Raw genomic sequence first — 51073 nt, 5'->3', positions numbered from 1 at the left:
CCGGCCGGCGCGCACCAGGCTGACCTCCGCCGTGGTGCCGCCGATGTCGAGGCCGATGGCATCCGCCGTCCCGGCCCAATGCGCCACCGCCCGCGCCCCGGCCGCCGGCCCGGACAGCGCCAGGCCCAGCGGCCGCGCCAGCGCCTCGGACAGCGGCGCCAGGCCGCCTTCGGCGCGCAGCATCCAGGGCTCCGGCGCCAGCCCCGCCAGCCGCGCCGCCAGCAGCGGCTTCAGCGCCGCATCGGCCAGCGTGGCCAGCGTCCGCTCGAACTCCCGCAGCGCCGGGTCAACCTGGTGCGAGAGCGACAGCGGCAGGTCCGGCCGCGCCGCGGCGATGGCGCGCGCCGCGGCCAGTTCATGCGCCGGGTTCAGCGGTGCGAACAGCAGGCAGATGGCCACCGGCGTGCCGGGCGGCAGGGCGAGCAGCCCGGCCGGCAGCGGCCCCACCGGCGCCACCGCCGCGCCCCGCGCATCGATCCGCCCGGCCAGGCCGAAGCGCCAGGCCGGCGGGGAAAGCCAGAGCGGCGTCGGTGGCGGCGGGTTCGCCTCGTCGGGGTCCGCCTTGGACTGGCGGCCGAGGTCGGGGATGTCGCAGAAGCCCTCCGTGGCCAGCAGTGCCACCGGGCTCGCCGTGCCGGCGAGCAGGGCGTTGGTCGCCAGGGTGGTGGCCAGGCGAAGCCGGGCAACGCGGTGCCGGGGCAGGCCGGCCGCCGCCAGCAGCGCCGCCACCGCCTGCGGCAGCGTCGCCCCCGGATCGGCCGGGCGCTTCAGCAGGATCGGCGCCTCGCCCGGCGCGAAGGCGGCGAGGTCGGAGAAATCGCCGCCGAGGTCGATCGCAACGTCGAAGCCCATCACGCCGCCCAGCGGGTCGGGGCGAAGGGGGCGAGCTCGATCTCCGGGTCGCGGCCGGCGACCAGATGCGCCACCTCCCGCCCGGTGCTGGCGGCGCCGCACATGCCGACATGGCCATGGCCGAAGGCGAACCAGGCATTGTCCACCCGCGGTGCGCGGCCGATGACCGGCAGGCTGTCCGGCAGGCAGGGGCGGTGGCCCATCCATTCGCTGGTGACGCTGGTATCGAGATGCGGGAACATCTCCTTCCCGCGCGCCAGCAGCACCGCTGCGCGGCGGAAATCCGGCGCGGCGCCGAGGCCCGCGAATTCGACGGAGCCTGCCAGGCGCAGGCCCATGCGCATCGGGTTCACCATCAGGTTGTGTTCCACCGCCATCACCGTGTGGCGCAGCGCCAGGTTGTTGCTGCCGACCGTCACATGGTAGCCGCGCTGCGTCTCCAGCGGGATGCGCGGGCCGAGCTGGCCTGCAAGTTTCGCCGACCAGGCGCCGCCGGCCAGCACCACGCCCTCCGTCTCCAGCGTCACGCCGCCATCCAGTTCCAGCGCATGGACGGATCCGCCCTTGATGCGGAAGCCGGTGACGCGGGCGCGGTGCACCTGCGCGCCATCGCGTTCGCATTGCTCGAACAATGCGCGCGTCATCGCCGCGGGGTCGAGCGTGCTGCCATTCTCCGGCGCCAGGATGCCGAAGCGGAAGCGGCCCTTCAGGTCTGGCTCCAGCGCGACGAGTTCATCTTCGGCCACGTCGCGCATCTCGACGCCGAGGGAGCGGCGGAGGTTCATGCCCCAGGCCCATTGCCGCGCGGCCTCCGGCCCCGAATAGACATAGAGACAGCCGGAGCGGCGCATCAGCCCGCTGGCATTGGCGCGCTGCAGCAGCGGCTCGTAGCAATCGAAGATCGGCGCCAGCAGACCGCGCAGCGCGGTGGCGATGCGCACCACCTCGTCGCGCGAGGAATGCTGCAGGAAGCGCGCCAGCCAGGGCGCGACGACCGGCGCATACCACCAGCGCACGGCCAGCGGGCCGAGCGGATCCAGCAGCCAGCCCGGCACCTTCTTCCACATGCCGGGCATGCCGACCGGCAGGCAGGCGGAAGGCGAGAGGGAGCCGGCATTGCCGAAGGAGGTCGCCTCCGCCGGGCCCAGCGGGTCGACGAAGGTCACCTGGTGGCCATCGCGCTGCAGCCAGGCGGCGGTGGCGGTGCCGACGATGCCGTTGCCGATCACCGCGATGCGCATGCTGGTTCCCTGGGCCGATGTTCGAAGACCGAACGAGTGTGCGAATGCTAACCCGCGCGGCGCGCGCGGCGCAACGACCCTACAGGAACTGGCAGGCGAGGTCCGCGGCCTGCGCCCGCAGTGTCGGCAGCACCGCCTCGCGCAGCGCCGCGGCCGTGCCGCGTTCACTGTGCATGCCGATGTTCAGCGCGGCGACGACGCGGCCATCGTGCCGGCGCAGCGGCACGGCGAGGGAACGGAAGCCCTGCTCGGCCTCCTGGTCCACCAGCGCGAAGCCCTCGCTGCGCGCCCTGGCGATGCGGCGGCGGATGCGCAGCGGGTCGAGCTCGGTCTGCGCGGTCACGGCGTGCGGCGGGTGGCGTTGCAGCAGCGCCTCCATCTCCGCCTCCGGCAGCCCGGCCAGCAGCACGCGGCCGAGCGCCGTGCAGAAGGCGGGCAGGCGCAGGCCGACCATCGTCGTCAGGTTCAGCAGCCGCGCCGGCTGGCCATAGGCGATGAAGACGATCTCCGGCCCGTCCAGCACGGCGGCGGAACAGGGCGCGCCGAACTGGGCGCTGAGCTGTTCGCAGCGCGGCTGCAGGATGCTGGACAGGCCATTGGCGCCGAGATACCCGGCGGCCAGGCGCAGCACGCGCGGCGTCAGCCGGAACAGCCGGCCGTCGCTCTCCAGGTGCCCCAGCGTGACCAGCGTGTGCAGCGCGCGGCGCACCGTCGCGCGGGGCAGGTCCACGGCGCGGGCGGCCTCCGCCAGGGTCATCTGCCGCCGCTCCGGCCCGAAGGCCTGCAGCACGGCGAGGCCGCGGGCCAGGGCTTCCAGGAAGTCCGGCCCATGGCCGGCGGCCTCTCGTCGCGTCGCGTCCCCGGCGTTCAGGCGCGGCATCTTTCTCATTCCCGCAATGGCGGCTTGTCGGCGCCGCGTGGCTTTGGCTAGTCTATCGCACAGATGTTCGGTCAGTGAACACTACTGCGAACAGTGCCGCCGGAGCCGCCGCCGCCATGATCTCCTGCCCGACAAGCGCCTGCCGATGATCCCCGCCGAGCAGAATGAACGCCTGACCCGGGTCGGCCCCGCGACGCCGGGCGGCCGCGTGCTGCGCCGCTACTGGCAGCCGATCGCCCTGGCGGATGAGCTGGAGGGTCCGCGCCCGGTGCGTGCCGTGCGCGCGCTGGGCCAGGATTTCGTGCTGTTCCGGGATGAGGCCGGGCGGCTCGGCCTGCTCGACCGCGACTGCCCGCACCGCAACGCCGACCTGGCCTTCGGGCGGCTGGAGGATGGCGGGCTGCGCTGCCCCTTCCATGGCTGGCTGTTCGACGTGCAGGGAAAATGCCTGGACACGCCGGCGGAGCCGGAGGGCAGCACGCTCTGCACCCGCATCCGCCAGCGATCCTACCCGGTGGTGCTGCGCAGCGGCGTGATCTTCGCCTTCCTGGGCGAGGGTGAGGCGCCGCCCTTTCCGGCGCTGGACTGCTTCACCGCGCCGGACAGCCACACCTTCGCCTTCAAGGGCCTGATCGCCTGCAACTGGCTGCAGGCGCTGGAGGTGGGCATCGACCCCGCCCATGCGAGCTTCCTGCACCGCTTCTTCGAGGATGGCGACGCGGCGGATGCCTATGGCAAGCAGTTCCGCGCCACCTCCGACGGCTCCGACCTGCCGATGACCTATGTGCTGCGCGAATATGCCCGGCCGCGGATCGAGGTGGAAACCACCGATTACGGCCTGCGCGTCACCGCGCTGCGCACCATCAACGAGGCGACGACTCATGTGCGCGTCACCAACCTGGTCTTCCCCCAGGCCTTCGTCATCCCGATGAGCGCGGAGATGACCATTACGCAGTGGCACCTGCCGGTGGACGACACGCGCACCTACTGGGTGGCGATCTTCACCAGCTTCGCCAAGCCCGTGGACCGCGCGCAGATGCGCGCGCAGCGGCTGGAATCCTACAGCCTGCCGGACTACCTGCCGAAGCTGGGCGCCCACAACGACTACGGCTTCGACCCCGAGGAACAGGCCAGCGCGACCTATACGGGCATGGGCGAGGACATCAACGTCCACGACCAGTGGGCCGTCGAATCGCAGGGTGCCATCCAGGACCGGACGCGGGAGAATCTGGCGAGCAGCGACAAGGCGATCGCCGCCAACCGCCGCCTGCTGATGCGCGCCATGGCGGCGATGGAGGAAGGCCGGCTGCCGGCGCTGATGCAGGATGCCGCCGCGACCGGCATCGTCGGCCCCGCCACCATCGACACCATGGCGCCGAGTGCCGAATGGCAGGCGCGCTGGCGCGAGGCCGTGGCCCGCCGCCGCGGCGCCGCCCCCTGGGCACCGCCGGCACTCGCCGCCGAATGAGTTTTGTTCAAAAGCACGGGCTGGAGCAGCCCGGGCTGCACGCGGAGGTGCTGCGGCAGATCGACGCGGCGGGCCTCGGCGTGCTGCGCCTGGCCTTCCCCGACCAGCACGGCATCCTGCGCGGCAAGACCATCATGGCCGGCGAGGCCGCCGGCGCGCTGGCCAATGGCGTGGCGATGACCACCACGCTGCTGCTGAAGGACACCTCCCACCGCACGGTCTTTCCGGTTTGGTCCGCCGGCGGGGCGATGGGCGAGAAGGCGATGGAGGGCGCGGCGGACGCGCTGCTGATCCCCGACCCCGCCACCTTCCGCATCCTGCCCTGGGCGCCGCATACCGGCTGGATCCTCTGCGACGCCTTCTTCCCGGATGGCCGACCGGTGCCGCTGGATACGCGCCACCTGCTGCGCCAGCAGGTTTCACGCGCCGCATCGCAGGGCTTCGACTACGTCACGGGGCTGGAGGTGGAGTTCCACCTGTTCCGCCTCACCGACCCGAAGCTGGCGCCGGAGGATGCCGGCCAGCCCGGCACGCCGCCGGATGTCGCGCTGCTGACGCTGGGCTACAACTACCTGACGGAGCTGCGCTACGACCAGCTCGACCCGGTGCTGGAAATCCTGCGCCGCGAGATCCAGGCGCTGGGCCTGCCGCTGCGCTCGATGGAGGTGGAGTACGGGCCGAGCCAGGTCGAATTCACCTTCGGCCCGCAGGCCGGGCTGGCCAGCGCCGATGCCATGGTGCTGTTCCGCAGCGCGGTGAAGCAGGTGGCACGGCGGCATGGCTACCACGCCACCTTCATGTGCCGCCCGCGCATCCCCAACGTGATGTCCTCCGGCTGGCACCTGCACCAGTCGCTGGTGAAGGATGGGCGCAACGCCTTCATCGGGGATGGCACGCTGCTGTCGCAGACGGCGCGGCATTTCCTCGGTGGGCTGCTGCACCATGCGCCCGCGGCGGCCGCCTTCTCCACGCCCACCATCAACGGCTATCGCCGCTACCGCAGCCATTCCCTGGCGCCGGACCGCGCCATCTGGGGCATCGACAATCGCGGCGTGATGGTGCGCGCGCTGGGGGCACCCGGCGATGCCGCGACGCGGCTGGAGAACCGGGTGGGGGAACCGGCGGCGAACCCGTATTTCTATCTCGCCTCGCAGCTCGCCTACGGGCTGGAGGGCTTGGCGGCGCAACGCGACCCCGGCCCGCCGGCCGACACGCCCTATGAGACGGCGGCGCCGCTGCTGCCGCGCAGCCTGGCGGAGGCCTTGGCGGCGCTGGAGGAAAGCGAGGCGGCACGCGCGGCCTTCGGCGACGTCTTCATCGATTATTTCGCGCGGCTGAAGCGCGCCGAGATCGCCCGCTTCGAGGCCGAGGTCTCGGCCTGGGAACACCGCGAGTATTTCGAACTGTTCTGACGGGGAAGGACGGGGCAACGACCCTGTCCGCGAAACGCCGCACGGCCAACGGAAAGGGAAGCGGATGCTTCTGGAGTTGGACGCGGTGAGCAAGGCGTTCCCGACCCGCGGCGGCCCGCCGGCGCGGGTGATGGAGCGCGTCTCGCTCGAGGTGCGGGCGGGCGAGTTCATGGCGGTGCTCGGCCCCTCCGGCTGCGGCAAATCCACGCTGCTGCAGATGGCGGCCGGGCTTCTGCCGCCGACGGAGGGCGTGGTCCGCGTGCTCGGCCGGCCGATCACGGCGCCGCCGCCGGAAGCGGTCTATGTGTTCCAGCAATACAGCCGCTCGCTGCTGCCCTGGCGCAGCGTGCGGGACAATGTGGCCTTCGCGCTGGAACACCGCATCGGCCGCCGGGCGGCGCGCGCGGCGGCGGAAGCGCCGCTGGCGCAGGTGGGCCTGGCCGGCTTCGGCGACCACTATCCCTGGCAGCTGTCGGGCGGCATGCAGCAGCGCGTGGCGATCGCCCGTGCCCTGGCGGCGGAGCCCGCCCTGCTGCTGATGGACGAGCCGTTCAGCGCGGTGGATGCGCTGACGCGGCTGGACCTGCACGCGCTGGTGCTGGAGATCTGCGCGCGGCGGAAGCTGACCGTGCTGCTGGTGACGCATGACGTGGAGGAGGCGATCACGCTGGCGGACCGCATCGCCGTGCTGACGCCGCGCCCGACCACGGTGGCGCAGGTGATCGAGGTCGGCATCGACCGCCCGCGCGACCCCGTGGCCACGCGCGAATTGCCGCGTTTCCTCGAACTGCGCCATGCGCTGCTGGAGCGGCTGATGACGCGCCATGTGGGGTGACCGGGTGCGCGCCGTCCTGCCGGGCGTGGCCGTGCTGGCGCTGTTGCTGGCGGGGCTGGAATGGGCGGTGCAGGCGGGGTTGATCCGTCGCGTGCTGCTGCCGCCGCCATCCGTCATCGGCGCCACGCTGTGGGATCTGCTGGCCAGCGGCGCCTTCGTGGACCCGCTGCTGGCGACGCTGCAGCTGGTGTTCGCCGGGTTTGCCATCGGGTCGCTGATCGGCGTGCTGCTCGGCACCGCCATGGGCTGGTGGCCCGCCGCCTTCCGGCTGTTCGAGCCGCTGGTGGAGCTGGTGCGGCCGGTGCCGAAATCGGCCCTGGTGCCACCGCTGATGCTGTTCCTCGGCATCGGCTTCACCATGAAGGTCACCTCCGTTGCGCTGGTGGTGATCTTTCCCGTGCTGCTGAACACGCTGCAGGGCGTGCGCGGGGTGGACCGGGTGATGCTGGATGCGGCGCGCACGCATGGCTGGGGCAGCGCGCACACGCTGCGCCACCTGGTGCTGCCCGCCGCACTGCCCTTCGTGCTGGCCGGCATGCGCATCAGCCTGGGCCTGGCCCTGGTGCTGGCGGTGCTGGCGGAGATGCTGGCCGGGGAGGGCGGGCTCGGCTTCCTGATCCTCGACATGCAGCGGAGTTTCCTGATCCGGCAGATGTACGCCTGGCTGGTGATCCTGGCTGTGCTGGGTCTGGTCCTGAACGGGATAGTCGCAGCCCTCGAACGCCGGGCGCTGCATTGGCAGAACCGCAACCCATAAGGAGGCTTTTCATGAACATCACCCGCCGTGCCACCCTGGCGCTTCCGGCAGCCCTGGCCGCCCCCGCGCTTCACGCGCAGGCGCCGACGAAAATGCGGGTCAGCGTGATCCCCGTGCTGGATGTGGCGCCACTGCATGCTGCCATCCGCGAAGGCTACTTCGCGGCGGAGGGGATCGAGATCGACACCTCCACCACCGCCGGCGGCGCCACCGGCCTGCCGGGCCTGGTGGCCGGGCAGTTCCGCGTGGTGTTCTCCAACGTCGTGTCCATCATGCTCGGCGTGCGCGAGGGCCTGCCCTTCCGCTTCGTCTCCGGCGCCAGCGTCGGCAAGGACAGCCCGCCGGACATCCTGGCGCTGCTGGTGCGCAAGGGCTCCGGCATCGCCACGGGCAAGGACCTTGAGGGCAAGCGCCTGGCGTCGAACACACGCAACAACATCGTCTGGCTGCGCGGCATGGCCTGGGTGGAAAAGACCGGCGGCGACTGGCGCCGCGTCAGCACCGTGGAGGTGCCCTTCCCGCAGATGGCCGATGCGCTGGCCGGCGGCCGCGTCGATGCCGCCATCTTCTCCGAGCCCTTCGTCGCCGCGGCGCTGGAGACGCATGGCGACAGGCTGGAGCGCATCGGCTGGCCGATCAGCGAGACGGCGCCGGGCGGCACCAACGCGCAATACGTGGCGATGGCCGAGGACCTGGCGGCGAATGCCGAGCTGTTCGACCGCTTCGCCCGCGCGCTGCACAAGGGTGTGGACTGGGTGAATGCACGGGCCGGCCAGCCGGCGCTGCTCGAACTCATCGCCGCCTTCTCCCGCGTTCCGCTGGCGCGCCTGCAGCGGACGGCGCTGCCGGCCTATCCGAAGGGCGTGACGCCGGCGGAGCTGGATACGCTGGTGGCGACGATGCAGCGCTACGGCCTGACCGGCAGCTACCCGGCCAGCGCCGGGCTGATCCACCGCACCGCGCGCGTCTGATGCGCGCGCCCACCTCCGGCACCTGGCTGGTGCTCGGCCTGCTCGCGCTCTGGGAAGCCTCCGCGCGCTTCGGCTGGGTGGACAGCCCGAACTGGCCGCCGGTGACGGAGGTGCTGCGGGCCCTGTGGCAGGACAGCGTGACGGGGGAGCTGCCGGCGCGCGTCGGCGGTTCCCTGTACCGCATGGCCGCGGGGCTGCTGGCTGGCGGCGCAGCGGGGGTGGCGGTGGGGCTGGCTTTCGCCCTGGTGCCGCTGACGGCGCGGCTGTTCGGGCTGGTGGTGGAGGCGGTGCGGCCCATCCCCATCCCCGCGGTGATCCCGCCGCTGGTGTTGTTCCTCGGCCTCGATGATCCGATGAAGATCACCGTGGTGGCGCTGACCGTGTTCTTCCCGGTGCTGACCAACACCATGCAGGGCGTGCGCGCTGTGGAGGCGGAGGCGCTGGCGATGGGCCGCACCTTCGGGATCGGCCCCTGGCGCCGCGCGGCCTGCATCGTGCTGCCGTCCTGCCTGCCCTACACCCTTGCCGGGCTGCGCGTGGCGCTGGGGCTCGCGCTGGTGGTGACGGTGGTGGCGGAGATGATCGCCGGCGAGCAGGGGGTGGGCAGCTACCTGGTGCTGATGCAGTTCGCCGGAAGGGCGCCGGAGATGTATGCGACGGTGCTGCTGCTGGCCGGCCTGGGCTATGCGCTGAATCGCGGCTTCGTGGCGCTGGAACACCGGGCCATCCACTGGTGGTTCGCGATGGGCCGCTGACCTGCTACCAACCCTGCTTCCTGCAGGAGATGCCCTGATGAAATTCGGCACCGCCGAGGCCGCCCCGGGCGAGCTGGCCACCGGCACCATCGCGCTGACCAGCGACCCGATCGGCCCGCTGCTCTCGCCCGTGATGCTGGCGCGCGGCGCGGTGCCGGGGCCGCGGCTGTACATCCAGTGCCTGATCCATGGCGGCGAGAATGTCGGGCCGATCGCCGCGGCGCGCTTCCTTCGCGCGCTGGACCTGAAGACCTTCAAGGGCAGCATCGCCGCGCTGATGGTGGCCAACCCGCTGGGCCAGCGGATGCACAGCCGGCTGATCCCGCAGGACGGCACCAACCTGAACCGCATCTTCCCTGGCAACCCCAGGGGCAGCGTCGGCGAGCAGTTGGCGGACCGGCTGCTGGCGCTGGCCGGCGAGCAGGGCGGCGACGCGGTGCTGGACCTGCACAGCGGCGGCGAACTCACCATCACCGCCTTCTACGTCATCCACGACGCCAAGGGGTCCTCCCCGGCGCAGCTCGCTTCCAAGGCGCTCTCGGCCCAGGTGGGCAGCCGCTACCAATGGGGCGCGACGGAGGATTGGATGGAGGGCACCTTCCTCACCAACGTCACCCGCCGGCACGACAAGGCGGCGCTGATCGTGGAATCGGGCGGCGGCGCCCGGGTGCGGGCTCTGGACCTGGACAATTTCAGGACCGCGCTGACCGGCACGGCGCAGGCGCTGGGGATGATCCCCGGCACGCCGCCGGTGGCCGAGGATATCCGCTACGGCGGCAACGCCGTGCATGTGAAGTGCAGCCAGGGCGGCTACTGGGACTGCCTGGTGGAACCCGGCCAGGACATGGTGGCCGGCGAGGTGATGGGCCGGATGATCGACATGACCGGCCAGGTGGTGGAGACCATCACCTGCCCGGCCGCCCAGGCCTGGGTCGGCTCCATCCGCCGCCCCTGGATGCCGCTCTATGCCGGCGACCAGGTGGTGGAGGTGGTGGAGCGGAAGTAGCCGCCGCTCAGCCCTCCCGCCGGATCTCCAGCATCTTCGCGCCGGTCAGCCGGATGCCGGCGCATTCCTTGGCAAAGGCGGGAAGGTCCTCGGGCAGCATGCGGCCGAACATGGTCACCGGCGTCCAGCCCAGCGGGCCGAAGACGCGGCCGCCATCGCCGTAGAACATGCCGATCTCCCAGAACTCGTCGGCCAGGCCCTTCATCATGTTCGGCGCCTGGTAGAACCACAGCACGTCGCCCGGCGTCGGGATCACGGTCTGGTTTTCCGACGGCAGGCTGCGCGGGTCGAAATTCTGGTTCTCCGGCGGCAGGCCGATCATGATCTCCGGCCCGGCGAACATGGCGTGGAAGGAAAGCTGGCGCACCGGCGTGGCGAGTGCGCCCCAGATGGCGTCCACCGTGCGGGCGGCCAGGGCTTCATGCAGTTCAACCCGGCCGGAGACCCCGGCATCGACGAAGGTGAATCGCAACATGCGGGACATCGGGCGTCTCCTGTGTTCAGCCGCGAAAGGATCATCCGGCCGCGGCGGCAGCGTCAACTGCGCGCCGGCGCGGAAAGCCGCTGGACCGCGGCCCGCGCGCGGGCAAGGATACGCGCGGACAAGCGATCTGGGGGCCTTTGCCATGGCTGCATTCACCCTTTCCCGCCGCGCCGCGCTTGCCGCGGGTGCGGGCCTGGCCGCCGGGCTGCGGCCCGGCCTGGCACCGGCGCAGGGCGCGCCGATCAAGGTGGGGGAGCTGAACTCCTACAGCCGCATGGCGGCCTTCTCCGTGCCTTACCGCAACGCCATCCAGCTGGCGGTGGACGGCATCAACCAGGCCGGCGGCGTGATGGGCGGGCGGCCGCTGGAATTCGTCTTCCGCGACGACGGCTCCACCCCCGGCGACGCCGTGCGGGTGGCGGAGGATCTGCTGACGCGCGAAGGTTGTGCCTTCCTGGCCGGCACCTTCCTGTCCAATGTCGGGCTGGCGGTGGCGGATTTCGCCAACCAGCGGAAGAAGCTGTTCCTGGCGACGGAGCCGCTGACCGATGCGCTGACCATGGGCCAGGGCAACCGCTACACCTTCCGCCTGCGGCCTTCCACCTACATGCAGACGCGCATGGTGGTGGAAGCGGCGCGCGGCAAGACGGCGAAGCGCTGGGCGATCGTCGCGCCGAACTACGAATACGGCCAGTCCGCCGCCGCCAACTTCAAGAAGCTGATCGGCGGCACCATCCCGGGGGCGGAGATCGTGGCGGAGCAGTATCCGGCGCTCGGCCGCGTCGATGCCGGGGCCACGGTGGGCGCGCTGGCGCAGGCGCGGCCGGACGGCATCTTCAACGTGCTGTTCGGCGCCGACCTGACCGCCTTCGTGCGCGAGGGCAACACCCGCGGCCTGTTCGAGCGCCGCACCGTGCTCTCCCTGCTGACCGGGGAGCCGGAATACATGATCCCGCTGGGCGATGAGTGCCCGGATGGCTGGATCGTCACCGGCTATCCGTGGGAGCAGGTGGAGGCGCCGGCGCACAAGGCCTTCGTCGCCGCCTACCGCGCCCGGTTCAACGACACGCCGCGCAAGGGCAGCGTGCTGGGCTATGTCACCGCGCAGGTGGTGGCCGCGCTGCTGAACAAGGCCGGCACGACGGAGACCGAGGCGCTGGTGGATGCCTTCCCGGGCCTGCGGACGGACACCATCGTCGGCTCCGTGCTGATGCGCGGCATCGACCAGCAGAGCACCATGGGCACCTGGGTGGGGGAGACCGTGCTGCGCGGCCGCACCGGCACCATGCGCAACGCCCGCTACGCCGATGGCGCCGACTTCCTGTTCCCCGAGGCCGAGGTGCGCGCCGCGCGCCCGGGGCGCTGACCGCGCCGCATGGATCTCGGGTTTCTGCTGGTCCAGTCCCTGTCGGGGCTGGCCAGCGCGTCGTCGCTGTTCGTCATCGCCTCCGGCCTGACACTGGTCTTCGGTGTCACCCGCATCGTCAACTTCGCGCATGGCAGCTTCTACATGCTGGGCGCCTATGTGGCGGTGACGCTGGTGCCCTGGCTGTTCGAGTTCGACCGCTCGCCGCTGCTGTTCTTCACCGGCGTCATCGCCTCCGCCCTTGTCGTCGGCGGGCTGGGCGTGCTGATGGAATTGCTGCTGCTGCGCCGGCTCTACAAGGTGCCGGAGTTGTTCCAGCTTCTGGCCACCTTCGGCGTGGTGCTGATGGTGCAGGACGCGGTGCTGTGGATCTGGGGGCCGGTGGAGATTTCCGGGCCGCGCGCGCCCGGCCTGCGGCATGGGGTGGAGATCCTCGGCCAGCGCTTCCCGGCCTATGAATTGCTGCTGATCGGCGTCGGGCCGGCGGTGCTCGGCCTGCTGTGGCTGCTGATGCACCGGACGCGCTTCGGCATCCTGATCCGCGCCGCGACGCGGGACCGGGAGATGGTGGGCGCGCTCGGCGTCAACCAGGCGCTGCTGTTCACCGGCACGCTGTTCCTCGGCGCCTTCCTGGCGGGGCTGGGCGGCGCGCTGCAGATTCCGCGCGTGGCCGTTTCCTCGCAGATGGACCTGTCGATCATCACGGAAGCCTTCGTCGTCACCGTCATCGGCGGCATGGGCTCGGTGCCCGGGGCCTTCCTGGCGGCGGTGCTGATCGGGCAGTTGAACGCCTTCGGCGTGCTGATCTTCCCGAAGATCACGCTGGTGCTGGTGTTCCTGCTGATGGCCGCGGTGCTGGTGGTGAAGCCCTGGGGGCTGCTCGGCCGGCCGGAGACCGCCGCCGGTCGCGCCGCGCTGCCGGAGGGCATTCTTGCCACGCCGCGCTTCGGGGCGTGGGAGAAGGCGATCGCCGGGCTTGCCATCGCCGCCATGCTGGCGGTGCCGGTGCTGGGCGACGGCTATGCGGTGAAGGTGGCGACGGAGATCCTGATCTTCGCGCTGGCGGCCTTTTCGCTGAATTTCCTCGTCGGCAATGGCGGCATCGTCTCCTTCGGCCATGCCGCCTATTTCGGGCTGGGGGCCTATGCGGCGGGGCTGCTGGTGACGAAGGCGGGCCTGCCGATGGAGCCGGCGCTGCTGGCCGCGCCGGTGGCGGGCGCCGCCTTCGCGGCGCTGTTCGGCTTCTTCGTGGTGCGGCTGACCGGCATCTACCTGGCGATGCTGACCCTCGCCTTCGCGCAGATCGCCTATGCGGTCTGCTTCCAATGGGTGGAGGTGACGGGCGGCGACAATGGCGTGGTCGGCGTCTGGCCCTCCGACTGGGCGCGCTCCCGCGCCGTGTTCCACTACCTGGTCGCGGCCTGCTGCATCCTGGGCATCTGGGCGCTGCGGCACGTGGTCTATGCGCCCTTCGGCGCCACGCTGCGGGCGGCACGGGATTCGGAGGCGCGGGCGAACGCCATCGGCATCGATGCGCGCACGCATCGCTGGCTGGCCTTCACGCTGGCCGGCGGCGCGGCAGGGCTGGCGGGCGGGCTCTATGCCTTCTCCAAGGGCTCCATCGACCCGACCCTGCTGGCGATTCCGCTTTCGGTCGATTTCCTGGCGATGATCCTGCTGGGCGGCATCCAGACGGTGATGGGCGCCGTGGCGGGGGCTGCGGCCTTCCATGCGATCAAGGACTTCTTCATGCCGCTGACCGACCATTGGCGGTTCTTCCTGGGCGCTTCCATCATCGCGCTGGTGCTGGTGTTTCCGCGCGGGCTCGGCGGCGCCTATGGCGCGCTCAGGGGGCGCGCATGACGCTGCTGGCGGCGGAGCGGCTGAACAAGGCCTTCGGTGGCGTGGTGGCGGCGAAGGATGTGTCCTTTGCCCTGGCGGAAGGCGAGATGCTGGCGATCATCGGCCCGAACGGCGCCGGCAAATCCACCACCTTCAACATGGTGGGCGGCCAGCTGGCACCGGATTCCGGGCGCGTGCTGCTGGCCGGGGCCGACATCACCGGCCAGCCGCCGCGCGCGGTCTGCCGGCTGGGCGTCGGCCGCACCTTCCAGGTGGCGCAGACCTTCCTGTCCATGACCGTGCTGGGCAATGTGCAGATGGCGCTGATCGCGCATCACGGCCGGACGCGGGAGGTGGTGGCGCGGGCGGAAGCGCTGTACCGCAACCAGGCGCTGGCGCTGCTGGACCGCGTCGGCATGGCGGCGGAGGCCGAGCGCCCGATCGGCGAGCTGGCCTATGGCGATGTGAAGCGCGTGGAGTTGGCCATCGCGCTCGCTGCCTCGCCGCGCCTGCTGCTGATGGACGAGCCCACAGCCGGCATGGCGCCGCGGGAACGCGCCGGGCTGATGCAACTGGTGGCGAACATCGCCCGCGGCCAGGGCATCGGCGTGCTGTTCACGGAACACGACATGGATGCCGTCTTCGCCCATGCCGACCGGATCCTGGTGCTGGTGCGGGGCGAGGTGATCGCGGAGGGCCCGCCCGAGCAGGTGCGCGCGAACGCCGAGGTGCAGCGCGTCTATCTCGGGCAGTCCGGCCACCGGGCGGCGCTGCGGGCGAGGCGCGCGGCGCATGGCTGACCCGGTGCTGGAGGTTTCAGGAATCACCGCGGGCTATGGCCCGGCGGAGGTACTGTTCGGCGTCGACCTCACGCTCGAACGCGGCGCGGTGGCGGCGCTGATGGGGCGCAACGGTGCCGGCAAATCCACCACGCTGAAGGCCATCATGGGGCTGCTGCCGGTGCGCGGCGGCCGCATCCGCTTCGCCGGCGCGGAGATCGCCAACTGGGCGCCCTACCGCATCGCCCGCGCGGGCCTGGGCTATGTGCCGGAGGACCGGCGCATCTTCACCGACCTGACGGTGGCGGAGAATCTGGAGGTCGGGCGACGCGCCGCGCGTGGCGGCCGGCCGCCCTGGACACCGGAACGCCTGTACGAAATTTTCCCCAACCTGGCGGAGATGCGCGGCCGCAGCGCCGCGGCAATGTCGGGCGGGGAACAGCAGATGCTGACCATCGCCCGCACGCTGATGGGCAACCCGGACGCGGTGCTGCTGGACGAGCCTTCGGAAGGCCTGGCGCCGGTGATCGTGGAACTGATGGCGGAAGCCGTGCTGCGCATGAAGGCAGAAGGCATCGCGGTGCTGCTGTCCGAACAGAGCCTGGACTTCGCCGCCGCCGTCGCCGACCGCGCCTATGTCATCGAGCGTGGCAGCATCCGCTTCGCCGGCAGCATGGAAGCGCTGGAAGCGGACGAGGCCATCCGCACCACCTATCTGACGGTGTAGCAGGCCATGGCGCGCGTCACGGCCGGCATCGATGTCGGCGGCACCTTCACCGACCTTCTGCTGCAGGACGCCTCGGGGCGCGTGCGCCTCGCGAAGGTGCCGACCACCACGGCGAACCAGGCGGATGGCGTGCTGGCGGCGATCGCCGCGGCGGGCAGCACGCCGGCGGCGCTCGACCTCATCATCCACGGCACCACCGCCACCACCAATGCGGTGCTGGAACGCAAGCTGGCGAAGGTGGGCCTCATCACCACCGCCGGCTTCCGCGATGTGCTGGAACTCGGCCGCCGCACCCGCCCGCACCCCTATGGGCTGAAGGGCGGGTTCGAGCCGCTGGTGCCGCGCGAATGGCGGCGCGAAGTGGCGGAACGCATGGATGCGCGCGGCGGCGTGGTGACGCCGCTGGACGAGGAAGCGGTGGCCCGCGCGGTGCGTGCGCTGCTGGCGGAGGGGGTGGAGGCGCTGGTGGTGCATTTCCTGCACGCCTACGCCAACCCCGCGCATGAACGCCGCGCCGGGGAGATCGCGCGCGCCCTCTGGCCCAACGCCTATGTCACGCTCGGCCATGAACTGCTCTCGGAATTCCGCGAATACGAGCGCGGCACCACGGCCGCGGTGAACGCCGCGGTGCAGCCGGTGCTGGACCGCTACATCACGCGCCTGCAGGACCAGCTGGCGGCGCAGGGGCACCGGCGCGACCTGCTGGTGATGAACGGCAATGGCGGCACCGTGGCGGCGCGGCTCGTCGCGAAGGATGCGGCGAAGACGGTGATGTCCGGCCCGGCTTCGGGCGTGATGGCCGCCGCCGCGACGCTCGCCCAAAGCGGGCTGGCGAATGCCATCACCTACGACATGGGCGGCACCTCCACCGATGTGGCGCTGATCGCGGGCGGGGTGCCGGAGGTCTCGGCGGAGCTGTCCATCGCCTATGGGCTGCCGATCCACCTGCCGATGGTGGATGTGCGCACGGTGGGCGCCGGCGGCGGCTCCATCGCCGGGCTGGATGCGGCGGGGATGATCCGGGTCGGGCCGGAAAGCGCGGGCAGCCTGCCGGGGCCGATCGGCTTCGGCCGCGGCGGCACGCGGCCGACCATCACGGATGCCAACCTGGTGCTCGGCCGGCTGGACCCGGCGCGGCTGCTGGCGGTGGCGGCGCCGGTGCCGCTGCAGCACCTGCGCGACGCCTTTGCCGAGAGCCTCGCCACGCCGCTGGGCATCACGGTGGAAGCGGCGGCGGAGGCGGTGCTGCGGCTGGCGAATGTGCACATGACGGGCGCGATCCGCATGGTCTCCCTCTCCCGCGGGCATGATCCGCGCGATTTCTGCCTGTTCGCCTTCGGCGGCGCCGGGCCGCTGCATGCGGTGGCGCTGGCGCGGGAGATCGGCATCCCGATGGTGCTTGTGCCAGCCCGGCCGGGCCTGACCAATGCGCTGGGCTGCCTGGTGGCGGATCTGCGCCAGGATGCGGTGAACACGCTGAACCGCGGGCTGGACGACATCGCCGCCGAGGAGATCACGGAGACGCTGACGGCGCAGCGCGACCGCGCCACGGCGCTGGTGCTGGCCGATGCGGCGGAGGTGGAGCGGGTGGAGGTGCAGCATGTCGCGGAGATGCAGTTCCGTGGCCAGACGCATCTGATCCGCGTGGCGCTGCCGCGCGCCGACATGGCGCGCGCCGAGATCCAGGCGGCCTTCGAGGCCGCCTATTTCGCCCGGTTCCAGGTGCATCTGCCGGAAATCCGCGCCGTGCTGGTGAATCTGGCGACCACCGTCATCGGCCGGCGCCGGCAGCTGGACCTGTCGGCGCTGCTGGATCCGGCGGCGCGCGACGGGCAGGCGCTGGTCGGTGAGCGCGACCTCTATGCCGAAGGCGCCTGGCATCGCGCCGCGGTGTGGCAGCGCGAGCGGCTGGTGGAAGGCGCGCGCATCGCCGGCCCTGCCATCATCCAGCAGGCGGATGCGACGACGGTGCTGGAGCCGCGCTCCGAGGCCGTGGTCGATGCCATCGGCAACCTCCGCATCACGGTGCAGCCATGATCGACGCGCTGACCCTGGCGGTGATCCAGGCCGGGTTGCAGCAGGTCTGCAACGAGATGGACATCACCTTCTCCCGCGCCGCCTTCTCCCCGGTGATCGCGGAAGCCGACGATCGCTCGGACGGGATCTATGCCGCGGAGGATGGCGCGCTGATCGCGCAGGGGGAGTTGGGCCTGCCCGTCTTCGTCGGCACCATGGCGCATTCCGCGGCGCATCTGGTGCGGCTGATCGGCGAGGGCGCAGTGGCGGCGCCGGAGCCGGGCGATATCTACATCGTCAACGACCCCTATCTGGGCGGCACGCATCTGATGGATGTGCGCTTCTGCCGGCCCTTCTTCGTGGACGGCACATTGTTCTGCTGGCTGCAGAACACCGGCCACTGGCCCGATATCGGCGGCATGGTGCCCGGCGGGTTTTCGGCCCATGCGACGGAGGTGGAGCAGGAAGGCCTGCGCCTGCCGCCCGTGAAGCTGTTCAAGCGCGGCGTGCTGGACCGCGAGATCCTGTCCATCATCCAGTCCAACATCCGGGTGGCGGACCAGCGCATCGGCGACATCAAGGCGCAGGCCGCGGCGCTGCTGGTGGGAGAACAGCGGCTGGGGGAGATGGTGGCCCGCCATGGCCTGGCGACGCTGCGCGACGCCATCGCCGGCATCCGCGACCGCGCGGCGGAGCGCATGCGCGCCGAGATCCGCCGCATCCCGGCGGGTGTCTACACGGCGGAGAGCTTCGTCGATTCGGATGGCGTGGTGGATGCGCCGCTGCGCATCGCGCTGACCGTCACGCGGCAGGGGGATGAGCTGGTCTTCGACCTTTCGGACAGTTCGCCGCCCTGCCAGGGGCCGATGAACTCCGTCTGGGCCACCACCTGTTCCGCCGTCTACCTGGCGATGAAGCACATCTTCCCGGAGGTGCCGATCAATGCCGGCACTTTTGCACCCCTGCGCGTGATCCGGCCGGAGGGCACTTTTCTCGATGCGCGCTACCCGCGCCCGGTCTCCGGCTGCGCGGCGGAAGTCTCGCAGCGGATTGCGGAGGCGGTGTTCCTCGCCATCGCGGAGGCGCTGCCGGCGGAGGTCTGGGCGGCACCCGCCGGCACCTCCGGCAATTTCGCGCTCGGTGGCTTCGACCCGGCGCGGGGCGCCGGCTACGTGATGTATCAGATCACCGGCGGCGGCTATGGCGGCACGGCGGAAGCCGATGGGCTGACCAATGGCTGCTCCACCATCGGCATCAGCAAGACCGCGCCCGTGGAGGTCATGGAGCAGTATTTCCCTGTCCTGTTCAGGCGTTTTGCCATCCATGAAGGCTCCGGCGGCGCCGGGGCGCAGCGCGGCGGCTTCGGCGTGCATTACGAGGTGGAACTGCTGCGCGGCGAGGCGAAGGCGAGCTTCGTGATGGACCATGGCCGCTTCGGCCCGCCCGGGGTGCTGGGCGGCGGCGAGGGCGCCAAGAATGTCGTGAAGCTGCACCGTGGCGGCACCACCACCATCCCGCTGCACCTGTCGAAGGACCAGGGGCTGCATCTGCGCGCCGGCGACCGGGTGGAGGTGATGACGCCGGGCGGCGGCGGCTATGGCGACCCGCGCGCGCGCGACCCAGCGCTGGTCGAACGCGACGTGCGGCGCGGCTACTATACCGCGGACCAGGCGAAGGCGCTGTGGGGATGAGCGCCTATCACCGCCCCGCCTCGCTGGACCAGGCGCTGGCCATCCGCGCGGGCGCGGATGTGGCGGTGCTGGCCGGCGGCACGGATATCATCCCCGCCCGCACCGCCCGCGCGGCCTGGGGCGACCCGCCGCGCCAGGACGTGCTGGATATCAGCGCCATCCCGGGCCTGAACCGGGTGGAGACGACGGAGACCGGATGGCGCATCGGCTGCCTGGTCACCTGGTCCGGCCTGCTGCGCGCCGGCCTGCCGCCGCTGTTCGACGGGCTGTGCCAGGCGGCGCGGGAAGTCGGCGGCGCACAGGTGCAGAATCGCGGCACGCTGGCCGGCAACCTGGTCACCGCCTCCCCCGCCGGGGACGGCATTCCGAACCTGCTGGCCCTGGCGGCGAAGGTGGAACTGGCCTCGGCCGAGGGGCGGCGCATCCTGCCCCTGGCACATTTCCTCACCGGCTATCGTGCCACGGCGCTGCGGCGGGACGAATTGCTGGTGGCGGTGCAGGTGCCGCGGCTGGATGGCGCCCAGGGCGGCTTCCGCAAGCTCGGCGCGCGGCGCTATTTGGTGATCTCCATCGCCATGGCCGCCGGCGTGGTGGCGCTGGACGGGCAGGGGCGCATCAGGACCGCGCGGCTGGCGCTGGGTGCCTGTTCCGCCGTGGCGCAGCGCCTGCCCGCGCTGGAAGCCGCACTGCGCGGCGTGACGCTGGCCGAAGCCGCGCAGGTGCCGCAGGCCGCGCATCTGGATGGCCTGGCGCCGATCGACGACATCCGCGCCAGCGCCGCCTATCGCCGCGATGCCGCGCTGGTGCTGCTGCGCGACCTGCTGGCCGGGATGCCCACGCCATGATGGAGATCGCCTGCATCCTGAACGGCGCGCCGCGCCGCTTCCGCGTGGACCCGATGGCGCCGCTGTCCGACACGCTGCGGGAAGGGCTGGGCCTGACCGGCACGAAGGAAGGCTGCAACGCCGGCGATTGCGGCGCCTGCACGGTGCTGATCGACGGCGCCCAGGCCTGCGCCTGCCTGGTGCCCAGCGCCCAGGCGGCGGGGGCGGAGATCGCGACGGTGGAGGCGCGGGATGGCGCGGTGGGCGCGCTGCTGGCGCGGCTGCGTGCCGCCTTCCTGGCGCATGGCGCGGCGCAATGCGGCATCTGTTCCCCCGGCATGCTGATGGCGGCGACCGACCTGCTGCTGCGCGACCCGGCGCCGGACCGTGCCGCGGTGCAGGATGCGCTGGGCGGCGTGCTGTGCCGCTGCACCGGCTATGTGAAGATCCTGGACGCGGTGCAGGCGGCCTCGCGCGGCCTGCTGCCGGCCGGCGAAATGCCGCCGGCCGGGGCCGCGGTGGGCGCGCCCATCGCCCGGCTGGATGGCGCGGCGAAGCTGGACGGGACGGAGCGCTTCGGCGCGGATGAAGCGCCGGAAGGCGCGCTGTGGCTGCGCATTATGCGCTCCCCGCACGCCCATGCGCGCTTCACGCTCGGCGACCTGGAGGCGGCGCGGCAGCGCCTGGGGCTCGCCGCGATCCTGTCCGCCGCCGATGTGCCGGGCAGCAACGCCTTCGGCATCATGCCCCATCTGAAGGACCAGCCGGTACTGGCGGAGGCGCATGTGCGCTTCCGGGGCGAGGCGGTGCTGGCCCTGGTCGGCAGCCGCGCAGCCCTGGCCGCGCTGCGCGATGCCGACCTGCCGGTGGCGTGGGAGCCCCTGCCGGCGCTGCAGGGCACGGCAGCCGCCCGCGCGCCGGATGCGCCGCAACTGCACCCGCACGCCCCGGGCAATCTGCTGATCGAGGGAAGGCTGAATCGCGGCACGGAAGCGCCGCCGGCGGCGGTCACCGCCGAGACCCATTTCCGCACCGGCTTCGTCGAGCACGCCTATATCGAGCCGGAAGCCGGCTACGCCGTGCCGGCGCCGGACGGGGCGGGCATGGAGGTCTTCGCCTGCACCCAGGCCCCCTACATGGACCGCGAGGAAACCGCACGGGTGCTTGGCGTGGCGGAGGAACTGGTGCGGATCCGCCCCAGCGCCTGTGGCGGCGGCTTCGGCGGCAAGCTGGATGCCTCCATCCAGCCGCTGCTGGCAGTGGCGGCGCGGCGCCTCGGCCGGCCGGTGCGCATCACCTATTCCCGCGCCGAGAGCATGGCCAGCACCACCAAGCGGCACCCGGCGGCGATCACCGCGCGGATGGCGGCGGATGCGGAAGGGCACTTCACCAGCTACGCCTTCGAGGCGGATTTCAACACCGGCGCCTATGCCAGCTGGGGCACCACGGTGGCCAACCGCGTGCCGGTCCACGCCGGCGGCCCCTACCGCATCCCGCATCTGCGCAACCGTGCGCGCGCCATCTACACCAACGACACCCCGGCCGGCGCCTTCCGTGGCTTCGGCGTGCCGCAGGCGGCCCTGGCCACCGAATCGCTGGTGGACGACCTGGCCGCGAAGCTGGGCCTGGATCGCTGGGAGATCCGCCGCCGCAACGCCATCGGCCGCGGCGACACCACCCATTCCGGCCAGGTGCTGCACGCCTCCGCCGGGCTGCCGGCATGCCTGGATGCGCTGAAGCCGGATTGGGAGGCGATGCTGGCGGAAGTTGCCGCGCATAACGCCGATGCGCCGCGCCTCAGGCTCGGCGCCGGCATTGCCTGCATGTGGTATGGCTGTGGCAATACCAGCATGTCCAACCCCTCCCGCATGAAGCTGGTGCTGGGGCGCGACGGCAGGCTGACGCTGTTCAACGGCGCCGTCGATATCGGCCAGGGCAGCACCACCGTGCTCGCGCAGATCTGCGCCGATGCGCTGGGCCTTCCGCTTGACCAGTTCCGCTTCGTGCTAGGCGACACGGCGCTGACCCATGATGCCGGCAAGACCAGCGCCTCCCGCCAGACCTTCGTGAGTGGCCGCGCGGCGATGGAGACGGGGCTGGCGCTGCGGCGGCGCATCCTGGCCCTGGCCAATGCCGGGGAGGATGCGGCGCTGGCGCTGGAGGGCACGCGGCTCAGCGTCGGCGCCGCGCGCGTCATCGACCTGGCGACGCTGGATGCGGACCTGGAAGCGGAAGGGCGCTACGACCCGCCGACCACGGCGCTCGACGAGAACGGCCAGGGCACGCCCTATGCCACCTACGGCTTTGCCGCGCAGATCGCGCTGGTGGCGGTGGATCGGGCGCTGGGCACGGTGAAGGTGCGGCGGATCGTGGCGGCGCAGGATGTCGGCCGTGCCGTGAACCCGACCCTGGTGCTCGGCCAGATCCATGGCGGCATCGCCCAGGGCCTCGGCCTGGCGCTGATGGAGGAATTCCTGCCCGGCCGCACCGAGAACCTGCACGACTACCTGATCCCCACCGCCGGCGACGTGCCGGAGATCGTGGTGAGGCTGGTGGAGGACCCGGAGCCGGAAGGCCCCTATGGTGCCAAGGGCGTGGGCGAGCCCGCCCTGGTGCCGACCGCGCCGGCGATCCTCTCCGCCATCCGCCACGCCACCGGGGTGACGCTGCACGAGGTGCCGGTGCTGCCGCATCGGCTGTGGGAGGCGCTGCGATGAGCGACCTGGCCGCACGGTCCCTGAAATTCGGCGCGGCGGAAGGCGATGCCGGCGTGCTGCGCTGCGACGCCTGCCCGGTGCTGTGCCGCATCCGCCCCGGCCGGGCCGGCGCCTGCGCCCGCTACGCCAATGAGGGCGGGCACCTGGTGCGCACGGACCCGGCCCTAACCCTGGCGCGCGCGGTGGAGACGGGCGGGCCGGTGGTGGCCTTCGCGGAAGGCGGCTGGGACGGGCAGATCCTCGATCCCGCGCGCGCCTTCGTCACCGGCATCGGCGCCGGCACCACCTATCCGGACTACAAGCCGGCGCCCTTCATCGTCGGCGCCGAGCATGCCGGGGTGGATACCGTCACCATCGTGACGGAGGGGATCTTCAGCTATTGCGGCGTGAAGGTGAAGATCGACACGGACCGCCACCTCGGCCCGGAAGCCGCGCCGGTGCGCCTGAAGGGCGAACAGGTGGGGCATGTGACCACCGCCGAATATGGCAGCCAGATGCTCTCCCTCGGCGGGGTCCGGCACCTCACCGGCGGCTCCAAGCGCGAGGGCACCACCACCTGCGAGGCGCTGCTGACGCTGTGCGAGGGCGAGGCGGTGGACCTCACCATCGATGGCGGCCATGCGGTGCGGGTGCAGGCCGGCCAGGCGCCGGTGGTGGATGGACGGCCGGAGGAGCGCATGCGCGTCGGCTGCGGCAGCGCCACCGTGGGCATCTTCGCGCAGCAATGGCTGGGCCATGCGGATGAGGTGATCGTGGTGGACGACCACATCACCGGCGTGCTGTCCGAACACCAGGCCGGCAAGGTGCTGGGCATGCGCCCCGCCGGCATCCGCGTGCGCGGCCGGCGCTCCACGCCCGGGCGGTATTTCCAGGTGGCCAATCCCGGGCTCGGCTGGGGCGGCACGGACATCACCGATCCGCTGGCCATTATCGAATCCATTGACCCGAAGACCGCCTGGCCCGGCCTGCGCCTGCTGCTGACCTCCACCACCGGGGAGGATGCGCTGTGGTGCGTGCTGGATGCGGCGCTGCGCCCGGTGCCGGCGGCGATGCCCGAAGCCGTCGCCCGCGTCGTGGCGCGGATCGGCGAGAATTGCGAGCCTTCGCTGTGCAGCGTGGTGTTCATGGCCGGCGCCGGCGGGTCGCTGCGCGCCGGGGTGACGGAAAACCCGGTGCTGCTGACGCGCAGCGTGGCGGCGGGGGAGACGCGGGTGACCATGGGCGGCGCGCCCGTGTATCTTTGGCCGGGCGGCGGCATCACCATCATGGCCGATGTGCTGCGGCTGCCGAAGCGCGCCTTCGGCTATGTGCCGACGCCGGCCCTGGTGGCGCCCATCGAGTTCACCCTGCCGCGCGCGCTGTATCAACGGCTCGGCGGACACATGGCGGAGATCGTGCCGGTGCAGGACCTGCTGCGCGGCCTGGGGCCTTCGCTGCGGGTGGAGGATTGGCGCCCGGCCAATCCCTGGCCCTTCCCGAACGGCTGACCGGTGTACGCGCCGCCGGTCGTGCAGCGGCTGGAAGGCGGGCGGCTGCACCTGCAGCAGGGACCGATCGACGTGGTGCTGCGCGCCTGGGGGCCGCCCGGCGCGGTGCGGGCGGCGGAGGAGGCGGCCATCGCGGCCTTCCCCGCCATCCTGCCCGGCCTCGCGGCCGAATTGCCGCTGCTGCGCCGGCCGGTCGGCGCCCTGCCGCTGGGCGCCGTCGCGCGGCGCATGCAGGCCGCCTGCCGGCCCTTCGGCGCGCTCGGGATCTTCGTCACGCCGATGGCAGCGGTGGCTGGCGCGGTGGCGGATGCGCTGCTGGCGGCGATGCGCGCCGCGGCACCGGGGCTCGACCGCGCCTTCGTCAATGATGGCGGCGACATCGCGATCCTGCCCGGGGAGGGCCTGCGCATCGGCCTGGCGCAGGGGCCGGCGGGCGGCTTCGATGGCGGGGTCCTGCTGCGCCAGGCGGACGGCGTGGGCGGCATCGCGACCTCCGGCCGGCATGGCCGGTCCTTCTCGCTCGGCATTGCGGACGCCGTGACCGTGCTGGCCGCCGATGCCGCGACGGCGGATGCGGCGGCGACGCTGGTCGCCAATGCCGTGGATGTGCCGAGCCCCGCCATTGCCCGCCGGCCGGCCGAGGCCCTGGACCCGGACAGCGACCTGGGCACCCGGCCGGTGACGGTTGCGGTCGGCCCCCTCTCGGCCGCCGAGATCGACGCGGCGCTGGCCGAAGGCGCCCTTCGTGCCGAGGATTTCCGCGCGCGGGGCCTGATCCGTGCCGCTGCCCTGCGGCTGGCCGGGCGCCACCGCCTCGTCGGCCACCCGCTTGCCCTGGAGACATCGCCGTGACCGATAGCCTCGACATCCGCAAGACCGTGCTCTGCGTGGAGGAGGTGCGCCATGATGGCGGCCCGAAGCTGGCCACGCCGGTGCTGAAGGGCTGGTGCGCCGTCATCCTCCGCAACCCCTTCGCCGGGCGCTACGAGCCCGACTTGATGTGGATGATGGAGGCGATGAAGCCCATCGGCCTGATGGTGGCGGAAAAGCTGCTGGCCGGGCTGGGCGGCGATCCGGCGCGGATCGAGGCCTATGGCAAGGGCGGCCTGGTGGGCGCGGCCGGGGAGTTGGAGCACGGCGCGCTGTGGCATGTGGCGGGCGGCTACGCGATGCGCGGGCTGCTGGGGCAGGCGCTGTCCATCGTGCCGTCGATGACCAAGGTGGGGCCCATGGGCGCGCTGCTGGACCTGCCCATCCACCACCGCAACGCCGCCTATGTGCGCAGCCATTTCGACGGCATCACCGCCGTGGTGCCGGATGCGCCGCGGCCGGAGGAGATCCTGTTCGCCCTGGCGATGACCACCGGTGGCCGCCCGCATGCCCGCGTCGGCGGCCTGGCGCAGGCGGAGATCAGCCGCTGGGACGGTCAGCGCTGAGCTTCCTGGGCACGCCCGCCCGGTCCTGGCGGGGGGAACGGCTGAAGCGCGCGGCATAGGCGCGGGAGAAATGCGCCGCGCTGACGAAGCCGCAGGCCATCGCCACCTCCAGCACCGAGAGCGGCGTCTGCTGCAGCAGGCGGCGCGCATGGTCCAGCCGCAGGCCCAGGTAGTGGGCGCCGATGGTGCGGCCCAGATGGCTGCGGAAGATGCGTTCCAGCTGCCGCACCGAAAGCCCGGCGAGGCGGGCCAGGGCCTCCCGCGGCAGCGGGTCCTCGATGGCCTGTTCCATCCGTTCCAGCACCGCCAGCAGGCTGGCATGGCCGGTGTCGTAGCGCTCGCGCAGGCCCATGCGCTGCGGTTCGTCGCCGGCGCGCTGCCTGGTGTGCAGGAACCAGTCGGCCACGGCGCGGGACAGCGGCCGGCCATGCTGCACCTCGATCAGCGCCAGCATCATGTCGAGCGCGGCGGTGCCGCCGGAGGCGGTGCAGCGGTCGCGGTCCACCTCGTACAGCGACCGCGTCAGCAGCAGGTTGGGGAAGCGCTCCGTCATTGCGGGAATGTATTCCCAATGCGCCGTGCAGCGGTGTCCCTCCAGCAGCCCGGCGCGCGCCAGGATATAGGGGCCGCCGGAGACGCCGCCGAGCCGGATGCCGCGCGCCGCCTGGGCGCGCAGCCAGGCGAGGGTCGCGGGGTCGTCGAAGGCGGCCGGGTTGCCGCCGGCGCAGACGAACAGCCAATCCACCTGGCCCGGCTGGTCGATGCCCTGGTCGGCGACGATGGACACGCCATTGGAAGCGCGCACCGGCAGCCCGTCCGGGGAGACATGCACCCAGTGGTACAACTCGGTCTCCGCCAGGTCGTTGGCGCCGCGCAGCGGTTCCATGGCACAGGCATAGGCCAGCATGGCGAAGCCGGGGATCAGCAGGAAGCCGATGCGCTGCGGGCGCTGCCCCGCTGCCTGCACCAGCCGCAAGGCGTCCCGTTGCACCGGGCCGCGCGGGTCGGGTGGGCCGGAAGCGGGGAAGCGGCGGCGCGTCGTGCTCGGCATGATGTCGCGCAATGGTGGCGCGTGGCCGGCGCTCTGTCTACCAAGGGTAGGCTGGTTGAGGGTCATGTCGGCGCTCGGTAGCAAGCCTTCATTGTCAACCTCTTGATCGGCGCACCGGGCCTGCCGACACCAGGCGCGCGCCGGGACGCCGGATGTGCAACCCTGGCCACATCATTCCGTTGACGGTGTTCCGTCCGCGACCATTGGAAAGGAGTCCAGCATGCGCATCCGCGCCGGCTGCCAGATCACCTACGACTGCCCCCAGCCGACCCCGATGCTGCTGATGATCTCCCCGCACCCCTCCCGCCTGCCGGATCTGCTGGGCCCGCACGCGCTGCGCTTCGACCCGCCGGTGCCGTCGCGGGATTATCTGGACGGCTTCGGCAATACCTGCACGCGCATCGTCGCCCCCGCCGGGCGGCTGGCGATCCACACCCGCTTCGAGGTGCAGGATTCCGGCGCCACGGACCCGGTGCACCGCGCGGCGCGGCAGCACCCGGTGGAGGCGCTGCCGGACGAGGCGCTGGTCTACCTGCTGGGCAGCCGCTACTGCGACACCGACAAGCTGGCCGATTTCGCCTGGGCCAGGTTCGGCCAGGGCCCCACCGGCTGGGACCGGGTGCAGGCGATCTGCGACTTCGCGCACAACCACATCACCTTCGACTACATGCAGGCCAGCGCCACCCGCAGCGCCGCCGACGCGCACCGGGAGAAGGTGGGCGTCTGCCGCGACTTCGCGCATCTGGCGGTGACCCTGTGCCGCTGCGTGAACATCCCGGCCCGCTACTGCACCGGCTACCTCGGCGATATCGGCATGCCGCCGCCCTATGGCCCGATGGATTTCGCCGCCTGGTTCGAGGTGTATCTGGACGGCGCCTGGCACACCTTCGATGCGCGCAACAACACCCCGCGCATCGGCCGCATCCTGATGGCGCGCGGGCGGGATGCGACGGACGTCGCCATCGCCACCACCTTCGGTCCCTGCACCCTGGCCGGCTTCGAGGTGGTGACGGATGAAATCACGGGCTGAACCGGATCCGCCGGCCGCCAGCCTGGTGAATCCTGGCGGCGCCGCGCCGCTGCTGCTGGTGTGCGAACACGCCAGCAACCACATCCCCGCCCGCTACCACGCGCTGGGGCTGCCACCGGCGGCATTGCAGCGCCACATCGCCTGGGACATCGGCGCCGCGGCGCTGGCCGGGCGGCTGGCGGCGCTGCTGGACGCGCCGCTGGTGCTGTCCGGCTATTCGCGCCTGCTGATCGACTGCAACCGCCCGCCGGGCGTGCCCAGCAGCATCCCCGCCCGCAGCGAGGCCACCGACATCCCGGGCAACCAGGCGTTGCCGGCGGCGGCGGCGGCGGAACGCGAGGCGCTTTTCTTCACCCCCTTCCAGCAGCAGGTGGCGGCGATGCTGCCGGGGCGGCGCTGGCTGCTGGGCGTGCACAGCTTCACCCCGGTGTTCCTGGGCGCGGCGCGGCCCTGGCAGGCCGGCGTGCTGTACGGCGCGGCGACGGATTTCGGCGCCGCGCTGATCGCCGGGCTGCGCGCCGACCCGGCGCTGACGGTGGGTGACAACGAGCCCTACCGCATCGAGCCCGAGATGGATTTCACCGTGCCCGTGCATGGCGATGCGCGCGGCATCCCCGCCGCGCTGATCGAGGTGCGGCAGGACCTGCTGGGCAGCCCGGCCGGCATCGAATCCTGGGCGCTGCGCCTGGCGGGGGTGATCCGGCCGCTGCTGCGGTGAATCGGCCTCAGCCGCGCACCAGCCGCCCCGGCCGTGCGCCGGTCTCCTGCCCCTTCTCCATGATCGGCTGGCCGGAGACGATGGTCATGTCGTAGCCATCGACGCGCTGCACCAGCCGGCGGCCGCCGGCGGGCAGGTCGTAGATCATCTCCGGGTGGTGCAGGCGCAGGGCGGCGAGGTCGATGACGTTCACATCGGCCTTCTTGCCCACCTGCAGCCGGCCGCGATCGGTCATGCCGAAGAAATCCGCCGTCTCGCTGGTCTGCCGCTGCACGGCGAATTCCAGCGGCACGCGGTCCCCGCGCGCGCGGTCGCGCACCCAATGGGTCAGCATGAAGGTCGGCATGGAGGCGTCGCAGATCACGCCGCAATGCGCGCCGCCATCGGACAGCCCGTTCACCGTGTGCGGATGGACCATCATCTCCCGCACCACGGACAGGTCGCCGCCGACGTAGTTGACCACGGGGAAATACAGCATCCGCCCGCCATCGCCGCCGGTCAGGTAGTCGTAGCAGAAGGCAACCGGATCCTGCCCGGCCTTCGCGGCCAGCGCGGCGATGGAGCGTTCCGGCGGCGGCTCGTAGTCCGGCGGGTCGCCGAGGGCGAACATGTTGTCCCAGCGCGTGGCGATCTGCCGCGACAGCGGCGGCACCACATGCAGCAGCCGCGCCGAGGCCTCCTCCGCCAGGATTTTTGCCCGAACCGCCGGCTCCCGAAGCTTCGTCAGTTGTTCCGCCGGCGGCAGGTTCGCCAGTTCATGGAAGCCCTCGCGCAGGGCAAAAGGGTTCAGCGAGGTGGTGAGGCCGAGGATCAGCCCGACGGGGCGGGAGGCCACCTGCGCGGACAGCGGCAGGCCTTCCGCCCGCGCCGCCACGACGCCCGCCATCAGCCGGCGCCAGCGCTTCGGGTCGTAGTTGCGGTCGGTCAGCAGGAACCACACCGGGCGGCCGGAGAGCGCGGCGAATTCCCGCATCCAGCGGAAATCGGCTGTCTCATCCTCGAAATCTGACAGCATGCCGAAGGTGCCGCGGCCGGCGCGGCCCATGGCGCGGCCGATGGCCAGCAATTCCTTCTCCTCCGCATAGCGGCCGGGCACCAGATCGCCGGTCGGCGTCTTGTGCTGGTCGGTGCGGGAGGTGGTGAAGCCGAAGGCGCCGGCGCGCAGCGCCTGCTCCGTCAGCGTCGCCATCGCCTCCATGTCCTCCGCCGTGGCGGCCTGGCGGTTCAGCCCGCGCTCGCCCATCACATAGACGCGCAGCGGGTGGTGGGCGATCTGGGCGCCGACATCGATGGTGCGCGGCATGGAGCCGAGCACGTCCAGGTATTCCGGGAAGCTTTCCCAGTTCCACTTCAGCCCCTCGGTCAGGGTGATGCCGGGGATGTCCTCCACCCCTTCCATCAGATCGATCAGCGCCTTGTGGTCGCGCTGGCGGACCGGCGCGAAGCCGACGCCGCAATTGCCGAACAGCACCGTGGTGGCGCCGTGCCAGACGGAGGGCGCCAGCACCGGGTCCCAGGTGGCCTGGCCATCGTAGTGGGTGTGGACGTCCACCCAGCCCGGCGTCACCAGCCTTCCCTCGGCCTGCACCTCCCGCCGCCCCGGCCCGGCCTTGCCGCCGACCTGGGCAATGCGGTCGCCATCGATCGCCAGGTCGCCGGTGAAGGCGGGCTGGCCGGTGCCGTCCACGATGGTGCCGCCGCGGATGACGAGGTCGTGCATGAAGGGGCCCCTCTGGCTGAGATGCGCCTGCCAGCGCAGTTGCATCCCAGACTTGAAATCTTCGGCGGGAGCGGTGTCAATGCGCCCGGGGCGAAGAAGGGACCACAATGTCATGACCATCGAACGGCGCGACCTCCTGCTCGGCACCGCGGCGCTCGCCGCCGGATCGTCCCTCGGCGCCCCCGCGGTGCTGGCCCAGCGTGGCGGCCGCACGCTGCTGCTGGCCGCCCCCGGCGCGCCGGAGGGCTTCGACGGTGACGCGCTGCGCCCCGGCACGCAGGAAGTGGTGGTGCAGGTCTATGAGGGGCTCACCCGCTACGGCCGCACCCTGCGCAACGGCCGCCCCTACCTGAACCCGGACGTGATCGAGGGCCATCTGGCGGAAAGCTGGACCAGCTCCGCCGATGGCAAGAGCTGGGTATTCAAGCTGCGCCAGGGCGTGAAGAGCCCCTATGGCAACGAGCTGACGGCCGCCGATGTGGAATGGAGCTGGGCCAAGTCCTTCGCCCAGCGCCGCACCGGCAATTTCATCGCCAATGTCGCCAACGTCACCGCCGTGAAGGCGCAATCGCGCTACGAGGTGGTGTTCACGCTCTCCGCCCCCAGCCTGATCCTGCTTTCCGCGCTGACGCTGTATGTGCCCGGCATCTACGACAGCACGGAGGTGAAGAAGCACGCCACCGCCGAGGACCCCTGGGGCCTGAAGTGGATGGAAAGCCACACCGCCGGCTTCGGCGCCTATCACCTGGAGACGCTGCGCGCCGGCGAGCAGGCGATCTTCGTGGCGAACCCGAACTACTTCCGGGAGGAACCGCATTTCAACCGCGTGATCTTCCGTGCCGTGCCCTCCGCCGCGTCCCGCATCACGCTGCTGCGCAGCGGCCAGGTTCAGTGGATCCACCGGCCGCTGCTGCAGCAGGTGGCGGAGCTGCGGTCCGACCGAAGGGTGAAGGCGCAGGACAGCTTCGGCCGTACCATCTCCTCCATCCGCATGAACCTGCGCTTCAAGCCCTTCGACAACAAGCTGGTGCGGCAGGCGCTGAACTACGCGGTGGACAAGCAGGCGCTGATCCAGGGCGTCTATTTCGGCCTGGCCGAGCAGGCGCGGTCCATCATCCCGCCCATCGTCGCCGGCTACGACCCCAGCGCCTTCAGCTACGACCACGACCCGGCGAAGGCCAAGGCGCTGCTGGCGCAGGCGAATTTCGACTTCAGCCAGGAGCTGGAGATCTTCTACAGCCAGATCTTCAACTGGGAGGAGGCGCTGTCCATCCAGGTGGCCTCGCAGCTGCAGGCCATCGGCGTGAAGGCGCGCGCGGTGCGCATCAGCGACAGCGACATGCGCGCGCGCGGCGCCCCGGCGCGGCAGGACATGCCGATGTTCGCCTTTGAGGACGGGCCCATCGTGCTGGACCCGGTCTACACCACCTACCTGCTGGCGCATTCGCGTGGCGTTTCCAACCGCGCCCGCTTCGCCGACCCGCGCATGGATGCGCTGATCGACGAGGCGCGGCAGAGCCTGGACGTGCCGCGGCGCAACGAGCTGATGCGCCAGGCGCAGGCGCTGTGGATGGAGGAGGCGCCCTGGATCGTCACCGTCTACCCCAGCGTGTGGGAGGCGATGGCGCCCAACATCTCCGGCTGGTGCCCGCATCCGGACGACCATGAGCGCTGGTACGACCTGAAGGTGGGCTGATGGCCGGGCTGCTCGGCCGGCGCCTGGCTCTGGTGGTGCCGCTGCTGGCGGTGATCCTGCTGTTCACCTTCCTGCTGGTGCGCATCAGCGGCAGCGACCCGGTGGGGCTGCTGGCCGGCCCCACCGCGACGACCGAGGAAATCGCCCTGGTCCGCGCCTCCCTGGCGCTGGACCAGCCGGTCTGGGTGCAGTTCGGCGTCTATTTCGGCCGCGTCCTGCAGGGCGATCTGGGCCAGAGCTGGCTCAGCAACCGGCCGGTGCTGGAGGAGATCCTGGACCGTGCGCCGGCGACGATCGAACTGCTGTTCTGGGGCGTGCTGATCGGCGCCGGCATCGGCATCCCTGCCGGGCTGCGCGCCGCCTTCCGCCCGGATGGCGGCTTCGACCAGGTCACCCGCTTCCTGTCGCTGCTCGGGTTTTCCGTGCCGACCTACTGGCTCGGCCTCATCATGCTCTTCGTCTTCTTCTACCTGCTGGGCTGGGCGCCGCCGGGCATGGGGCGGATCGACCTGTTCCTGACGCCGCCGGACCGCGTCACCGGCAGCTACCTGATCGACGGGCTGCTGGCGGCGGATTGGGAGGCGGCCGGGTCCGCCTTCGCCCAGCTGGTCCTGCCCGTGCTGTGCGTGGCCATCATCGCCGCCGCGCCGATCATCAAGCAGACGCGGGCGATCGCGCTGGAGGTGCTGGCCTCGGACTACATCCGCTACGCCCGCGCGCAGGGGCTGCCCGACCGGCAGATCCGCGCCATGGCCCTGCGCAACAGCATGACGCCGGTGGTGACCTTCATCGGCACGGAGATCACCGGGCTGGTCGGCACCACCTCGCTCATCGAATACGTCTTCGCCTGGGGCGGGCTCGGGCAATACGGGCTGTCGGCCATCATTGCCGGGGATTTCGCCGTGGTGCAGGGCTATGTGCTGGTGCTGGCGCTGTTCTCCGTGCTGGTGTTCCTGGTGGTGGACGTCTTCGTCCTGCTGACCGAGCCACGCGCCGGGGCGGCACCATGAGCGCCACCGTCGCCGCCCCGCCGCGCTGGGCGCTGCGCATCGCCGGCATCACCCGGCGCAGCCCGACGCTGGCGATCGGCGCGGCCATCCTGCTGGGCTTCGCGCTGATGGCGATCCTCGCCCCCTGGCTCACGCCCTACGACCCGGTGCTGGCGCAGCCGCGCAACGTGCTGGCGCCGCCGGGCGGGGCGCATCCCTTCGGCACCGATGGCAACGGCATGGATGTGCTGTCCCGCGTCATCGCCGGCGCCGGCTGGGCCTTCGGCATCGCCATCCCGGCGGTGCTGGTGGGGCTGCTGGCGGGCGTGCCGCTTGGCCTCTACACCGGCTATCGCGGCGGCTGGCCGGACGAGATCATGATGCGCGGCTTCGACGCGCTGCGCGTGTTTCCCTCCATCATCCTGGCACTCGCCGTGGTGGCCGCCGCCGGGCCTTCGCTGCTGAACGTGGTGCTGGTGATCGGCTTCCTGGACAGTCCGGTCTTCGCCCGCGTGGTGCGGGCGGAGGTGATCGCGCTGCGCGGCTCCACCTTCGTGGAATCCGCCGTCGCCGCCGGCAATCCCACCTGGCGCATCCTGTTCGTGCACATCCTGCCCAACGCCATCCAGGGCGCCATGGCGCAGACCGCGGTGCGCGCGGCCTGGGCCGTGCGGATTTCCGCGACGCTGGCCTTCCTCGGGGTCGGCATCCAGCCGCCGACGCCGGAATGGGGCGCCATGATCCGCCAGGGTGCGGAGTATCTCGTCACCGGCCAATGGTGGGTCGGCATCTTCCCGGGCCTGGCGCTGATCCTGATGGTGCTGGGGCTGAACATGCTGGGCGACGGGATGCAGGACATGCTCGACCCCCGCCGGAAGGCGGCGACGCGATGATCCGCAAGGCGGCCGCACGGTGACGCTTCTATCGGTCGAAGACCTGCACACCCACTTCATCTCGCGCGACCTGGACAACCAGATCCGCGTCGCGCGTGCGCTCAATGGCGTCTCCTTCACGCTGGAGGCCGGGCAGGTCCTCGGCCTGGTGGGGGAGACCGGCGCCGGCAAGTCGCTGACCGCCACCTCCATCATGGGCCTGCTGCGCCCGCCGGCCCGTGTCGTCGGCGGCCGCGCGCTGTTCCAGGGCCAGGATCTGCTGGCGATGCCCGAGGCGCAGGTGAACGCGCTGCGCGGCCGCGACATCGCGCTGGTGGTGCAGAGCCCGAAATCCTCGCTCGATCCGCTGACCCGCATCGGCAACCAGCTCATCCGCATCCATCGGGCGCATCGCCAGGTGAGCGAGCGCGCGGCGCGGGACCGCGCGGTGGAGATGCTGGCCTCGCTCGGCATTCCGGACCCGGCGCGGCGCATGGCCGCCTGGCCGCATGAGCTTTCGGGCGGCATGGCGCAGCGCGTGCTGATCGCGCTGGCGCTGATGAACGAACCGCGGCTGCTGATCGCGGACGAACCGACCACGGGGCTGGACGTGACGGTGCAGGCGCAGATCCTGGACCTGCTGCGCGACCTGGTGCGGCGCACCGGCATCGGCGCCATGGTCATCACCCACGACCTGGGCGTGGTGGCGCATTACTGCGACGCGATGGCGGTGATGTATGCCGGCGCCATCGTGGAAAGCGGGCCGGTGCGCCGCGTCTTCGCCAGCCCGTCGCACCCCTACACCGCCAACCTGATCGGCGCGACGCCGGAACGGCTGCAACTCGGCGCCGCGCGCACCGTGGGCGGCCCGCCGCCCAACCTGTTCCGCCTGCCGGAGGGCTGCGCCTATCGCGACCGCTGCCCGCGGGCCGGCGCGGATTGCGCGCAGCCGCCGCCGGACGTGGCGCTGGGGCAGGGGCATGTCGCGCGCTGCCACCGGGTGGCGGCATGACGCCCGTGCTGCAGGTGGAGGATCTGCGGAAGCACTTCCCGGCGCAGGGCGGCCGCATCGTGCATGCCGTCAACGGCGTGTCCTTCTCCATCAACCCGGGCGAGACGCTGGGCGTGGTGGGGGAAAGCGGGTCCGGCAAATCCACCATCGGGCGTGCCGTCATCCGCCTGCTGAAGCCCACCGCCGGCCGCGTCCGCTTCCAGGGCCAGGACATCACCCATCTGCCGGAATCCGCCTGCCGCAGGCTGCGCGCCGAGATGCAGATGGTGTTCCAGGACCCGTGGAGCGCGCTGAACCCGCGCATCCGCATCGGCGCGCTGATCGCCGAGCCGCTGCTGCTGCACACGAAGCTTTCCCGCGCCGAGCGGCGTGACGCGGCGGAGGACCTGGCGCAGCGCGTGCGGCTGACGCCGGAATTGCTGACGCGCTTCCCGGCGGAACTGTCCGGCGGCCAGCTTCAACGTGTGTGCATCGCCCGCGCCATCGCCACGCGGCCGAAGCTGATCGTGCTGGACGAGCCGACAAGCTCGCTCGACCTGTCGGTGCGCGCCGGCATCCTGGACCTGCTCGCGACGCTGAAGGCGGAAACCGGGGCGGCGATGATGTTCATCAGCCACGACCTCGGCACGGTGAAGCTGATCTCCGACCGCATCATGGTGCTGTATCTCGGCGGCGTGGTGGAATACGCGCCGGCGGCGCAGGTCTTCGCGCAGCCGGCGCACCCCTATTCGCAGGCGCTGATGTCCGCGCATTTGCCGGCGGACCCGGAGGCGGTGCTGCGCCGGCATGTGCTGGAAGGCGAGATTCCCTCGCCCATCGCCCTGCCGCCCGGCTGCCATTTCGCCAGCCGCTGCCCGGTGGCCGCACCGGCATGCAGCACCATGGCGCCGGAACTGCGCGCCGTGCGGGGGGAGGCGACGCACCAGGCCGCCTGCCTGCGCATCGCCGAGGGCGCGAACCTGATCCCGGAGGTGACGCATGGATGAGTTGAAGCGGGACGTGCTGGCCGCCTACCACATCCTCGACCTCCACGGCCAGAATGCCGGCATCGCCGGGCACCTGACCGCCCGCGCCCCCGGCGCCGACAATTTCTGGTGCCACGGCTACGGCCAGGGCTTCGAGGAGGTGCGCGCGGCGGATCTGCACAATGCCGACATGGCCCTGCGCGTCCTCGCCGGCCCCGGCCGGATCAACCCCTCCCTGGTCATCCACACCGGGCTGTACCGCGCGCGGCCCGATATCGGCTGCGTCATCCACACCCACAGCCCGGCCTCCGTGATGCTGGGCGCGACCGGCTGCGACCTGCTGCCGCTGTTCCAGTCCGCGCTGATGTTCCACGGCGACTGCGCGCTGCATGCGGCGTATGGCGGCATCGTCGACACGGAGGAGACCGGCGTGGAACTGGCCCGGGCGCTCGGTTCTCGCCGCGCGCTGCTGCTGGTGAACCACGGCACGCTGGTGGTCGGCCGCAGCGTGCGCGAGGCGGTGCATTGCGCCATCATGCTGGACGAGGCCTGCCGCATCCAGCTCGGGGCCATGGCGGCGGCCTGCGGCCGGCCGCTGCGCCAGGTGGATGACGCGACGGCGGCGGAGGCGAAGCGCTTCCTGCTGTCCGAGAAGGTGCTGGCGCTGCGCTGGGACCACTACCTGCGCCGCGCCCTCTCGGCCCGCCCCTGGCTGGCCGAGGAACTGGCGGCGCTGTAGCGGCCGGGCGCGGCGCCAAGGGGCCAGCGGGCAGCGCCATCAAAAGGTAACGTGACGGCCCATTCCGGCTGCGCCATCAACCGGCGAAGTCCCGCCAGGAGAAACGCCGCATGTTCCGTCGCACCCTTCCCGCCGCCGCCTTCGCGCTGAGCTGCGCCATCGCCGCCCCCGCGGCCGAGGCGCAGCAGCGCACCCGGCTGACGGTCTACACGGCGCTGGAGAATGAGCAGCTTGCCCCCTTCAAGCGCGCCGCCGAGGCCGCGGTGCCGTCGATCGAGATCGCCTGGGTGCGCGACTCCACCGGCATCATCACCGCCCGCCTGATCGCCGAGCGCCAGAACCCGCGCGCCGACATCGTGTGGGGCCTCTCGGTCTTCTCGCTGCTTCAGATGGAAGCGCAGGACATGCTGGAGCCCTACACGCCGCGGGGCGCCGAGGCGCTGCGCTCGAACTTCCGCTCCGACCGCAGCCCGATGACCTGGACGGGCATGGACGCCTTCGTCTCCGCCATCTGCTTCAACACGGTGGTGGCGCAGCAGCGTAACCTGCCGCGGCCGAGCACCTGGGCCGACCTGCTGAAGCCGGCCTATCGCGGCCAGATCGTGATGCCGAACCCGGCCTCCTCCGGCACCGGCTTCCTCACCGTCGCCGGCTGGCTCGGCGCGCAGGGCAATGACGCGGCCTGGACCTACATGACCCAGCTGCATGAGAACATGCAGGTCTACACCCACAGCGGCAGCGCCCCCTGCAACAACGCCGCCCGCGGCGAATACGGCATGGGCATCTCCTTCGACATGCGCGCGGTGACGCTCCGCAACCAGGGCGCGCCGATCGAGATCATCGTGCCGACCGACGGCGTCGGCTTCGACCTGGAAGCCACCGCCCTGATCCGGGGCGGCCGCAACGCCGAAGCCGCCAAGCGCCTGGCCGACTTCGCCGTCAGCCGCCAGGCGATGGAGCTCTATGGCCGCTACTACGCGCTGGTCGCCCTGCCGGGCGTGCAGCCGGCGGTGCAGAACTACCCGGCCGAGTTCGAGCAGCGCCTGGTCAGCCAGAACTTCCGCGACGTGGCGCTGCGCCGCGACGCCATCCTGCGCGAATGGTCCAGCCGCTTCGACGCCAAGTCGGCGCCGCGGAACTGAGATGAGCGCCGGGCTGGCCGAAGCGCCCGGCGCCGCCCTTGCGGCGGCGCCTGCGCCCTACCTGGTGGTGGACCAGGTCTCCAAGAGCTTTGGCACCTTCCGGGCGCTGGAGCGGGCCAGCCTGACGGTGGGCGCCGGGGAATTCGTTTCCTTCCTCGGCCCTTCCGGCTGCGGCAAGACCACGCTGCTGCGCGCCATCGCCGGGCTGGACCCGGCGACCAGCGGGCGCATCGTGCAGGATGGGCGGGACATCACCGGCCTGCCGCCCAGCGCGCGGGATTTCGGTATCGTCTTCCAATCCTATGCGCTGTTCCCGAACCTCAATGTCTCCGAGAACATCGCCTACGGCCTGCGCGGCAAGGCCTGGCCGCGCAGCCGCCGCCAGCAGCGCGTCGCGGAACTGCTGACCCTGGTGGGTCTGGCCGACCAGGCGACGAAGTACCCCGCGCAGCTTTCCGGCGGCCAGCAGCAGCGCGTGGCACTGGCCCGCGCCCTGGCCAACGAACCCGGCCTGCTGCTGCTGGACGAGCCGCTTTCGGCGCTGGACGCCATTGTCCGCCTGCATCTGCGCCAGGAAATCCGCGCCCTGCAGCGCCGGCTCGGCGTGACCACCGTGATGGTGACGCATGACCAGGAGGAGGCGATGGGCGTCTCCGACCGGGTCGTCGTCATGTCCCGCGGCAGGATCGAGCAGATCGGCACGCCGGAGGCGATCTACCGCCACCCGGCCACCGCCTTCGTCGCCGGCTTCGTCGGCCGCAGCAGCCATTTCGACGCGGTGGTGGACGCCACGCCGGGGATGCTGCGGGCGGAGGGCCTGGTGCTGCCCTGCCCGGCCACGCGCGGCCTGCTCTTCGGCACCCAGGTCAGCACCTATATCCGGCCGGAGGATGTGCGCCTGGGACCGCAGGCGCAGGCGCTGCCGGGGCATTTCGTGGCGCAGGTCACGCATGTCGAGTTCCTCGGCCCGATCTGCCGCGTCTCGCTGGAAGCCGGCCGGCTGCGGCTGGAGGCGGATGTGCATCCCTCCCTGGTGCCGGCCGTGGGCAGCGACGTGATGGCGGCGCTGCCCGAGGACCGCCTGCTGGTCTTCCCGCAGGATGTCTGACCTCGCTCTGCCCGTCCGGGTGCAGGTGCCGCTGGAACAGCGGTTGCTGCGGCTCGGCCTGCTGCTGGCGCTGGCGGTGCTGCTGCTGGGGCTGGTGCTGCCGCTCGGTACGCTGCTGCTGCGGGCCTTCGAGGATGCCGATGGCCATTTCGTCGGCCTCGCCAACTTCGTCGCCTATGTGGCGACGCCGAGCCTGCGCATCGCCGCCTGGAACAGCCTTTGGACCGCGGCGCTGACCACGATCATCGTCGTGCCGCTGGCCTTCGGCTTCGCCTACGCGCTGACGCGGTCCTGCATCCCCGGCAAGGGGATCTTCCGCGCGGTGATGCTGCTGCCGGTGCTGGCGCCTTCGCTGCTGCCGGCGCTGGCGCTGATCTACCTGTTCGGCAACCAGGGCATGCTGCGTGTGCTGCTGTTCGGTGAAAGCATCTACGGCCCGGCGGGCATCGTCGCCGCGCAGGTCTTCTACTGCTTTCCGCATGCCGCGCTGATCCTGGCCGTGGCGCTGTCCACCGCCGATGCGCGGCTGTACGAGGCGGCGGAGGTGCTGAAGGCCGGCCGCGCCCGCATCTTCGCCACCGTCACCCTGCCGGTGGCACGCTACGGGCTGGTCTCCGCCAGCGTCGTCGTCTTCACCCTGGTGGTGACGGATTTCGGCATCCCGAAGGTGATCGGCGGGCAGTTCCCGGTGCTGGCCACGGATGTCTACAAGCAGGTGGTCGGGCTGCAGAACTTCAACATGGGGGCCGTGGTCGGCCTGGTGCTGCTGCTGCCGGCGATCGGCGCCTTCCTGCTTGACCGCTGGGCCGATGGCCAGCGCGCCGGCACGCTTTCCGGCCGCGCCGTGCCCTATGTGCCGAAGCCGCGCCGCGCCCGCGACCTGCCGCTGCTGGCCCTCTGCCTGCTGGTTTCCACCGCGCTGGTCGGCATCGTCGGCGTGGCCATCTGGGGCTCACTGGTGACGTTCTGGCCCTACAACCTGACGCTGACGCTGAACAATTACGATTTCGACCGCTTCGACACCGCCGGCTGGTCGGCCCTGTGGACCTCCGTGCGCATCGCGCTGGCGGCGGCGGTCTGCGGCACGGCGCTGGTCTTCACCACCGCCTGGCTGCTGGAACGCGGGGCGCCGGGCGGCAAGCTGGGCCATGCGGTGCGCTTCATCGCCGGCCTGCCGCTGGCGGTGCCGGGGCTGGTGCTGGGGCTTGCCTTCATCCTGTTCTTCAACCACCCGGCCAACCCGTTCGGCTTCCTCTACGGCACGCTGGCCATCCTGGTGCTGAACGGGATGGTGCATTTCTACACGGTGATGCACTTGACCGCCGCCACCGCCATCCGCCAGCTGGACCCGGAGTTCGAGGCGGTGGGCGCCTCGCTGAAGGTGCCGGCGGTGGTGACCTTCGGCCGGGTGACCGTGCCGATCTGCCTGCCGGCGATCCTCGACATCGCCGTCTACGCCTTCGTCAATGTGATGACGACGGTCTCCGCCGTGATCTTCCTCTATGGCCCGGACACCAAGCCGGCCTCGGTCGCGGTGGTGCACATGGATGAGGCCGGGCAGGCCAGCGCTGCCGCCGCCATGGCGGTGACCATCCTGGCCGTCACCTGCTCGGTGAAGCTGCTGCAACTGGCCAGCGGCGGGCTGGTGGAAAGGCTGACGCAGCGCTGGCGCCGGCGCTAGAGCACTCTGCGTTCACTCGAACGTAGCTCGTGCTCTAGAAGCCATTGAATCTAGAGCAAAAAGTGCGTTCAGAGGATTTCATCTGAACGCATATCGCTCTAGGCGCTACCGCGGTACGCGGCCTTCCAGCGGATAGGCCGGGTCGTTGTAGCCGGGCGTGGAGGGATGCCCGGGCGCGACCAGCGCATCGACCAGCGCCTCGTCCTCACCCGAAAATGCGTAGTCCAGCGCGCCGACATAATCCGCCCAATGCGCCTCGGTCCGCGGGCCGACGATGGCGCCGGTGACGAGGCGGTTGTGCAGCACCCAGGCCAGCGCGAACTGCCCGGCGGAGATGCCACGCGTGGCGGCGTGGGCCGCCAGGCGTTCGGCGATGCGCAAGCTTTCCGGCCGCCACTCCGTCTCCATCATCCGCTTGTCCTGCCGCGCCGCGCGCGTGCCCTCGGGCGGGGCTGTGTCCGGCTTGTACTTGCCGGTCAGCACGCCGCGCGCCAGCGGCGAATAGGGAAACACGCCCAGGCCAAGCTCGGCGCAGGCCGGCAGGTGCTCCACCTCCACCATCCGGTTCAGCGCGTTGTAGAGCGGCTGGCTGACCACCGGCCGGTCGATGCCCGCCAGGTCGCACAGCCGGCAGATTTCCGCCACGCGCCAGGCGCGGTGGTTGGAGACGCCGAAATGGCGGATCTTCCCGGCGCGCACCAGGTCCGCTATCGCCTGCACGGATTCCGCCAGCGGCGTGCCGTGGTCTTCCTTGTGCCAATACAGGATATCGATGCAATCGACCGCCAGCCGCCTCAGGCTGGCCTCCACCGCCAGCATGATGTGCAGGCGCGACAGCCCGCCGCCGTTGGGCCCCGGCATCACCGGGTTGGCCAGCTTCGTCGCCAGCACCCACCAGGCGCGGTCGGCGGCGATGGCGCGGCCCACCACCTCCTCCGAGGCGCCATTGTTGTAGGCATCCGCCGTGTCGATGAAGTTGATGCCCTGGCCGCGCGCCGTGTCGATGATGCGGCGGCTGGTGGCCTCATCCGTCGCGCCGCCGAACATCATGGCGCCGAGGCACAGCGGCGAGACACGCAGGCCATGGCGGCCCATGTTGCGGTAGTGCATCGGTGTGTCCTCATCCCGGCTGGCGCAGATTCTCCCGCAGGGTAGCGCCGGCATAGGCGGTGCGGAACAGGCCGCGGCGCTGCAATTCCGGCACCAGCATCGTCGCCACCTCCTCGAAGCTGGTGGGGAAGGTGGTGGGCGGCAGGATGAAGCCGTCGCAGGCGCCGGAGCGGTACCAATCCTCCATGATGTCGGCGATCATCGCCGGCGTGCCGGCGGTCAGGTCGCGCGGGCGGCGCACCGCCTCGGCGAAGCTGATGCCCTTGGCCTTCGCCACCTGCATCATGCGGTCCCGATGCCCCTGGACACCCTGGTTGCCACCCTGGCCCTCGATCGCCTCCGGTGTCTCCAGCAGGCTGAGATCGGCGGCGACGGCCCAGGAACTGGCGGCCAGCACCAGCTCGGGATCGGCCAGCGATTCGTACAGCGCCGCCTTCTCCTGCGCGATCGCCGGCGTCTCCCCCAGCACCAGCTGCAGCGTCGGCAGCACGGCGCATTCATCCGGATCGCGCCCGATCGCGGCCATGCGGCCGCGGATATCCGACCGGTAGGCGATCGCATTGGCCTTGGTGGCGGGCGAGCAGAAGATCATCTCCGCCCAGCGCGCCGCGAAGCTGCGTCCGCGTTCGGAAGACCCCGCCTGCATGATGACCGGCCGCCCCTGCGGCGACCGCGGAATGGACAGCGGCCCGCGGGAGGAAACATGCTGCCCGACGTAATTCGCATAGCGGATCTTGGTGGCGTCGGCGAAGACGCCGCTGGCCTTGTCCAGCACCAGGGCATCCGCGTCCCAGCCATCCCACAGCGCGCAGCAGGCTTCCAGGATCTCGTCGGCGCGATCGTAGCGCGTGTCCTTCGGCGGCAGGGAGTCGGGGCCGCAATTCTGCGCCTCGAACTCCCGGGCCGTGGTCACCACGTTCCAGGCAACGCGCCCCTTGCTGAGCAGGTCGAGCGAGCCCAGCGCGCGGGCCAGGTTGTAGGGGTTGTGGAAGGTGGTGGAGAGCGTGGCGCCAAGGCCGAGGCGGGAGGTCACGCGCGCCATCAGCGGCAGCACCACCATCGGGTCCAGCATGCTGGTCTGCCCGCCCCGCCCCGCGTAATCGGCGAAGTGGTTGCGGTAATTGTCCGGCAGGCCGAGCCCATCGGCGAAGAAGCAGGCATCGAAGCAGGCGGATTCCAGCACGCGGGCGATGTGTTCGTAGCGGCTGGGTTCGAACAGATCGTGCAGCGTGGCCGTGGGGTGGCGCCAGCCGCCGGGGTAGCTCGCACTCGGCCCGGTCTTCATGTAGGCGACGAGGTGCATCTTCTTCATGGAAGCGGCCTCACGCATCCAGCCAGGTGAGCTTGCGCGGCGGCGGCAGGTCCGGGTTGTTGGCCAGCATCCGCGCCCAGACGGCCTTGGTCACCGCCTGCGCTTCCTCCAGCAGCGCCATCTCATCCGCCACCAGAAGCTTGCCGTCGCGCAGCACGAATTCGCCATCCACCATCACCGATTCCACCGTGCCGGGATGGCCGTAATGCACGATGTTGCCGATCAGGTTGGTGATTGGTCGCAGCGCCGGGGTGTTGAGGTTGAGCAGGGTGAGGTCGGCCTTCTTCCCCACCTCGAGGCTGCCGATGTCGTCCAGCCGGCCGATGCTGCGCGCGCCGTTGCGGTTGCAGCTGTCGAAGATGTCCTCCGGCTGCGGCTCCGTGCCCTGGCTGTTCTCCGCGCCGCGATGCACGATCAGGCCGATCTTCATGGCGTGGAACATGTCCTCCGTCATGTTGTCGGTGCCGAAGCAGATGTTGATGCCGGCGCGGCGGATGGATTTCGCCAGCACCGGATGCGGCCCGCGGCGGGACCCGTTGGCCGGGCAGTGCACCATCTGCATGCCGCGCTCGCCCAGCAGCGCGATGTCGCGCTCCGTCAGGTAGGTCCAGTGCGCGCCGACCACATCGGGCGCCGCCCAGCCATGCCGCGCCAGGTACTCCGCCGGCGTGCAGCCGTATTTCTCGCGGATCACCCGCACCTCCTCCACCGACTGCGCCAGGTGGATGGTGCGCGGCATGTTGTGCTGGCGCGCGAGGTCCGTGAGCTTCTCCAGGTAGTCCGGCGTGCAATTGTCCGTCGCATGGGCGGCGATCTGGATCTGCAGGCGGCCTTCATGCGTGTTGTGGAAGCGTGCGATGCCCGCGCGCGTGCGTTCGAGAAACCCCTCGCCGAAGGCAGGGTCCTGCGACCAGTCGCCATGGCGGATCTTCAGCGTGTTCACATCCGCGCAGTTCTCGCTCAGCACCAGGCGCACGCGCAGCGAGGCCATGGCGTCCGCATAATCCGGCACGTGCCGGAACGGATCCACGAAGGTGGTGGTGCCGGAGCGGATGCCCTCGACGATGCCGAGCATGCCCATCACCGCGCGCTCATGCGGCGTCATGGTATAGGAGACCGGGGACATGTAGCCGTAGACGGCGTTGCCGGACCAATCCTCCACCGTCGCCCGCAGCACCGTCAGGATCGTATGCGTATGGGCATTGACGAAGCCCGGGAGCACCGCCTTGCCCCGACCGGCCAGGCGGGGCAGGTCCGGATGCGCGGCTTCCAGCCGCCCGGTCGGCCCGATATCGGCAATGCGGTCGCCGCGGATGGCGATCGCGCCACGATCAAGAATCGTGCGCTCTGCATCCTGGGTGACGATGACTGCATCGGTGACGAGCAAATCCATCGGTGCGGCTTTCCCCGGTTGCATGACAAGGCGGTTGCGGCCGGATTGTGCGAACAATACGATGCGCCGCAGAAGCATGTCCGGGGAGAGACCCATGCGCAAGACCCTGCTGGCCGCCACCTGCCTGGCCTTCGTCGCGACGGCGGGCGCTTCCGCGCAGACGCTGAGCATCGGCGTCGGCGGGGCCTTCACCTCGATGGATCCGCACTACCATACCCTCACGCCCAACAACGCGCTGAACAAGCACATCTTCGACCGGCTGGTGGGCACGGATGAGGATTTCCGGCTGCGCCCGGGCCTGGCCGAAAGCTGGACCTCCGTCAGCCCCACCGTGTGGGAGTTCAAGCTGCGGCAGGGCGTCACCTGGCATGACGGCACGCCCTTCACGGCGGAGGATGTCGTCTCCACCTTCGCGCGCGTGCCGAATGTGCGGAACAGCCCCGGCAGCTTCACCATCTACACCCGCCAGGTGCAGCGGCTGGAGGTGGTGGATTCGCATACGATCCGCATGCACACCGCCGCGCCGAACCCGCTGGTGCCCAACTGGATGAGCGGCATCTCCATCATCAGCCGGCAGTTCGGCACGGATATCGACACGGCGGATTTCAACAATGGCCGCGCCGCCATCGGCACCGGCCCCTATCGCCTGGTCTCCTACACCCCGGGCACGGAAGCGGTGATGCAGCGCAACCCCGCCTGGTGGGGGCCGGCGCAGCCCTGGGCGCGGGTGAACTACCGCGTCATCGCCAATGATGCCTCCCGCATCGCCGCCTTGCGCGCCGGCGACGTGCAGGCGATCGACGCGGTCTCGACGCGCGACGTGGACACGCTGAAGAACGACCCGAACATCCGCATCGCCAGCCGCGCCGCGCTGCGCAACATCTACCTCTATCTCAACCACGCGCATGACGAGCCGCCCGGCGTCACCGGCCCGAACGGGGAGAAGCTGGCCCGCAGCCCGCTGCGCGACAACCGGGTGCGGGAAGCGCTCTCCATCGCCATCAACCGAGATGCCATTGTCAGCCGGGTGATGGGCGGCCACGCCTCGCCCTCCGGCCAGTTCCTGGCCGAAGGCGTGATGGGCCACGACCCGACGCTGAAGCCCGCGCCCTTCAACCCCGCCCGCGCCCAGCAATTGCTGCGGGACGCCGGCTTCCCCAACGGCTTCCGCGTGCTGCTGGCCGGCCCCAACAACCGCTACGTGAATGACGAGCAGATCATCCAGGCGGTGGCGCAGATGTGGGCGCGCATCGGCGTCCGTGCCGATGTGCAGGCGATGCCCTCCAACGTCTATTTCAGCCGCTCCGCCCGCAACGAATTCCCCATCGGCCTGTCGGGCTGGGGCACCGGCACCGGCGAGCCGGACAGCCCCATGGTCGGGCTGATCGCGACGCCGAACCGCGAACGCGGCCGCGGCACCTCCAACCGCTCCCTCTACGCGAACCCGGCCTTCGACGCGCTGCTGGAACGCGCCCTGACCACCATCGACGTTCCGGCGCGGGAGGAGCTGTACCGCCAGGCGACGCGCGTCGCCATGGCCGACCACGCCATCATCCCGCTGCACCACCAGGTGAACATCTGGGCGTCGCGCCGCAATGTGGAGGTCATCGCGCGGAACGACGAGGAAACCTACGCCATGTCGATGAAGCCCGCCGGCAATTGATGCCACGCCGCGCCAGCGTCTTTCTGGTTCCCACCCGCCATCCCGGCGATGCCGCCGCGGTGGCCGCGCTGATCGATGCCGGGGTGGTGCGGGCGTCGGACATCGTCGCCATCCTCGGCAAGACTGAGGGCAATGGCTGCGTCAACGACTTCACCCGCGCCTATGCGGTGGAGGCATTGTGCCACATGCTGGCGCCGCGCCTCGGCCTGACGGCGGAGGCGGTGGCCGCGCGCATCGCCATGGTGATGTCCGGCGGCACCGAAGGCGGTCTCTCGCCGCATCTGCTGGTGTTCGCGGTGGAGGAGGCGGAGGCGGCGACGCCGGGCGGCGCGCTGGCGCTGGGCACCGCCTTCACCGCGGATTTCGTGCCGGAGGCGCTGGGCCGCATGGCGCAGATCCACGCCACCGCCGTGGCGGTGCGTGCCGCCATGGCGCAGGCCGGAATCGAGAACGCCGCGGACGTGCACTATGTGCAGGTGAAATGCCCGCTGCTGACCAGCGCGCGCATCGCCGCCGCGCGCGCCCGCGGCGCCACGGTGGCGACGGAGGACACCTACCACTCCATGGCCCTGTCACGCGGCGCCTCGGCCCTCGGCGTGGCGCTGGCGCTGGGGGAGGTGCCGGAGGCGGCGCTGTCGGACGCCGTGGTCGGCGCCGACTGGTCGCTGTTCTCCGCCCGCGCCAGTTGTTCCGCCGGCGTGGAGCTGCTGCGCAACGAGGTGGTGGTGATGGGCCAGGCGCCCGGCTGGGGCGGTGACCTGCGCATCGCCCACGCGGTGATGCCGGACGCTATCGCGCTGCCCGCCGTGCAGCAGGCGCTGCGCGGCGCCGGGCTGGATCCCGGCGGCGGCCAGCTGGCGGAGACGGCGCGGCTGGTCGCGGTGCTGGCCAAGGCGGAGCCTTCCCCCACCGGGCTGATCCGCGGCCGGCGGCACATCATGGCGGATGACAGCGACATCAACGCCACGCGCCACGCCCGCGCGCTGGTCGGCGGCGTGATCGCGGCGGCGGTCGGCCGCACCGACCTGTTCGTCTCCGGCGGCGCGGAGCATCAGGGGCCGGAAGGCGGCGGGCCCATTGCGGTGATCGCGCGGGGCTAACCTGCCTCGGTCATGGCGATGTCGGTGCGGGGTTGGTGCCTGACGCCGGCCCGCGGCCTGGGGATGCGGGCAGGCGGCCCCGGCGAGGGTTCGCGCAGGAGGGCGCCACCATGGCGCATTCATGGCCAGCCGTATGCGCCGATCGGGCAGGTTCTCGCGCGGCCAGCCTTCGCCGCGGCGGGGAAGCGCCAAGCGCGGCGGGCACGGCCGCAGCACGCGGCTGCTTCCGGCGCCGCAGGCTAAATCCGCGGCCGAACAGCCGCAAGCGCGAGACCTCCGGTCCAGGATTTGATCGTTGTCTTGGCCGGCCGCGGTTCATGGACCCGCGCCGGCTTGCGTCCACTTCACACAATGCGCTTCACTCAATCGCGGCGCAGATGACACGCTTCCGGTTGCTGGCGCGCGAGAGGCGGCTGAAAGGCGCTGATTGACGGCCGGATTTCGCGACCCAGGCGTGCGACGTCGCGCGAGGTGCGCTGCAATCGTCGGACCGTGTTGGCGTGATCTCCGCGTTGCCGCGCCATCGCCAGCCGCCATCCATCCACCTCTGCGCCTTTTCGGTTAACCAGTCATCTTGAAATTCGACCAATGGTGCCATTTTAACAATCCCGGGCTGAGCGTCGCACAGGATGATCGCAATGATCGATCGGCACAGTCTCTCCGAGCGCGACGCGAAACAGCAGCTGGTGCGCGCGCAACAGGTCGGGAAGCTCGGCAGCTGGGAAGTGGATCTCGTCCAGAACCTGCTCACCTGGAGCGAGATGGTCTTCTCCATATTCGAGATCGGCCGTGAGGATTTTCAAGGAACGGAGGAAGCGTTCTTCAACCTGATCCATCCGGATGATCGGCGGGATTTCCTGAAGGCGCGTGAAGACTGGCTCGCACGCGGCGGCCCTTTCCTCTTCGAGCACCGGATTGTCACGCCGGCAGGAAAGGTCAAGTGGGTGGTGGAACGCGCCGAAATCCTGACGAATGAGGGGGGCGAGCCCCTGTTCACGACCGGTACGGTGCAGGACATTACGGATCTCCGGCAGGCCGAACTGGCACGGAATGAGGCCGAGCAGGAGCTGTTGCGCCAGGCGAGGCTCGTGAAACTGGTCGGCAAGATCGGGAAGATCGGCGGCTGGCGCTACGATATCGCCACGAGCCGCCTCGAATGGTCGGGTGAGACGGCGCGAATCCATGACGAGCCCGAAGGAACCCAACCTACGCTGGACCAGGCGATCACCTATTTCATCCCGGAGCACCGCGAAGGTCTTCGCGCGCAATTCAGGGCCTGCGCAACGGAAGGGTGCCCTTTTGATGAGACCCTTCAGATCGAAACCGCGAAGGGGCGCCTGTTATGGGTGCATGTGCTCGGCGAACCGATGCGCAACGAGGCTGGGGAGATCGTCGCCGCTGAAGGCGCTTTTCAGGATGTCACCGATCTGATGGCGGTGAGGGACGAGGCGGCGGCATTGTCGGTCCGGCTGCACCGGACATTGGAAGGCATGACCGATGCCTTCTATCTGCTGGATGACAAATGGCGATTCACCTTCGTCAACAGCAAGGCCGAGCTGCTTCTGCAGAAAGGGCGGGGCGATCTGCTTGGACGCGTCGCCTGGGAGGCGTTTCCTGATGCCGCGAAGAACATGAAGCGGCAGTTTGAACTGGCGCTGTGCGAGAACCGGTTGGTTCGCTTTGAGGAATATAACCCGCGGCTGGAAGCCTGGTTCGAGATCAGTGTCGATCCCACCCCGGCGGGTTTGGCGGTGTATTTTCATGATGTGACGAAACAGCGCGCCCGAGACTCGCAACTCCGGCTTCTCGAGGCGGCCGTCGCGCGGCTGAACGATATCCTGCTGATCACCGAGGCCGAGCCGATCGACGCGCCGGATTCTCCGAAAATCGTTTATGTCAACGATGCCTTCGAACGGCGGACCGGGTTTTCACGCGAGGAGGTCATTGGTCAGACCCCGCGAATCCTGCAGGGGCCGAAAACAGAGCGAAGCGAACTGGACCGGATCCGAAAAGCCCTGGAGGAATGGCAACCGGTTCGCGCCGAGCTCATCAATTACACCAGGTCGGGCGAGGAATTCTGGCTGGAACTGGATATCGTGCCGCTGGCGGACGATTCCGGCTGGTTCACCCATTGGATCGCTGTCGAGCGGGATATCACCGCCCGGAAGCAGACGGAACGGCTGCTACGGGCGAATGAGGAGCGCTTCCGTCTGGTAACCAAGGCGGCAGGCAGTGCCATATGGGATTTGGACGTGGCAAGCGGCCGGCTGTGGTGGAGCGAGGGGTTAAGCGAGATTTTCGGTCATGCGACGGACCCCTCCGGATCAGTGCCGACGGTTTGGCGCAAGCACATCCACCCCGGCGACGCGGCGCGCGTCGATGCAGCGCTCGAGCGCCTGATGGCGGGCAGGGACAAGGTCCTGCGTGAGCAGTATCGCTTTCGACGTGCCGATGGCAGCTGGGCGACGGTCTCGGATCATGCCTTCGCCCTGCACGACAACCAGGGAAAGGTGCGTCGTGTCCTCGGAGCGATGACCGATATTACGGAACAGAAATTGCTCGAGGACAGGTTTCGCCAATCGCAGAAAATGGAGACGGTTGGTCAACTCACAGGCGGTGTTGCGCACGACTTCAACAACCTGCTCACCATCATTCTTGGCAACATGGAGGCACTTGAAGAGGATCTGGGCGGGTTGCCCCATTTGCAGAAACTGGCCAGGATGTCTCTTGATGCAGCCGAACGGGCAGCTGAATTGACCAATCGCCTGCTCGCCTTTTCTCGAAGACAGACACTCGAACCCAGGGTCCTTGATGTTGCGATGCTGATCCAGGGCATGGCGGACATGTTGCGGCGGACCCTGCCCGAAAGCATCGATATCAAGATCGCCGGCAGCGGCGGCTTGTGGAATATCGAGGCGGATGCGGTGCAACTTGAGTCGGCCATCCTCAACCTTGCCGTGAATGCCCGAGACGCCATGCCCGAAGGCGGTAATCTGACCATCGAGATGGCGAATGCCCTGCTTGACGAGGACTATGTTTCCCTGGAGCCGGATGTCAAGCCTGGACAATATGTGGTGATTGTCGTCACCGATACCGGCCACGGAATCCCGCCGGAAATTGTGGGCCGTGTCTTCGAGCCTTTTTTCACCACAAAGGAGGCGGGCAAGGGTTCAGGCCTCGGGCTGAGCATGGTCTTCGGCTTCGTCAAGCAGTCCGGCGGCCATATCCGGATCTACTCCGAATTGGGGGAAGGAACCGCCATCAAGATCTATTTCCCGCGCTCCCTTGCGCAGCAAGAGAGAATCGTGACACGCCGTGCCGGGCCTCGGGTGACGGGTGGTACTGAGACCATTCTGGTCGTCGAGGATGATGCCGCGGTTCGTGCGCATGTCATCGCGCAGCTTCAGTTGCTGGGATACAGGGTCATGCAGGCATCGACCGGCGCCGCGGCCCTTGAGATCCTGCGCCAGACCCACGAAATCGATCTGCTTTTCACCGATGTCGTGATGCCCGGGGGCATGGGGGGACGAGACCTTGCGGAAGCGGCGCGACGGGGCAGGCCAAACCTGAAAGTCCTGTTCACGTCCGGCTATACGGAGAATTCCATTGTCCATAACGGACGATTGGACAAGGGCGTCAAGTTGCTTAGCAAGCCCTACAGGCGGGAACAGTTGGCGGCGAAGATCCGCGAGGCTCTTGCTGTCAAGGACGAAGGAAATGAGCCTTGATTCATCTGAACGCATAGTGCTCCAGCACGGCATGGGCCAGTGCGCGTGAACAACCCGGGCTAAAGTCGTTTCACCGCAAGCAAAAACGGTGAAACGGCTCCGGCTTATTGTCTTGACGCATTTTCCGTGTCGCCTTGCGAAGCGGCAAGGCTTGAAAATGCACTAGTGGAGTGATTCCAGCAGACGTTTCCCGCGCTGGTGCTTGCTGATGATGGTGTCGGCAGGTGCGGTCCAGCGGAAGGGCTTCGGGTCGGCGTTGTGGGCGTCGAGATAGGCGCGGATGGCCTGGTTCAGTTCGATGACGGAGCGGAAGACGCCGCGCTTCAGCCGCCGCTTGGTCAGCGTGGCGAATAGGCCCTCGACGGCGTTGATCCAGGACGCGCTGGTGGGCGTGAAATGGACATGGAAGCGAGGATGGCGGGCGAGCCATCGCTTCACGGCCTCGGTCTTGTGGGCGGCGTAGTTGTCGAGGATCAGGTGCAGGTCGAGTTCTGGCGG

The 51073-nt window shown here is 70.5% G+C and carries 42 protein-coding genes; 32 read left to right on the top strand and 10 right to left on the bottom strand.

The genetic code is table 11. The annotated features are described in order from the left end of the window. The 3 genes from HEQ75_RS20205 to HEQ75_RS20195 all read right to left on the bottom strand — a co-directional run. Positions 1-852, bottom strand: an 852-nt coding sequence (locus tag HEQ75_RS20205; protein WP_328734501.1) for a hydantoinase/oxoprolinase N-terminal domain-containing protein, incomplete at its 3' end; no start/stop codon positions are given. Beyond that, on the bottom strand, positions 852-2093 hold the full coding sequence (locus HEQ75_RS20200; RefSeq protein WP_168033928.1) for an NAD(P)/FAD-dependent oxidoreductase: 1242 nt from the start codon (positions 2091-2093) through the stop codon (positions 852-854). The genes HEQ75_RS20200 and HEQ75_RS20205, both read right to left, overlap by 1 nt. 79 nt (positions 2094-2172) lie before the next feature. Then, a complete protein-coding gene (locus HEQ75_RS20195; protein ID WP_168033927.1) occupies positions 2173-2973 on the bottom strand; it encodes an IclR family transcriptional regulator domain-containing protein in 801 nt (266 codons plus the stop codon). A gap of 145 nt (positions 2974-3118) precedes the next feature. On the opposite strand from HEQ75_RS20195, the gene HEQ75_RS20190 reads away from it, so the two are divergent. The 7 genes from HEQ75_RS20190 to HEQ75_RS20160 all read left to right on the top strand — a co-directional run bounded on the left by HEQ75_RS20190 (position 3119) and on the right by HEQ75_RS20160 (position 10177). After that, positions 3119-4441, top strand: coding sequence for an aromatic ring-hydroxylating dioxygenase subunit alpha (locus tag HEQ75_RS20190; RefSeq protein WP_168033926.1), 1323 nt, complete (start codon positions 3119-3121; stop codon positions 4439-4441). Further along, the gene (locus HEQ75_RS20185; protein WP_168033925.1) at positions 4438-5853 is read left to right on the top strand and encodes a glutamine synthetase family protein; all 1416 of its coding nucleotides are present in this window, start codon (positions 4438-4440) and stop codon (positions 5851-5853) included. The genes HEQ75_RS20190 and HEQ75_RS20185 overlap by 4 nt, the downstream gene beginning before the upstream one ends. A gap of 85 nt (positions 5854-5938) precedes the next feature. Beyond that, a complete protein-coding gene (locus tag HEQ75_RS20180; RefSeq protein ID WP_168033924.1) occupies positions 5939-6688 on the top strand; it encodes an ABC transporter ATP-binding protein in 750 nt (249 codons plus the stop codon). Continuing rightward, complete coding sequence (locus tag HEQ75_RS20175) at positions 6678-7445, top strand: ABC transporter permease (RefSeq protein ID WP_168033923.1); 768 nt, start codon at positions 6678-6680, stop codon at positions 7443-7445. The genes HEQ75_RS20180 and HEQ75_RS20175 overlap by 11 nt, the downstream gene beginning before the upstream one ends. An 11-nt stretch (positions 7446-7456) precedes the next feature. Beyond that, the gene (locus HEQ75_RS20170) at positions 7457-8416 is read left to right on the top strand and encodes an ABC transporter substrate-binding protein (RefSeq protein ID WP_168033922.1); all 960 of its coding nucleotides are present in this window, start codon (positions 7457-7459) and stop codon (positions 8414-8416) included. Continuing rightward, the gene (locus HEQ75_RS20165; RefSeq protein WP_168033921.1) at positions 8416-9171 is read left to right on the top strand and encodes an ABC transporter permease; all 756 of its coding nucleotides are present in this window, start codon (positions 8416-8418) and stop codon (positions 9169-9171) included. The genes HEQ75_RS20170 and HEQ75_RS20165 overlap by 1 nt, the downstream gene beginning before the upstream one ends. Positions 9172-9208: 37 nt before the next feature. Beyond that, positions 9209-10177: a succinylglutamate desuccinylase/aspartoacylase family protein gene (locus HEQ75_RS20160; protein WP_168033920.1), complete on the top strand. Its 969-nt coding sequence runs from the start codon at positions 9209-9211 to the stop codon at positions 10175-10177. A 7-nt stretch (positions 10178-10184) separates the two neighbouring features. On the opposite strand, the gene HEQ75_RS20155 is transcribed toward HEQ75_RS20160, so the two are convergent. Further along, a complete protein-coding gene (locus HEQ75_RS20155; RefSeq protein WP_168033919.1) occupies positions 10185-10661 on the bottom strand; it encodes a DUF3830 family protein in 477 nt (158 codons plus the stop codon). Positions 10662-10803: 142 nt separating this feature from the next. Between HEQ75_RS20155 and HEQ75_RS20150 the strand changes: the two genes are divergently transcribed. Genes HEQ75_RS20150 through HEQ75_RS20100 form a run of 11 tightly spaced genes read left to right on the top strand, consistent with a single transcriptional unit; the run spans position 10804 to position 25546 of the window. Continuing rightward, positions 10804-12027: an ABC transporter substrate-binding protein gene (locus HEQ75_RS20150; protein WP_168033918.1), complete on the top strand. Its 1224-nt coding sequence runs from the start codon at positions 10804-10806 to the stop codon at positions 12025-12027. A 9-nt stretch (positions 12028-12036) separates the two neighbouring features. Beyond that, positions 12037-13890, top strand: a complete 1854-nt coding sequence (locus HEQ75_RS20145) for an ABC transporter permease (RefSeq protein ID WP_168033917.1) — start codon at positions 12037-12039, stop codon at positions 13888-13890. After that, a complete protein-coding gene (locus tag HEQ75_RS20140; protein ID WP_168033916.1) occupies positions 13887-14669 on the top strand; it encodes an ABC transporter ATP-binding protein in 783 nt (260 codons plus the stop codon). Before HEQ75_RS20145 ends, HEQ75_RS20140 begins: the two co-directional genes overlap by 4 nt. Then, positions 14662-15375, top strand: coding sequence for an ABC transporter ATP-binding protein (locus HEQ75_RS20135; RefSeq protein ID WP_168033915.1), 714 nt, complete (start codon positions 14662-14664; stop codon positions 15373-15375). The genes HEQ75_RS20140 and HEQ75_RS20135 overlap by 8 nt, the downstream gene beginning before the upstream one ends. Before the next feature lie 6 nt (positions 15376-15381). Continuing rightward, on the top strand, positions 15382-17412 hold the full coding sequence (locus tag HEQ75_RS20130) for a hydantoinase/oxoprolinase family protein (RefSeq protein WP_168033914.1): 2031 nt from the start codon (positions 15382-15384) through the stop codon (positions 17410-17412). Further along, positions 17409-19082: a hydantoinase B/oxoprolinase family protein gene (locus HEQ75_RS20125; RefSeq protein ID WP_168033913.1), complete on the top strand. Its 1674-nt coding sequence runs from the start codon at positions 17409-17411 to the stop codon at positions 19080-19082. The genes HEQ75_RS20130 and HEQ75_RS20125 overlap by 4 nt, the downstream gene beginning before the upstream one ends. Then, the gene (locus HEQ75_RS20120) at positions 19079-19927 is read left to right on the top strand and encodes an FAD binding domain-containing protein (protein WP_168033912.1); all 849 of its coding nucleotides are present in this window, start codon (positions 19079-19081) and stop codon (positions 19925-19927) included. Before HEQ75_RS20125 ends, HEQ75_RS20120 begins: the two co-directional genes overlap by 4 nt. Then, positions 19924-22623, top strand: coding sequence for a molybdopterin-dependent oxidoreductase (locus HEQ75_RS20115; protein ID WP_209318671.1), 2700 nt, complete (start codon positions 19924-19926; stop codon positions 22621-22623). The genes HEQ75_RS20120 and HEQ75_RS20115 overlap by 4 nt, the downstream gene beginning before the upstream one ends. After that, positions 22620-24110: a 6-hydroxynicotinate reductase gene (locus HEQ75_RS20110; protein ID WP_168033911.1), complete on the top strand. Its 1491-nt coding sequence runs from the start codon at positions 22620-22622 to the stop codon at positions 24108-24110. The genes HEQ75_RS20115 and HEQ75_RS20110 overlap by 4 nt, the downstream gene beginning before the upstream one ends. 3 nt (positions 24111-24113) lie before the next feature. Then, positions 24114-24962: a UPF0280 family protein gene (locus HEQ75_RS20105; RefSeq protein ID WP_168033910.1), complete on the top strand. Its 849-nt coding sequence runs from the start codon at positions 24114-24116 to the stop codon at positions 24960-24962. Further along, entirely contained in the window at positions 24959-25546 is a 588-nt protein-coding gene (locus HEQ75_RS20100; RefSeq protein ID WP_168033909.1) for an amino acid synthesis family protein, read from the top strand. Before HEQ75_RS20105 ends, HEQ75_RS20100 begins: the two co-directional genes overlap by 4 nt. On the opposite strand, the gene HEQ75_RS20095 is transcribed toward HEQ75_RS20100, so the two are convergent. After that, positions 25521-26597: a GlxA family transcriptional regulator gene (locus HEQ75_RS20095; protein ID WP_168033908.1), complete on the bottom strand. Its 1077-nt coding sequence runs from the start codon at positions 26595-26597 to the stop codon at positions 25521-25523. The genes HEQ75_RS20100 and HEQ75_RS20095 overlap by 26 nt on opposite strands. Before the next feature lie 220 nt (positions 26598-26817). Here HEQ75_RS20095 and HEQ75_RS20090 point away from each other — a divergent pair, with 220 nt between their 5' ends. Together HEQ75_RS20090 and HEQ75_RS20085 are read left to right on the top strand one after the other, a co-directional pair. Next, positions 26818-27627, top strand: coding sequence for a transglutaminase-like domain-containing protein (locus HEQ75_RS20090; RefSeq protein ID WP_168033907.1), 810 nt, complete (start codon positions 26818-26820; stop codon positions 27625-27627). Continuing rightward, positions 27611-28345, top strand: coding sequence for an N-formylglutamate amidohydrolase (locus tag HEQ75_RS20085; protein ID WP_168033906.1), 735 nt, complete (start codon positions 27611-27613; stop codon positions 28343-28345). Before HEQ75_RS20090 ends, HEQ75_RS20085 begins: the two co-directional genes overlap by 17 nt. 7 nt (positions 28346-28352) lie before the next feature. Here HEQ75_RS20085 and HEQ75_RS20080 read toward each other — a convergent pair whose 3' ends face one another. Further along, on the bottom strand, positions 28353-30110 hold the full coding sequence (locus tag HEQ75_RS20080) for an N-acyl-D-amino-acid deacylase family protein (protein WP_209318670.1): 1758 nt from the start codon (positions 30108-30110) through the stop codon (positions 28353-28355). A gap of 67 nt (positions 30111-30177) precedes the next feature. On the opposite strand from HEQ75_RS20080, the gene HEQ75_RS20075 reads away from it, so the two are divergent. The 9 genes from HEQ75_RS20075 to HEQ75_RS20035 all read left to right on the top strand — a co-directional run bounded on the left by HEQ75_RS20075 (position 30178) and on the right by HEQ75_RS20035 (position 40269). Next, positions 30178-31761, top strand: a complete 1584-nt coding sequence (locus tag HEQ75_RS20075) for an ABC transporter substrate-binding protein (protein WP_168033905.1) — start codon at positions 30178-30180, stop codon at positions 31759-31761. Next, positions 31761-32771 carry an ABC transporter permease gene (locus HEQ75_RS20070; protein ID WP_168033904.1) on the top strand — a complete coding sequence of 337 codons (1011 nt, stop codon included), beginning with the start codon at positions 31761-31763 and terminating at the stop codon, positions 32769-32771. The genes HEQ75_RS20075 and HEQ75_RS20070 overlap by 1 nt, the downstream gene beginning before the upstream one ends. Continuing rightward, on the top strand, positions 32768-33643 hold the full coding sequence (locus HEQ75_RS20065) for an ABC transporter permease (protein ID WP_168033903.1): 876 nt from the start codon (positions 32768-32770) through the stop codon (positions 33641-33643). Before HEQ75_RS20070 ends, HEQ75_RS20065 begins: the two co-directional genes overlap by 4 nt. Positions 33644-33662: 19 nt before the next feature. Continuing rightward, the gene (locus HEQ75_RS20060; RefSeq protein ID WP_168033902.1) at positions 33663-34634 is read left to right on the top strand and encodes an ABC transporter ATP-binding protein; all 972 of its coding nucleotides are present in this window, start codon (positions 33663-33665) and stop codon (positions 34632-34634) included. Continuing rightward, on the top strand, positions 34631-35620 hold the full coding sequence (locus tag HEQ75_RS20055; RefSeq protein ID WP_168033901.1) for an ABC transporter ATP-binding protein: 990 nt from the start codon (positions 34631-34633) through the stop codon (positions 35618-35620). Before HEQ75_RS20060 ends, HEQ75_RS20055 begins: the two co-directional genes overlap by 4 nt. After that, positions 35613-36338: a class II aldolase/adducin family protein gene (locus HEQ75_RS20050; RefSeq protein ID WP_168033900.1), complete on the top strand. Its 726-nt coding sequence runs from the start codon at positions 35613-35615 to the stop codon at positions 36336-36338. Before HEQ75_RS20055 ends, HEQ75_RS20050 begins: the two co-directional genes overlap by 8 nt. A gap of 110 nt (positions 36339-36448) precedes the next feature. Then, the gene (locus tag HEQ75_RS20045; protein ID WP_168033899.1) at positions 36449-37480 is read left to right on the top strand and encodes a putative 2-aminoethylphosphonate ABC transporter substrate-binding protein; all 1032 of its coding nucleotides are present in this window, start codon (positions 36449-36451) and stop codon (positions 37478-37480) included. Between the two features lies 1 nt (position 37481). Continuing rightward, positions 37482-38588 carry an ABC transporter ATP-binding protein gene (locus HEQ75_RS20040; RefSeq protein ID WP_168033898.1) on the top strand — a complete coding sequence of 369 codons (1107 nt, stop codon included), beginning with the start codon at positions 37482-37484 and terminating at the stop codon, positions 38586-38588. Continuing rightward, positions 38581-40269, top strand: coding sequence for a putative 2-aminoethylphosphonate ABC transporter permease subunit (locus HEQ75_RS20035; protein ID WP_168033897.1), 1689 nt, complete (start codon positions 38581-38583; stop codon positions 40267-40269). The genes HEQ75_RS20040 and HEQ75_RS20035 overlap by 8 nt, the downstream gene beginning before the upstream one ends. Positions 40270-40374: 105 nt before the next feature. Here the strand turns inward: HEQ75_RS20035 and HEQ75_RS20030 are convergent, their stop codons facing one another. From HEQ75_RS20030 to HEQ75_RS20020, 3 genes are read right to left on the bottom strand one after another with little or no spacing between them, the layout of a single operon-like run. Next, a complete protein-coding gene (locus HEQ75_RS20030; RefSeq protein ID WP_168033896.1) occupies positions 40375-41379 on the bottom strand; it encodes an aldo/keto reductase in 1005 nt (334 codons plus the stop codon). Between the two features lie 10 nt (positions 41380-41389). Then, the gene (locus HEQ75_RS20025; protein WP_209318669.1) at positions 41390-42691 is read right to left on the bottom strand and encodes an NtaA/DmoA family FMN-dependent monooxygenase; all 1302 of its coding nucleotides are present in this window, start codon (positions 42689-42691) and stop codon (positions 41390-41392) included. Between the two features lie 10 nt (positions 42692-42701). Then, positions 42702-44084 carry an amidohydrolase family protein gene (locus HEQ75_RS20020; protein WP_168033894.1) on the bottom strand — a complete coding sequence of 461 codons (1383 nt, stop codon included), beginning with the start codon at positions 44082-44084 and terminating at the stop codon, positions 42702-42704. A 94-nt stretch (positions 44085-44178) separates the two neighbouring features. Here HEQ75_RS20020 and HEQ75_RS20015 point away from each other — a divergent pair, with 94 nt between their 5' ends. From HEQ75_RS20015 to HEQ75_RS20005, 3 genes are all read left to right on the top strand, one after another. Next, complete coding sequence (locus HEQ75_RS20015; protein ID WP_168033893.1) at positions 44179-45747, top strand: ABC transporter substrate-binding protein; 1569 nt, start codon at positions 44179-44181, stop codon at positions 45745-45747. Further along, positions 45747-46847, top strand: a complete 1101-nt coding sequence (atzD, locus tag HEQ75_RS20010; RefSeq protein ID WP_168033892.1) for a cyanuric acid amidohydrolase — start codon at positions 45747-45749, stop codon at positions 46845-46847. Before HEQ75_RS20015 ends, atzD begins: the two co-directional genes overlap by 1 nt. A gap of 638 nt (positions 46848-47485) precedes the next feature. Beyond that, positions 47486-50575, top strand: coding sequence for a PAS domain S-box protein (locus tag HEQ75_RS20005; RefSeq protein WP_168033891.1), 3090 nt, complete (start codon positions 47486-47488; stop codon positions 50573-50575). A gap of 162 nt (positions 50576-50737) precedes the next feature. On the opposite strand, the gene HEQ75_RS20000 is transcribed toward HEQ75_RS20005, so the two are convergent. Further along, a partial coding sequence (locus HEQ75_RS20000; protein ID WP_209318668.1) for a transposase occupies positions 50738-51073 on the bottom strand: 336 nt, incomplete at its 5' end.

It is taken from the genome of Falsiroseomonas selenitidurans (assembly GCF_012103215.1).
Taxonomy (GTDB): domain Bacteria; phylum Pseudomonadota; class Alphaproteobacteria; order Acetobacterales; family Acetobacteraceae; genus Falsiroseomonas; species Falsiroseomonas selenitidurans.
This window is presented reverse-complemented; position numbering and strand designations above follow the sequence as displayed.

What these genes read in the sequence shown, in the direction of transcription:
- HEQ75_RS20085 (WP_168033906.1), top strand. Translation starts at nt 27,611, where the DNA reads ATGAAATCACGGGCTGAACCGGATCCGCCGGCCGCCAGCCTGGTGAAT.
- HEQ75_RS20070 (WP_168033904.1), top strand. Translation starts at nt 31,761, where the DNA reads ATGGCCGGGCTGCTCGGCCGGCGCCTGGCTCTGGTGGTGCCGCTGCTG.
- HEQ75_RS20160 (WP_168033920.1), top strand. Translation starts at nt 9,209, where the DNA reads ATGAAATTCGGCACCGCCGAGGCCGCCCCGGGCGAGCTGGCCACCGGC.
- atzD (WP_168033892.1), top strand. Translation starts at nt 45,747, where the DNA reads ATGCCACGCCGCGCCAGCGTCTTTCTGGTTCCCACCCGCCATCCCGGC.
- HEQ75_RS20055 (WP_168033901.1), top strand. Translation starts at nt 34,631, where the DNA reads ATGACGCCCGTGCTGCAGGTGGAGGATCTGCGGAAGCACTTCCCGGCG.
- HEQ75_RS20025 (WP_209318669.1), bottom strand. Translation starts at nt 42,691, where the DNA reads ATGAAGAAGATGCACCTCGTCGCCTACATGAAGACCGGGCCGAGTGCG.
- HEQ75_RS20080 (WP_209318670.1), bottom strand. Translation starts at nt 30,110, where the DNA reads ATGCAACTGCGCTGGCAGGCGCATCTCAGCCAGAGGGGCCCCTTCATG.
- HEQ75_RS20145 (WP_168033917.1), top strand. Translation starts at nt 12,037, where the DNA reads ATGGATCTCGGGTTTCTGCTGGTCCAGTCCCTGTCGGGGCTGGCCAGC.
- HEQ75_RS20095 (WP_168033908.1), bottom strand. Translation starts at nt 26,597, where the DNA reads ATGCCGAGCACGACGCGCCGCCGCTTCCCCGCTTCCGGCCCACCCGAC.
- HEQ75_RS20140 (WP_168033916.1), top strand. Translation starts at nt 13,887, where the DNA reads ATGACGCTGCTGGCGGCGGAGCGGCTGAACAAGGCCTTCGGTGGCGTG.
- HEQ75_RS20015 (WP_168033893.1), top strand. Translation starts at nt 44,179, where the DNA reads ATGCGCAAGACCCTGCTGGCCGCCACCTGCCTGGCCTTCGTCGCGACG.
- HEQ75_RS20155 (WP_168033919.1), bottom strand. Translation starts at nt 10,661, where the DNA reads ATGTCCCGCATGTTGCGATTCACCTTCGTCGATGCCGGGGTCTCCGGC.
- HEQ75_RS20200 (WP_168033928.1), bottom strand. Translation starts at nt 2,093, where the DNA reads ATGCGCATCGCGGTGATCGGCAACGGCATCGTCGGCACCGCCACCGCC.
- HEQ75_RS20020 (WP_168033894.1), bottom strand. Translation starts at nt 44,084, where the DNA reads ATGGATTTGCTCGTCACCGATGCAGTCATCGTCACCCAGGATGCAGAG.
- HEQ75_RS20185 (WP_168033925.1), top strand. Translation starts at nt 4,438, where the DNA reads ATGAGTTTTGTTCAAAAGCACGGGCTGGAGCAGCCCGGGCTGCACGCG.
- HEQ75_RS20035 (WP_168033897.1), top strand. Translation starts at nt 38,581, where the DNA reads ATGTCTGACCTCGCTCTGCCCGTCCGGGTGCAGGTGCCGCTGGAACAG.
- HEQ75_RS20190 (WP_168033926.1), top strand. Translation starts at nt 3,119, where the DNA reads ATGATCCCCGCCGAGCAGAATGAACGCCTGACCCGGGTCGGCCCCGCG.
- HEQ75_RS20165 (WP_168033921.1), top strand. Translation starts at nt 8,416, where the DNA reads ATGCGCGCGCCCACCTCCGGCACCTGGCTGGTGCTCGGCCTGCTCGCG.
- HEQ75_RS20170 (WP_168033922.1), top strand. Translation starts at nt 7,457, where the DNA reads ATGAACATCACCCGCCGTGCCACCCTGGCGCTTCCGGCAGCCCTGGCC.
- HEQ75_RS20030 (WP_168033896.1), bottom strand. Translation starts at nt 41,379, where the DNA reads ATGCACTACCGCAACATGGGCCGCCATGGCCTGCGTGTCTCGCCGCTG.
- HEQ75_RS20075 (WP_168033905.1), top strand. Translation starts at nt 30,178, where the DNA reads ATGACCATCGAACGGCGCGACCTCCTGCTCGGCACCGCGGCGCTCGCC.
- HEQ75_RS20195 (WP_168033927.1), bottom strand. Translation starts at nt 2,973, where the DNA reads ATGCCGCGCCTGAACGCCGGGGACGCGACGCGACGAGAGGCCGCCGGC.
- HEQ75_RS20115 (WP_209318671.1), top strand. Translation starts at nt 19,924, where the DNA reads ATGATGGAGATCGCCTGCATCCTGAACGGCGCGCCGCGCCGCTTCCGC.
- HEQ75_RS20150 (WP_168033918.1), top strand. Translation starts at nt 10,804, where the DNA reads ATGGCTGCATTCACCCTTTCCCGCCGCGCCGCGCTTGCCGCGGGTGCG.
- HEQ75_RS20130 (WP_168033914.1), top strand. Translation starts at nt 15,382, where the DNA reads ATGGCGCGCGTCACGGCCGGCATCGATGTCGGCGGCACCTTCACCGAC.
- HEQ75_RS20090 (WP_168033907.1), top strand. Translation starts at nt 26,818, where the DNA reads ATGCGCATCCGCGCCGGCTGCCAGATCACCTACGACTGCCCCCAGCCG.
- HEQ75_RS20050 (WP_168033900.1), top strand. Translation starts at nt 35,613, where the DNA reads ATGGATGAGTTGAAGCGGGACGTGCTGGCCGCCTACCACATCCTCGAC.
- HEQ75_RS20065 (WP_168033903.1), top strand. Translation starts at nt 32,768, where the DNA reads ATGAGCGCCACCGTCGCCGCCCCGCCGCGCTGGGCGCTGCGCATCGCC.
- HEQ75_RS20175 (WP_168033923.1), top strand. Translation starts at nt 6,678, where the DNA reads ATGTGGGGTGACCGGGTGCGCGCCGTCCTGCCGGGCGTGGCCGTGCTG.
- HEQ75_RS20040 (WP_168033898.1), top strand. Translation starts at nt 37,482, where the DNA reads ATGAGCGCCGGGCTGGCCGAAGCGCCCGGCGCCGCCCTTGCGGCGGCG.
- HEQ75_RS20135 (WP_168033915.1), top strand. Translation starts at nt 14,662, where the DNA reads ATGGCTGACCCGGTGCTGGAGGTTTCAGGAATCACCGCGGGCTATGGC.
- HEQ75_RS20110 (WP_168033911.1), top strand. Translation starts at nt 22,620, where the DNA reads ATGAGCGACCTGGCCGCACGGTCCCTGAAATTCGGCGCGGCGGAAGGC.
- HEQ75_RS20120 (WP_168033912.1), top strand. Translation starts at nt 19,079, where the DNA reads ATGAGCGCCTATCACCGCCCCGCCTCGCTGGACCAGGCGCTGGCCATC.
- HEQ75_RS20125 (WP_168033913.1), top strand. Translation starts at nt 17,409, where the DNA reads ATGATCGACGCGCTGACCCTGGCGGTGATCCAGGCCGGGTTGCAGCAG.
- HEQ75_RS20005 (WP_168033891.1), top strand. Translation starts at nt 47,486, where the DNA reads ATGATCGATCGGCACAGTCTCTCCGAGCGCGACGCGAAACAGCAGCTG.
- HEQ75_RS20045 (WP_168033899.1), top strand. Translation starts at nt 36,449, where the DNA reads ATGTTCCGTCGCACCCTTCCCGCCGCCGCCTTCGCGCTGAGCTGCGCC.